Here is a 57,671-nt window from a genome sequence, read left to right as displayed (position 1 = left end):
AGTAGCTATAGCGGTGGTGACTATGGTGGCAGCAGTGGAGGGAGTGACTTTGGCGGAGGTAGTAGTGGTGGCGGTGGAGCTGGTGAGAGCTGGTAGTAGATCTCTTCTGGCTCACCTCATTCCTTAGATATAGCCATTATTTTTTACGCTATGAATTCTGACAGTGTTATACCTGAAGTGCTTGTCCCGATTGTTTTAGAAAAAGTGGGTCTAGCTCTATCTCCAACAAACGGGTCCCTCAGGGTATTCTTTAGAACATCTAATGGACGCAGGGACAGAGGCCCAATTCTTGCCAGAGCTGATTCAACGGAGGCATGACGAAAGCCTTAGGGCTATTGGTATGATGCGCGAAGAAACTGCCTCTGCTTTGACAGGGAAATATCTAGAAGCCACAAAAAGACTTATGTTTGGCTAGACACCGAGTGTCATATTCCTGTAGAGGCCTTGGGTACCCCCTCCACAACATCAATGAAAATTAGTCAGAAATATTACTTGATTGTCGATCTTGAAGCCACCTGTGCAGATGATAATTCCATTCCTCGCCGAAGGATGGAGATGATTGAGATTGGAGCTATGCTTCTCAACTCACAAACGCTTCAAATAGAGCGTGAATATCAGACCTTCGTGAAGCCCATTCTTCATCCTGTGCTGACTGAGTTCTGTAAATCTCTAACATCCATTGCTCAACAAGATATTGAAAAGGCCCCACTTTTTCCTATAGCACTCAAAGACTTCCAATCTTGGTTTTACCCCTTTGGCAGTTATCTGTTTTGCTCTTGGGGAGATTATGACAGACATCAATTCAGGCAGGATTGCCAGTTGCATGGTGTTGGCTATCCCTTTCCAGGAGGGCATCTCAATTTAAAGAAAGCCTTTTCTATCCAGATCAACTCTATAAAGAAGTTTGGTATGGCTGGAGCTTTAACTAGGCTAGGCCTGGAGCTTGAAGGTGTCCATCATCGGGGTATTGATGATGCTCGAAATATTGCCCGCATTGTTCAAACTGGTTTATCTTAGCGAGTCTTCTTATACGCAGCCTTCACAACAGATGGTTAACAATCAATACCCCAGCCCAAAACAATGTTGATCGAGCCATGAGTCTAAGAACATGCTGTTTACCATTATCGAAAGTTTTTCTCCCAGTGATGGCGATTCCTGGATCAGCTATTGCCAGTGGCGAGGTTTAGCCTTCACAGGATTTGATTCAATAGATGGCATTCTCAGGCCCAGTCTGTTGGGTGATCTAAAGGATGAAGACTGGAATCATATTGATCATGAAAATTGCAGAGTCCATTTAATAACGGATTACGACTATGCTGTCCACAAGCATATCGAGATTGGTCAAGGCGACTTAGTAGGTTTGAAATTTAGTGAGCATGACGAGAGCGATCCACGTTTTTTGGGATTTGATTTAATTGATGGATATTACGACGTATCCTTGCTGACTAATTGGGGAAATGATGTGGATAGTATCAACCGTTCCTTGTCTCCTAATGCGCTAGTACTGAGTTACCCGATAGTTGAGGCTATACAGCAAGAGCTGTTGCGAACGAGTAATACTGATTCGCACGTTGAAGGATGCCAGATCGTGTCAATATACCGACCGATTGAGACGTAACAAATCGACATGATTCCCCTTTCTGATTAGTTTGGGTTGCCTGCTCAAGCCGACACCGCCAGAAGATTGGTATTCCGCATAGCCATAATGCTCTCTTTCGATTTACCTCACTGATGGAAAGCCCTGCAACTGCAAACCCAGCATAAATATTGGGCATTCTACGAAGAGAGTGTTATGATACACTAACAGTACAAAAGTACTATATAGCTCGGTCAGTTCAGGTTTACCCCTTGCAACCCGAATGGTGCATCGCCATTCATGTGATTAGTCTAAACGCGCATCACTGGCTTGCTCTTTACTGTGCGGGGCTTCGCCCTACCATCGCTGTTACGGTTTAGTTTCCATGAAACTAACGAGCGATGGTAGGGCGGCCCCGCTCGAGTTGAGCAATCCAGTCCGAAGAGGTTTACGAAGAGGCGCTGAACTGACCGGGTTTATTCTTTTCAAAATAGACAGCTATTCATATCATCGAGTTCACCTTCCTGACTCCATGTCCAATCAACCTCGTACCCGCCAAGAACTCTACGATCGCATCCGCCAAAGCTCCCGTGATGAGGTCATCTTAGAAGAAATGGTGCGGTTAGGATTTTGGCCCGCCGAAGGCGAGATGCCCCAAGATCCGACGAATGAGATTCGGCGTAAAGGAGAAATACAGCGGGAACTAGCGGCGTTGCGAGCCGAGAACCGCAAACTACATAACGAAGCCGCCATTAAAAAGCAGCTCTACAAAGAGCGACTCGCTGCTTCTAAGAAGAAGCGCCAAGAAACCAAAGAGCGACGAGAGCAAGAACGACAGGCTCGGGCCACAGCATGGCGAGACCGAAAAGGCCGAGATATCGTCTATCTGGGAGCAGGGGTTTCTGGGGGACTCAATCAGACCGAGTGCGATCGGACCCGACTGCAGCAATATGAACTTCCTGCCTATGGAACGGCGGCGGAGATTGCCAAGGCTATGCAGATTAGCGTTGGACAGTTGCGCTTCTTAGCTTTCTCTCGGCGTACCGCCCAAATCTCCCACTATGTTCGCTTCAAAATTCCGAAGAAAACTGGGGGAGAACGGTTGATTTCAGCCCCCATGCCTCGTCTGAAGCAGGCCCAATATTGGATCGCAGAAAAACTGTTAGCATCCATCCCCCTCCATGAGGCTGCCCATGGATTTTGTCCGGGCCGCTCCATTGTCACCAACGCGACGCCCCATTTGGGGGCCGATGTGGTGATTAACCTCGATCTCCAAGATTTTTTCCCGTCTATTTCCTATCCTCGGATCAAAGGCTTATTTCGTTCCTTTGGCTATAGCGAAGCTGCCGCTACTATTTTCGCTCTGCTCTGTACGGAACCCGATGTGGTGGAGGTGGACTTGGATGGCCAGAATTATTATGTGGCCCAGTCTCAGCGCCACCTGCCCCAAGGGGCACCCACCAGTCCTATGCTGACCAATCTGCTCTGTCGCCGCCTGGATCGTCGATTGACTGCTATGGCGGCAGAGTTGGGATATCGGTATACGCGCTATGCAGATGATCTAACCTTCTCGACGACAGGTCAGCCTCAGCAGCAGGTGGGCAAACTGTTGCGGCGGACCCATGCCATTGTTACCCACGAAGGATTTACGATTCATCCCCAGAAAACGCGGGTTCTCCGCAGTGGTCGGCAGCAAGAGGTGACGGGGGTGGTTGTCAACGAAAAGCTGAACGTTGACCGTAAAACCCTGAAGCGATTTCGAGCGTTGCTTCACCAAATTGAGCAGTCAGGCTATGACGATCAGCATTGGGGGGGGCAGGCGGTATCCTTTGCTGTCATCCAAGGCTATGCCAATTTTGTCGATATGGTAAATCCTGAACGCGGAGCCCAGTTTCAGGCTCAAGTCAAGCGAATTAAGCGCAAATACCCACCCCGCGTTCCAGTCTTTAAACCAGCTTCTTGATTTCACCGTAGGCGCGGTAAAATCCGCCTCGGGCGGCTTCCCGTAGGTCTTCTACGACATACCGAGCCCCTGCTTCCCGCATTTCCTTGGGGAATTGGACATTCCAGTCCGTGTGATAGCCCGCAGACTCGACCCGGACCCGCAGTTTGCTGCTGTCTTTTATACAGACTAGAATCACACCTTGCCCCGCACTAGTAGTGGTTTCTAAGGTAGACGAAGCTGCGATCGCATCTAGTTTCGGCGCTTTCACATTCACCACATCCGGCACTGTACCGGCTTGGGCAGCTTGAATGGCGGCTTCGCTAGCGTCAATACAGGCCAACGATCCATCCGTCGTCACAATATACAGACGATCTTGAATAAACTGCATGGAGAAGGCAGAACCACAGCCCGTTCCCAACTTCCACAGGCGTTTGCCTTCTGCATCAAAACAATAAATAGAAGAGGAGCTGTCTCCGGCAAAGACATATTTGCCGTCCGCCGCCGCCGCACAGGAATAGACTTGGTGATCGCACTCGAGGACCTGTTCCAGCTGGCCTTGTTTGGTGAAACAGTAGACCTGGTCTTGGCTGGTGCCGGCATAGACCATTGACTCTTCCTGCCAACCAAACAGGACCGCCCCCTTCGTTCGCTGATTCCAAATCACCTGACCGTCTTCCCAGTCATACATAGTCACCCCACCGGCATGGCCATGGTAGACACCAATCTCATCGCACCGGACCATCCAGCCATGATCACCACTACTGCGTTGATTCCACTGAGATTCTTCTTCATGATTAATGGTGGTGACGACGCCCTGACGATCCGAGACCCCCAAAATACCGTCGTTGATATCTAGCCAAAAGATATCGACATCGTCGGCAATGGAATAGGCCACTCGGGGAATTTTACCGCTCAGGTCGTAGACCTTCCCGTCATCACAACCGGCATAGAGCCAATCATCATCGGCGACAATACATTTAACGCCATCGGGGAGCTTAAACTCTTGGGTGACTTGGCCCTCGGGAGTCAGGGTAAAGATTTGGCCCTTTTGATTCCCCACCCAGCACCGGGATTCGTCAATAAAGATGCCAAAGGCGGATGCACCGGAGGCAAACCTCCACAACACCGGAGCACGATTGGCGGAAGAGCGAGTACTGGTAATTTCCCGTCGGGTAATGGCCCGTTTCTTTCGTACGCCCTGGACGGCGGGTTCATAGCCTTTGCGCAGCTTTGCTTTAATTTTTTTATCGGCTTCGGCTTTTGCTTTTTCGGGGGTGGCCAAAGTCTTTTCCTGGGTTTGGCCCGCATTGCCAATCCGTCCATACCGAATTTTTAGCTCGGTGCCATCCACCACCACTTCATAAAACTTGTGGGCTATCCCTGCTTCTTCTGACAGCTCTAAATACGTTCTTTCTTCTGCCATGCTGATCCTCTCTAATCCTCTGTCTTATAGGATTCACCTATCAGATCCAGTTTGACGCAAGGAGGGATCAATTCTCTCAATTGAGCAGCTGCTTGTCATAGCTGAGGCCATCACCTTCACCGAAGCCTGCTCTAGATACCGATCAAATACGGCTTGCAATTCTTCGGTGCGAATGGGCTTACTGACATAGTCCTGCATCCCTACCGCTAGGCACCGTTCTCGATCCCCCTGCATGGCATTGGCGGTCAAGGCAATAATATGGGGGCGATCCTCGGGTTCCCATTCCTGTTGAATGGTGGCTGCTGCTGTCAGGCCATCCATTTCTGGCATATGGACATCCATCAACACAATGTCGTAGGTTTGGCGCTTTAGGGCCGCCAAGACTTCATGGCCATCACTGGCGACATCAGCGCTATACCCCAGTTGTTTCAGAATCAGTAAGGCGACTTTCTGGTTCACCGCCACATCTTCTGCGAGCAAAATGCTCAGGGAGTCTGGGCTCACCCGCTCCATCTCAGGCTGCTGTTCTTCTGGCTCGGTCGGTTCCCCAAAAATATTGGCCAGAACATCATGGAGCCGCGATTGCTGAATCGGTTTATTTAAGATGGCCGCAAAGTTGATATTCTTCTGCTGTTGAAGCAATTCATCTTTGCCCAAAGAACTCAACATCACCAAGGGAAAGTCCGCCAGCTGCTCCCGAATCTGCCCCGCCAAGGTTAACCCATCCATTTCTGGCATTTGCATATCCAGGACAGCCAGATCGAAGGAATGATCGGCTGTCAGCAGTTCTAAGGCGGCGGCACCTCCCTGGACGGCCTGGCTGGTCATGCCCCAGGCCTTTGCTTGCAGGGTCAAAATTTTACAGTTGGTAGGATTATCGTCCACGATCAACAGATGCTTGCCATCCAGGTGGGCAGGGGAAATCATGGGTCGCTGAGCCGGATCAGCCACGGGGACGGAAATCGTGAAGCAGAAGGAAGAGCCTTGGCCGACTTTGCTTGTGACCCACATGTGGCCTCCCATCAGCTCACACAGTCGATGACAAATGGCTAACCCTAAGCCCGTACCGCCATATTTGCGGGTGGTGGACGCATCTACTTGGCTAAAGGATTTAAACAATCGATCCATGCGATCGGTAGGAATGCCAATCCCCGTGTCTTTAACCACAATCTGGAGCATATGGTGTCCTGCTCGGACTGGGGTGGGACTATCGGCCGTAACGTCTTCGATATAGACCACCACTTCGCCAGTCTCCGTAAACTTGATGCCATTGGTGAGCAAGTTTACGATAATTTGCCGCAGCCGGGTCACATCTCCCACGATCCACTCAGGAGTCTCGGGTTCAAATAGGTACGCCAACTCTAAGGATTTATCCACAGCTCTCGGGGCGACAATGCGGAGAGCTTGTTCGATACAAATCCGTAGGTCAAAGGGCTGATTCTCAAATTCCAGCTTCCCAGCTTCTATTTTGGAGAAATCTAAAATATCGTTGATCAGGCTTAACAATGCATCCCCGCTGCTGCGGATGGTTTCCACAAAGTCTTCTTGCTGCACATCCAAATCTGTATTCAGCAGCAGACCGGTCATGCCAATCACGGCATTCATGGGAGTCCGCAGCTCATGGCTCATATTGGCTAAGAACTGGGATTTAGATTGATTGGCCGTATCGGCCTCTCGCTTGGCTTGTACCAGGGCCGTATTGTTGGTTTCTAATGCCTGGTGCTGCTGTTGCTCTTGCTCTAAGAGTTGGGCTTGGGCAATGGCAATTCCCACCTGACCCGCCACGGCTTCTAACAGTTCGATGTCTGCTGCAGACCAATTGCGGTTGCGATCGCACTGATGTAGCACAATTACCCCATTGGCTTGGCCCTGATAGGAGGTGCGAGTCGCCATCAAAGACTTGAGCTGGGCCTGTTCACAAAACTGGATTTCCCCCTCAGTCATCTTGTCCCGATCTAGTTCAGGAATAGCCCATACGCGATCATGACCAAAAATTTCTGACAGCAAAGGATGATTGCCCATCTCCAGTTCCAGGCAGGAGGCATAATCTATCTCTAAATACTCCGCCAGATCAGAGTCTGCAGAAGTCTGGATTGAATAGCTTTGAATAAAGCAGCGATTGGTTTCTAGGGTATAGCCCAACTGATCGACGGTGGTTTGGAAAATATGCTGGGTATCGAGGCTGCGACGAATGTCTTGGGTAATCTGCTCAACCAGTAGAACCCGTTGAATTTGCAGATTCAGATTCTGATTGGCGGCCTCTAAGGCGGCAGTCCGCTCTTGAATGACCTGTTCTTGTTCCGCTGTCTGTCGCTGCAGCTGTTGGTTCACCGACTGTAGTTCTTGGTTTTGATCGGCTAACTGCTGATCTGTCAGATAACTCTGGACCGCAGCGGAGATGGTTAACTTCAAATCGTCTGACTGCCAGGGTTTGGCAATGTAGCGATAGAGATCGGCATGGGTAACGGCATGTGCGATCGCATCCACGTCTGCTTGTCCCGTCAGCATCACCGTGATCGTCTCGGGGGATTTCTCATGAATGCGCTGGAGGACTTGATCCCCTTTCATGCCCGGCATGATGTAGTCAGAGATCACCACCGCCACTTCATATTCATCTTCTAGGAGTTCATCCACAATCTCTAGGGCTTCTTCACCCCCCTGAGCCGTTTCAATAGCGCAGTCCTGGCCGATGGATTTGCGCAATTCAATTTTGAGGGACTCTAGAACGGTAGATTCGTCATCCACACAAAGGATAAAAGGCTTACTCATAGCGCTTCCAGGTTTGACTTCAGCAGTTCAATTAATTCGCTTTTACGCCAAGGCTTATGGATAAACCGATGGAGGTCTGCCTCTTCTTTGGCCCGTTCAATCGCTGCCTGATCGGCTTGCCCAGAGAGCATAATCTTGATAATACTGGGATGATCTTGATGGAGTTTGACGAAAAACTCGTCGCCCTTCATCCCTGGCATCAGCCAATCACACAGCACCAACACTACATCTACGCCCTCTTCCTGCAGCTCTTCCACAATTTCTAAGGCTTCGTTGGCATCGATGGCCGCTTCAACATTGCAGAGGTCGCTCAGTTCTTTCTTAATCTGTATTTTGAGACTGTCTAAAATAACTTTCTCATCATCTACACATAGAACCACTGGCTTAACCATCACCTTTATCCATTACTAAACGGCTACTCTATCCCTTACCAGCACTAAGCCAGGGGGATCGACACTGTAAATTGGGTCTTCCCGGGTTCGGATTCCACTGAAATATCTCCCTCATGCTTCTTCACAATCTTTTGGACAATATCGAGTCCTAGACCGCTCCCTTCTCCAGGGGGGTTTGGTGGTAAAAAAGGGTTGGAATATCTTGGGCATTACTTCAGCCGGTATCCCCTGGCCGCTGTCGGCAACTTTGACTTGAATCTGATTTTCCTGTTGCTGGACATCCAGAGTTAAGGTGCCTTGATAGTCCATCGCCTGTAGAGCGTTATGAATCAGATTGGTCCACACCTGACTCAGTTCGTCGTGGTAGCAGGACACCGTTGGAATGGGCTCATAATTGCGAATGACCTCCACCCCATTCTTGAGCTGGCTTTGATAGAGAGTCAAAACCGTTTCAATATCGTAAATGAGATTTGTGGGTGCCTTGTTGCCCGTATGGTCAAAGTGGGAGTAGCTCTTCAGGGCAAAGACCACTTTGGCTGCCTTATCCGTGGCGGTTCTGATCGTCTTAGTGCTATTCAGCAGGGTTGAAAATTGATAGGCCATATCTAAGGTCTGGCGTCCTCCTACCGACTGCAGCCGGGGGACAAGAGCCTCGATCTCTTCCAGATAATTCAGCTCCGCTAAGGTATCCGCCACATCATCAGCCTGATCGATCCCTTCCGCTTCCAGAATGCGGATATTTCCCCGCTTCAGTTTGCGTTTTTCGCGACTACTGAGGATCACCAGATCCTGGTTGGCCGAGTCCAGCAACTCTGTAAATAATTGATGGCACTCCCCCGTTAAATCCTGGAAAAAGCTAGGGAGTGCCCCTAAATTGCGTTCTAAAAAGTCAGAGATATTTTCTACGGAGGATCGGATAGCGCCCAACGGTGTATTGATTTCGTGGGCAATTCCGGCAATTAACTGGCCTAAGGATGCCATCTTTTCCGATTGAATTAGCTGCTCCTGAGTAGTTTTTAATTGTTTGAGGGTTACCTGCAAGTTGTTATTTTTCTCCTGAACCACCTGCAAGGTCTGCTCTAATTCGGTTTGTTTAGCCGCTAACTCCTCTGCCATATGGGTGGTATCAGTCAGGGCCGTGGATCGAGCTTGTAGCAGATAGAGGAAATCTGATGTGGGTTCATGGGTGGCAAAGTCCTGCAGCTTTACCCCATAGTCTTTGAGGTCGGAGAAATCTGTGACCCAGAGGGAGCCGATAAAGAACATCACCTCTTCTGACTCAATGGGCATCAACTGGCCCTTTAACTGGAATCCCTGGTGAATCGATTCGATTAAAAAGAGTTTTTTCGACTTTTTCACCAGGGCATCAAAATCTAGCGCCACTTTTGGACGCTGGATCTGAAAAAAATCATCTACCTGCCCGCCAATCAACCCTTCAGGAGAAATGCGTTGTAGAACCTTGCCCGCTTGCAGAATCTCTAAGTTGCGATTGAAAACAAAATGGAAGGGAAAAACCTGAGCAAAACAGTCGGGGGGTAAACTGCGCTCGATCGGATTAATGGAAGGGGCACTTGACTTTGTATTTAACTGAGAACTGATCATGATCGGCGCCCTCCTCGCGGCTGTGGGTCTGGTTGATATCTACCTCTGTTTCAAAACGTTCTCCCAGCCCTTCTACCAATCCCATGACCATGGGGGCTAGTCCGTCTCGTTCCGAGTGATAATGCAAGGTTAATTCCTCCTCATCCGCTTCATCGCAGTCAAAGGATGGGGGCTGTAACTTGGGAAACATCACACCGACACGGGCATGCAGCTCATCCAGATTCTCCAGGAATTCGGGTAAATCTTCCCCATTCATTTCCATCAGTTCTCCATACCCTTCTTTGGCCGTGAACTGAACCCAATACTTACCGAAGGCATGCATAACTGCTGCGGGAGAGAGCTTTAATACTTCACTAGCAGCCCCCACCAACCGGTAGGTCAATTCATCGGGATAGCCTTCCATACTGATAAAAGCTTCTGTTTTGACCTCAGCTTTTTGTTTGATCGCGTCCCAGGTTGCATCACTAAAATGGCTGCGCACCATCTCTTCAATGGCTTTATTGACTAGGCCATACATGAGAGTCTCCCCAACGATCTAAATTTCAACAGCTCTAGGGTTCCCCATCTACCAAAACATGTTCCAAGGCGTGAAGTTTATTTTGACCATTTTTATCTTTATAAAGACTAATAATCCCGCTCTCTAGCTCGAAAAAAGATTGAAATTCAAGGAAATTTTTTTAGGAATATTTGCTGAAGAGAATAATTTCTAGATCAGCAGAGTGTCTCTATACGAGAATCTGTAATTACTTAAGGTGGAAAGAATATATGTTTAAGGCTGTGAGTATTCAAAATTCAGGAGTTGACCTTTCTTTATTAAGTATTAATAATTAATTAATAATGAGTTTTTTTAAGTTTATTTTTTCAATAATATTGAAATGAGTACTCGTTGAAATAATCAATTCCCAAACCTCAAGACATGCGTGTAACCACTCAAAAAAACCTTATCTATGGGTGTTTCCGTGCATTAAAGTTACGTGATTACACTGATGCGACTCCTAGGCAGACCTAATATTCTCGGATTTATCGTTGAAAATTAAATCAGTTTTTAATGATGAATTGACCCAATCGAAACAAGCTGAACATTTCTCCTTAAAGATATTTATGAGCTGATGCCTATATTTTTTCATCACAAGTAATCGGAGATAAATCCACATAGGTAGCATTGTCTATCTCTTGGATGAAAGGGTATCTAAAGGCACTGTTTCTACGGTAGTGAAAGCTATGTAGAGAATATTCTCTATGGCAAAAATACTAAAATATTTTTTGTGGAAAAATTCAGTTGAGTAGTCAACAACATTAGGCGGTGATTGGTTAATGACTAATCCTAGGCATGATCGAAAAAGTGGATATTTCCCCCTATCCATTCATTCCTTCTCATCTCTATCTGAAGTAACAGCAGATCATATATTTATGCCAGATTTTCGCTGAAGTGTTACCCAATCTTTCATTTGTGTTGTTCATCCATTTAGGACCCAGAAGAATACATGATTACTGCCAATAAACAAGTAACCCAATCCCTGTACAACGATACAGCGGCTCGATGGGTTCGAGGTGGCCCCAGTTCTCTCTCTGATTTCACAGCCCGTCCCGCTATTTTGGAGATGTGTACCCCTGTTTCAGGACAAAAGATTCTGGATCTCGGATGTGGCGAAGGGTACTGTAGTCGCCAACTCCGACAGCTGGGGGCAGCCTCCGTTTTAGGCGTCGATCTTTCCCAACGGATGATTGAAGCCGCCCAGGCTCAAGAACAACAAGAACCTCTGGGGATTACCTATCAGGCAGGATGTGCCACGGACGTCCGTCATTACACCCAGGACCGGTTTGACTTAGTAGTTGCTGTTTTCTTGTTTAACTACCTAACCGTTGCCCAAACCCAGGCTTGCATGGCAGAAATCTTTCAAGTGCTGGAACCCGGAGGGCGGTTTGTGTTTAGCATCCCTCACCCCTCCTTTCCTTATATGCGTCAAGCCGAGTTCCCCTTTTATTTCGAAGTGGATGGCAATAACTATTTCAGTGGACGTGACCAGCAATGTCCAGGGCGCATTTGGAAGCGTGATGGTTCCTGGTTAGAGGTCCAGCTGATTCATAAAACCCTGCAAGATTTCTTTGAAGCCTTGCAAATGGCTGGTTTTTCTAGCATGCCAACTGTACGTGAATTACGGGTTTTACCTGAGCACGTTGAACTTGACCCAGACTTTTTCGGACCGTTAGTTGATTACCCCTTACATATGGCGATTGAGGTGCACAAATGAGAACGATCACTGTTAACTCTATGGATTCTTTTCGCAGTCTTACCGAACGACATCCCCTCTGGAGACATCCTTTTCTTGAGCAATGTCGGGCTGGAGAGCTGACATTGGCAGAAGTGCGTGTTTTAGCGGTTCAGATGTACAAATTTTCCCAAGCCTTTAATCGCATCCTGGCCAGCATTATGTCTTGTTGCCCCGATGAGAGTGCCCAGTTGGTGATTATGGAAAATCTCTTGGATGAAATGGGGCAGGGAAAATTGGCTCATGCTCATCCAGAATTATTCCGGCGCTTTACCCGTTCTTTAGGGATTGATGATGGGACGTTAGAACTGACGCCTCCTGAGCCAGAAACCCAGGCCATGATTGATACCTATCTTTCCCTATCCCATAAATATGGTTATTTAGCAGCGTTGGGAGCTGTTTGCTTTGCATCAGAGGGAATTGTGAATTCCCTATATACCCAAATTCGTCAAGGCATTGTCGGGGCATCCCCTTTTTCCTCGGAAGCGTTGATCTTTTTCGAAGTACATATTGATCTAGATGATGACCATGCGGCTCATTTGGAAGCGCTGATTGAACCCCGATTAAGGACGGTGGAAGACTCCATCTGTTTGGATCGTGCGATCAGGAAGGCGATGGATTCTCGACTGAAATTCTTTAATGGTATTCAGCGAGCTTCCGAAGCTGTGTCTTATGCTTGGGCCGCCTAAGGGTGTTCTTGCTTTGAGCAAGGTGTTGTATTTTGAAGCGCCTCACCCTATGAGGCTTCAAGATGTCTGGCAAATGCCAGGTGTGCCGATGATCAGCGCTGCTATCTGCCCCAACTCTTTAACCGCCCCTCTACGTCTCAATCGAATCCGATTGCCATTGTCATGCCACTTCTCACTTCTACGGGTCATATCGAAGACTTATCTTCGGTGATGATCAAGGCTAAGTCACAGCCTAGCTGGACTAGCACAGGCCTAGAAACCAATCCTCACTGGAAAATTACGCTCCCAGAGTCCATATTGTCCTCGGTTTTAGTGTTGAATCACTGGTTGGAGGCGAGGGGATATACCTGGCAGTCTCCTGAAGCAAGGGGGATGAAAATCCAGAATCTTGACCTGCTGGCGAATGTGATGCGCTATCACCTCACCCAAACCACGGGCGTTGTCTTACTGTCTGGGTTTAATGTTGCTGAATATGGCGAATCCGCTAGCCGACTTCTTTTGCTGCAACTGGGCTATGCCTTAGGGTCTGTTTTAGATAAACGTGGCCTGTTGTATGACGTCTGCGATCGCGGCCAGGATCACCGTCAAGCCAATGTGCTTTTTTCTAGTACCTGTACGTCTCCTGGGTACCATACGGACAGCACGGATGCGGACCTAATGCCAGGGGTTGTGTCTTTGCTTTGCCTGAAGACAGCTCGGGAAGGAGGTGTCAATCGTTTAGCGAATACCTTCACGGCCTATCAGCGACTGCTCCAATCTCAACCGGAGGTATTACGACGGCTTTGCCAGAATTTTATTCGCGACAAAATCATTGTTGGTGAAGTTGGCACTCGCTCCCACCTAGATCGATTACGGAACTCATTTCCTGTGTTTGAATGGGGGCACTGGTATCCAGGGTTAACCTGTCGGTATATGCGCTATTGGATAGATGCAGGACATGACAAAGCGGGATTGCCTCTATCAGATGAAGATCGGTTCGTTTTAGATCAATTTGAAGCGACCCTCAACCAAGAAGACCTAATGTATGAGCTTCAGCTCCAACCGGGCGATATGATTTTCCTTAATAATCATCTGATCGCTCATGATCGGACGGAGTATCTAGACTGGGAAGAGCCCGAAAAGAAACGGCATCTCGTTCGCATGTGGGTGGGGAACGATGCCCTTCAGAGTGATGCTCCCAAACCGGATGATATGCACTTGAGCCATATCTAAAGCTACTGTCTTGAGTTGGAGCAGGATGAATATCACGGAAAGTGGGAGTTCAGTACGATTCAATTCGTCTTTTTGCAGGGCGACTCATGGCGCCCTAAAATCTGTAGCTCAATCTAACTCTTTAAAGAAATCGGGGAAGTCGCGGCGACCACTCAAAACTCTAAGAACTTCGATACCATCATCCAAAAGCCTGTAAAAGATGATGTAATTCTCCAGAGAGAGTCCTCGAAGGTCTGGATGAATGGGGGCATAGCTTTTGCCACTATTCGGGAATGAGACAAGCTGTTGGCACTTACGATTAAAGGCAAGAAAGAATTTCTCACCCGCTTCAAGGTTATGTTCAGCAAAGTAGTCAGCAATTTCATTAAGGTCTTGGCTAGCAAGAATATTGATGACGTAGCGGCTCATGCCGAATTAGCCTGCTGAAATCGCTCTACAATCTCATTCACAAAAGTTTCGCCATCCACTGGAGGAGTATGCTGGGACGCTTCGATTGCTGCATCTATTTTCTGACGGACGTCTTCAACCCAGTCGTCATCAGATTGCTCATATTCATCTAGCAGCCGCAAAGCAAGTTCCAAAATTTCTTCGGCAGAGCGATATTTCCCAATTTGGAGCTTCGCTTGGATAAAACGCTCTTGATCTGGGGTAAGACTGATGTTCATAGGAAACCTCTATTCAGGTTCGTCAACGGTTAGCTGCTCCTTAAAGTACGCTTCTTAAATTGTAGACCGTGAAGATAATGAACATCTCTTCATTGGACCATAGGAACTGTAATAAGATTTGGGTTAAGGCGACACAAGTCCCCTCCTATCGTTCATTGCAGAGTCCTACAGGTTATGTTTCCCACCCATCGCCCGCGCCGTCTTCGCAACCATCCCCAATTGCGCCGCATGGTGCAAGAAACCGTTGTTACCACGAACGATCTGATTTATCCCCTGTTTGCCGTACCAGGTGAAGGTGTAGCCCAAGAAGTCTCATCCATGCCAGGGGTCTACCAACTGTCCATAGACAAGGTCGTAGAAGAAGCTAAACAAGTTTATGACCTGGGGATTCCCGCTGTGATTCTGTTTGGGATTCCGACCGAGAAAGATACTGACGCCACTGGAGCTTGGCACGATCACGGTATTGTCCAAAAGGCCTCAACCGCCGTCAAAGAAGCCGTGCCCGATCTGATGGTGATTGTGGACACCTGCCTGTGCGAATACACTCAGCATGGGCATTGTGGTTATTTAGAAACGGGGGATTTAACGGGCCGAGTTCTCAATGATCCGACCTTAGAATTGCTGAAGAAAACAGCCGTATCCCAAGCAAAAGCAGGGGCCGATATTATTGCCCCTTCCGGCATGATGGATGGATTTGTGCAAGCGATACGGGCTGGGCTAGACAAAGGCGGTTTTGAAGATATTCCGATTATGTCCTACGCCGCTAAGTATTCCTCCGCCTACTATGGGCCGTTTCGAGATGCGGCAGAATCCGCGCCTCAATTTGGCGATCGCAGAACGTATCAAATGGACCCCGCCAATTCCCGCGAAGCGATCAAGGAGATTGAACTAGATATCGCTGAAGGGGCAGATATGCTGATGGTGAAGCCTGCCCTGGCCTATATGGATATTATCTGGCAGGTGAAGCAAGCCTCCAACCTACCCGTGGCGGCCTACAACGTCTCCGGTGAATATTCGATGGTCAAAGCCGCTGCTTTAAACGGTTGGGTCGATGAAGAGAAACTTGTGATGGAAACCCTAATGAGCTTTAAGCGCTCGGGTGCCGATATGATTCTCACCTATCACGCCAAGGACGCGGCTCGCTGGTTAGCCTAGAACCTGATTTCAGATGATTTGGAGAAATGGCCTTTCCAGCAAAGGTCATTTTTTTGTCCAGGCGTGACTGAATTCGTGACTAAACTTACCAAACCATCAAAAACTGACGTTGCTGCCAAAGCATCAACACACCGCTCACCGCAATAAAGATAAAGGTGACTTGCTTAAACAAGTCATTACTCATGCGGCTAAGCACCCACTGCCCTAACCAATTGGCAGGAATTGCAGCAGCCCCAATCACCACCCCATAAATAACGTACTCTTTGCTCAAGGTTCCCAAGGAGGCATAGGCGCACAACTTGATTACGTGGGCCAGAATAATGTTGGCAGCTTTGGTCGCAACCATTGCTTCTTTCAATAGCCCGTAATTAATATAGGCCGGGTTCATGATCGGTCCGGTACTGCCAATTAAACCTGAAGCAAAGGAATTGCCAAATCCCAGGGGTAAAAATTGCCAGGTCTTGAGATTAAAGGTATTTTCCTGATTGCCAAACCAATAGTTTGCCACCATCAGCAGCAAAGCGATGCCGATAACGATCTGTAGCCCTTCTAAATTGATGTAGTTAAGGGTAAAAGCACCCAAGATAGAGCCAATAATTACTCCCGGTAACTGCCAAAGAGTCACTTCCCAATCAATATCTTGCCAAAAGTAAAACAGTCGCTGGATATTTCCTAACAACATCCCTGTCGTAATGACGGGAGCCACCGCCTGAGCGCCATACATAAAACTGACGAGGGGAATCAGTACTAAGGGGCTACCGCCGCCAGCCACCATGCTGACGAACCAAGATAGAAAGCTCACCATTCCCAAAACGATAAAGGGCATGGGGTTGAAGCCTTAAACGAACCGCAACCCGATTTTAACCCTTTATTAACTCTTGTTGCTGAAATATAGAAGCGTCACTGCTTAGCCAGCTAGGAAGACTGCTGCTCTATAAATTTAGCGACGGTTTGCACATCTTTATCTCCCCGACCAGAACAAGAAATGACAATTCGGGGACTGCCTTCTAACTGAGGACAGAGGGTTTCCAGATATGCGATCGCATGACTCGTTTCCAAAGCGGGAATAATCCCTTCCAACTCCGTTAGTCGCTGAAAAGCCGCGACGGCCTCCATATCCGTAACGCTGTAATATTCGCAGCGGCCACTATCTTTCAGGAAACTGTGCTCTGGTCCAACACCGGGATAGTCGAGTCCAGCACTAATGGAATGGGCTTCTAAAACCTGACCATCTTCATCTTGCAAGAGATAGCTCATGGCCCCATGCAGCACCCCAGCTTCTCCTTGGGTGAGCGTCGCCGCATGTTTGTCGGTATTGACACCAGCGCCAGCGGCCTCCACCCCAATCATGCGGATTTGAGTGTCGGGCACAAACTCATGGAATAGGCCCATGGCGTTAGACCCACCCCCCACGCAGGCCAGCAAAATATCGGGAGTGCCATTCCACTTTTCCTGACATTGCTGACGAGTCTCTTCGCCAATCACCGCGTGAAAGTCTCGCACCATCATTGGGTAGGGGTGAGGGCCAGCGACAGAACCCAAAATATAGTAGGTCGTTTCTACATTAGTGACCCAATCGCGAATCGCTTCAGAGGTGGCATCTTTCAGGGTACCTGTTCCCGCTTCTACGGGATGAACTTCTGCACCCAACAGCCGCATCCGAAACACGTTGAGGGCCTGACGCTCCATATCCTGGACCCCCATATAAATCACGCAGTCAAAGCCAAAGCGGGCACAGACGGTCGCTGTTGCCACCCCATGCTGTCCGGCTCCGGTTTCGGCAATGATCCGCTGTTTGCCCATGCGCTTGGCGAGCAAGGCTTGAGCTAGGGCATTGTTGATTTTATGGGCTCCTGTATGGTTGAGGTCTTCCCGCTTTAAATAGATCTGGGGACCACTGCCATCAGGACGGGCATAGTGGGCGGTAATTCGCTCTGCAAAATAAAGGGGGCTAGGCCGACCGACATAGTCTTTGAGCAATTGGCTCAATTCAGACTGAAAATCTGGATCGTTTCGGTATTGGGCTAGGGCTGACTCTAGTTCTGCTAGGACGGGCATCAGGGTCTCTGGGACGTACTTACCGCCGTAGGGACCAAAGCGACCTAGGGCATCTGGATATTGTTGTGCGCCAGAAGATTGGTCAGCGGAGGATAAGGGAGTAACAGCCACAATAAATACCCAAACAGATGGTCAGACACTCATTATAGAAAAAGATGGTGTGTTGCTGGATGATTTTTAGTTTGTATATCGACCCTCAGTACAGGACAAAAAACCTGTTGAAAACGGCGTTGTTGCATAAGTCGGATTCCCTGATGTGTAATGAGAGGGTCTCCAAAACTCGTTAAGTTCAGGGCCAGAAGTATGAAGCAGCAATACCGTGTCCGCAACTGGAGTGAGTACAACCTGGCCTTGAGACAAAGGGGTAGCCTGACCTTTTGGGTGAGCGAAGCATCCACAGAGCACTGGCTTAACACTAAACCTTCAGAGCAATTAGGGGCACCCAGAACCTACTCAGACGTTGCCATTATGAGCGTGGTCACGATAAAAAATCTGTTTCAGCTAGCGGGTCGTCAAGCGACTGGATTGCTCGCATCATTGTTTGAGTTGATGCGGTTGGAACTGCCCGTGCCAGACCACAGCACGGTTTTTCGGCGCATGGGGAAACTCGAGGTCACATTGCCGATTCTGAACAGGGAGCAAGCCCGTCATGTTGTGATTGATTCAACCGGGGTCAAAGTTTATGGAGAGGGCGAGTGGAAAGTCCGTCAACACGGGATTAGCAAACGTCGTACTTGGCGAAAACTCCATTTGGCTGTGGATGAAACCACTGGAGAAATCTTGGCCGCAGTTGTGAGCACCAATGACTGGGGGGATTCAGAGATCCTGCCGGACTTACTCGAGCAGATTGGCGGAGAGATTGAACAGGTTTCATCTGATGGGGCGTATGACACAAGCGGATGCTATGACACCATCACAGGGCGAGGAGCCCAGCCTGTAATCCCCCCGCGAAAAAATGCGGTGATTTGGCAGCATGGCAACTGTAAAGCACCACCACACCCGAGGGATGAAGCCTTACGCGCTATCCATAAACAGGGGCGCAAAAAGTGGAAACAGGAGTCTCATTATCACCGTCGGTCGTTATCCGAAACGACGATGTTTCGACATAAAACCGCTTTTGGAGGTAAAGTGCAGTCCCGTAAATTTGAAAATCAAGCGACAGAATTATTGTGTCAATGCGCGATGCTGAACCGAATGATTCAACTCGGTAAGCCTGTCAGTGTTCCAGTCGCTGCTTAATTCAACCTCAACAAGGGGGGATTGATGTCCACACTTCCACTTATGCAACAACGCCGTTGAAAACCATAGGATTAGCTTGTAGCCCTTGCACAGAAGGCGTTTCAATAACTTAAACTAAAATCCTTATGGCGTAAGGACTTCAAGGGTTTTGTCCTGTACTGAGATATCGACCTATCAATTCAGAGCCTCAGCAGGGTTTCAAATTCTAATCCCGGCTGTACAGCGAATTGCATAGATAGCTGCTTGGCCAAAATAGTCTTTGATCGTGGCCTATCTAGTTAAACCAGATTTAGACAGAGGGTTGACCAGTTTCAGTTATGTTGTTAACAAAGCTCATGAAATTCATGAAGATGCTTGACCAAAATTTTTCACACAGTTTTACTAGGCCCACCTACCATTTTTCCCCTGTAAGCTTTGCAGGGATTCCAGCAAAGTAGCATTCTGTATTTTGATAAAGCTTTGGTTTTTCTGACATTTATCGGTCCATGTCAGCAGAAGTTAGAACCTTACGAATAATCTGAGAAGACAGACGAACTCCTTCGACTGATGGGTGTGAGAATGAATCTCTATAAAGAATCTGACCATTTTTAGCACTGTAGGTGCATTGCTCTTCAGGGCAGAAAATATCAAAGATGTCTACTATACGTAGTTTTCCTTCTACCTCCAGTGAGACGAGAACTTTATTTAGTTTGTCACGGCGCAGAAGTGACTCATTTCTATTAGGCATTTTGCAAGAATTGTCAAACGGAGAGAACCACTGCTTTGCTGAGGTTACAGGGTTACATTTTGCTTCACGTGCGAAAGGATTTCCGTGTAGAATTGCCAATCGGATGTCTTTGGCCGAGAGTTTCTTAGAAAGTACTTCAAGTCCACTCTCTAACCGGTTCAAATGACCCTTGGTTTCCGATGTTCGATCCTTGGGTGAAAAACTAGACATATCATTGATAAGAAATACCCAGTCACCAGGTTTCAGGCGATTGATAAGTGAAGGCACAACGCTGTCCCAGTAGTAATCGTTTGTTTTATTGAAACGGCCTTGGTTAGGTATTTCTTTTACAGGAGATGCTCCAAGCGCAGATGCAATTGTGACTGAATATCTGTCTAACACCACCATGTCATCAAATGCTTGAGTAAATGCTGCCGAAAAGGAGTTTCCAAGAACTAGAATTCTTCTCTTGGCGCTAGAGAAGTTGCCCAGTGTGCAGTTCTCAACAGCAATTTTCTTGCCGACTTGCGAATTATTGGAGAGGACACATTCGTCACCTCTCCAAATTGAATTAGTCTCTTTTAGAGAGTATGGATCTGTCAGAGAAGAAACTCCTACTGCCACCAGGGATGGGATATGCCCTGTATATAAGGACAAGTTGGGTGTCTTATCAAGAGCAAAGATCAAACCCGCAGTAGTGGCAGAGGTACTTATTCCATAGCCAATGGACTTCCAATGCATAGTAGACCAACTTAAGTGGCGAAAGGGGGTTTCGACATACCGATAGGAGGCGATAGATAGTATCAGAATGAAGGCAATTTGGAATGGTACTAACCACCAGTGAATGCCAATTGTCCAACGGCTTAAGGACAAAACACCCCAGTGCCAAAGATATAGAGAGTATGAAATTCGGCCAAGATAAACCACTTTTTGGTGAGTAAATAGTTTGCATGCAGCAGTTCCTGAGCGAAGACAATTAATTAAGATCACTGTAAGTACTACAACGGCAACAGTAGCTTCCACAGCAAAATAGAGGGGGGCAAACAAAACTGCACAAACTGCACCAGTAGCTATCAAAGGTGGCAGGTTTTCAAGAGCACGAAAATGCTTCAAGTTCAAAAACAACAGGCAACCAGCACCCAATTCCCATAGACGGGTAGGCATTAAAAAGTAGGCAGCGGGCTGATTGACTTGATAGATATAGACAAAAGCAATCAAGGAAGCAACCGATAGAGCCCCTATCACCCAGTGCAAATTTCTTGCTCCCTTTGCAGCTAGACGACCAAACCCAGTGAACCAAGCTAGAAATGGGTATAGGAAGTAGAACTGTCCTTCCACACCTAGGGACCAAGTGTGGGTAAAAACATTTAGCTCTGTGGAATCGGAAAAGTAATCTGTGGACTGCTTTTGCAGGAAAATATTAGAAAAACCAAGTAGAGAGGTGATGCCAGTCTGAAGCGAAAAACTTGGGTTGGGATTAAAGAGACATATGAGAATGCTAGTTATGAAGACAAACATCACCAGCACAGGAATTAAGCGTTTGATTCGCCTGGAATAGAACCCCACCAAAAAGTCGTAGAAGTTCTTGCTGGGACGACATGCTAGCGAAGAAGTGATAACAAATCCAGAAATAACGAAAAAAATGTCAACGCCTAAATACCCACTTGGCAGAAGATCTTTATTGAAGTGGTTGATGATGACTGCGATTACCGCAAATGCTCTTACACCATCGAGTTCTGGTCTATAGGAAGACTGTTGTACTGGAGATGTAGAACTCATTGTTTATGGTGCTTTTCTTAGTTTTAGTTTTAGCATTCATTGGGTTACCATAATGTACCCAGATGCAGCATGTGATTGTTTGCAAGAGATAATCTTGGGCAATAATTTGTCTATATCTAAATCTTGATATTTAAAAAATTTTTTGAGTAGAGGAGGTCATAATAACGAAAATGTGGAATTGATACCTTGAAAGATTTCACACGACTCAAAGCCCATTAGTTAAAACTGGTGTTTTCTATCTAACTCTACTAATCCTGATTGATTCAGTTCCAGAGCATGGAAGAAGTTGAGGACAACATCACAGTAAAACTAGGGTCATCACTATTTCTTCCAGACTGTTGACGAGACAGGCTGCGATTGTTAGCCGTAGAATCGGACCACACGTTGGGGTGAGCCAGCCCTTTCTTCTAGGAAGAATGCTAGCATTGTCATACAACCTTATGACATCTATGCCATGCGCATTAACGCCCGACTTGATGATGAATATGCCTTAAAACTGAATTACCTTCAGCGGCAGACCGAAAAAAGTGTCACAGAGATTATCAAATTGGCACTAGATGCGTATTACCAAGAATATGCCCAGCAACATCCCATCGATCTATTAACTGAAAGTGGATTTATTGGGTGTGGAGAGGCCGAAAGCAACCTATCGACCCATTACAAATTGGACTATGCCGATAGCCTAGAAGAAAAATATGGCTTAACGCAGTGATTATTGTCGATACAGGATTTTGGCTAGCTTTAGCCAACCGACAAGACAGTTATCACTCCCCAGCGATTCAAGCGTTAACCCAAGTTCAAGAACCCCTGATTACCACCTGGCCAGTCGTCACAGAAACCTGCCATTTTCTGCTGAAGCGTTTAGGGGCCTCGGCTCAAGAACGGTTGATTCTCAACTTGTCTCAAGAAGCATTCATTGTCTTTGAGCTGACCCTTGCCCATAGCGCACGAATACACGAACTCACTTGCCAATATCGAAATTTGCCCATGGACCTAGCTGATGCCTCTCTCGTGGTTTTGGCAGAGCATCTTGGACATGGCCGAATTTTGTCCGTTGATGAGCGTGACTTCAACACCTATCGCTGGAAAAATACGCATCCTTTTGAGAATCTACTGCTTAGAACGATCTGAAATGTAGGTCTTACAAAGCTTTGAGAAGATTCCCGCTTGACTGCAACGCCTCAGAACGCTGTTTGCTTTTACGCTATCTGCCATTGTGCAACAAACTTGAACTGCTCCAATGTGGGACAAAAAAATTGCATTAAATCCTGTACTTCGATTTCAATCAGGTTTCATATTCGTCGCAATGTTCCTCTAGCTCTTACCGAGGGGAATACTAAGGGACTAAGAGATTACATGCCAGCAATGTGGTTGTTGAAAGCTGACTATAAATGAGCGCCGGCCCAACAATAAACCTGTCCATAAGAGATTTGTAAGTATCGAGATATTGAAAGATGGAACTCTCTAACCCTGTAGCTTCAAAGCTTAAAGTAGATAAGCCTGTACAGACTTCTAACCCCAAGCCTGACGAGATGCAGGATGCAGTACAGACTATTCCCCCGATTGAAGATGCAGTGAGTCTTCTGGAAAGTACTCATGAATTAGAACCAACTCATGAGTTAGAATCCACTGATGATTTGGATGCGAGACTGGCAGAGGGTCGCCGTAGCAGGGCCAAGACGTTTAGCAAAGTCACCAACTTATTCAATAAGATATTCGCTGAATAATATTGGGGGTATTTGACGCCGATTTACCCAAATGCTCCTTCTTCAGCAATTCCAGGGGGATGCCCAGTAGCGTTTGGATGATTATCCTTCAGTTTCAGCTTCTACCTCTCGCATAGACGAAGTAATGATTGGATGAGGGGTCGATAGACGCCATCTTTGGGCTACCGCTGAGGGTGAAAACCTATGCTCAGTGGGCATCATAAGTAAAAGTACTGAAGTTACAAAAGCCTTACTTCCCCTGCAAAAAAATTGTAGGGGATTTCTTTATTCCAATTCCCCATGTTTAGGGCTCCACCACCGTCCTTTACTTTGAAAATAGACAGCATCCTTATGCTTCTTGTTAGCTCTGGCTTTGGGATCTGAGCACCGAAGCATTTGCTTGGCCTGCCCTTCCTTTTGGTATTGGTAAATCTCCATTTTCTGGTTACAGGCCGGACAAGGATAATCAGTGAGTTCTGCAGGCTGATCAGACTTTGCCTGGGGAACTTGCCAATTCTTATCCCTATCGGACCAGAACATTACCAGACCTCGACCATCGTCCGCTGTGCAGCCGTTTTCACATTTGAGGAAATACTTCTTCTTTACCTTTTGGCTGGGCACTTTGGACATGGGTTGACTGCAACCCAGACATTTGGTTCTAGACTTTTGCAAGTCTTTACCCCCATAGCTGCTAGTAGGTGCAGGTAAATCTTTCAATGCCTTAGCTAAGGCCGGAGCAAAATAACTGCGGTTCCAGTCGATCAGATAGTTTTGCCATTCCTGATTCCCTTGTGCGATCGCATCCAAGGAACTCTCCATCTGGGCCGTAAACTTAGCCTCCAATAGCTCCGGTAACGCACCCTCCATAAACTGATCCACCTCCATGCCAATCTGGGTGGGCTGGAGTTTGCCCTTGACGAGATCAACATAACCTCGGGCCTTAATGGTCTTGATGGTGGGGGCATAGGTGGACGGTCTACCAATCCCCTTTTTCTCCATTAGCTGGACGAGCTTGGGTTCACTGTAGCGAGCGGGGGGCTGGGTTTGCTTCTGCTGAGAAGCGGCTTGGGCTAGGGTAAGGGACTGTTGGGGCTGTAGAGTGGGCAGTTCCGTATCGGCTTTAATGTCCTTCCAGTATTTCGAGTAGCCCTTGAACTCAACAAGATTACCCTTGGCCTTCCATTGAACCTCGCCAGACTGGCTGATGACGATGGTTTTACGGATCTGAGCAGGTTTGCATTGGGAGGCTAAAGCTCGGGTCCAAATCAACACGTATAGTTTGAACTGATCATCCGGGAGGGATTGCTTCAGTTCAGCGGAGGGTTTAAAAATATCCGTCGGGCGAATCGCTTCATGGCCCTCCTGAGTTTGCTTGCCCCCTTTTTGCTTAGCGACTGTTTTAGGGACATTGTCTACGTCATTTTGCTCTAGCCATTTTTTGGCCGCACCGCAGTAGTCCGAGGATAAAATGACTGAATCTGTGCGCATATAGGTGATCAGACCTGCTTCATAGAGCTTTTGGGCCACCTGCATGGTTTGCTCGGGGCTGAACTTGAGGCGTGATCCGGCGGCTTGTTGGAGAGCAGAGGTGGTAAAGGGGGCAGGGGGCTTTTTTGGGGTGATTTTCCCCTCGATGGAAAGGATTTGGTGGGGATTGCTTTGGGCAATTTCCACCAAGGAATCAGCTGCTGCCTGGGAGGTGACTCGGGTCGATTCTTCAGTTTTGGCTTCTGCACCAGAATCTTCAATAGTCGTATCGTCCGCATCGTTTGTTGAAGTGCTGCCGTGGTAAAACCCTTTGAATCCTTCGGCATACTCCACAAACACCGACCAATAGTCTTGAGGCACAAAGACTTGAATCTCGCGTTCACGCTGACAAATCAGGTGCAGGGTCGCGGACTGGACTCGGCCAACGGATTTCGCGCCGTTGTTCAAGCGCCAGACCAGGGGAGACCCCCGATAGCCCACGAGCTTATCCAGGCAATCTCGACAGCGACCGGCCTCCACCAAATCCATATCCAAGGACTTGGGATGGGCAATGGCCTGCTGCACGGCTCGTTCCGTAATTTCTTGATAGACCACGCGCTTCGGTTTCTTAATCCCCAGCACCTGGGCAATATGCCACCCGATTACCTCCCCCTCTCGGTCCGGGTCGCTGGCAATAAAAATCTCGTCGGCCTGTTTGGCAGCGATTTTGAGATCGGCGATGGTCTTTTTGGCCCGGTCGTCTCGCGGTTCATAACTACAGGTGATGTGGCCATTCTGCACCTCAAACCCTAGGTTACCCGTGCCCGTATTGGCGAGCTGTCTGATATGGCCTACGGAGGCCCGGACATTCCAGCCTGCACCTAGAATCGATCTCAGCTTCTTGATTTTTCCGGGGGATTCGACGATCAGTAGGCGAGGCATGTTCAGTTCTCTAGTGATGCGTGAATAACTGACGCAGTCTTAATGGGGATTTATTTAGGGGGACTGGATTGGAAGATTATAGTACATTTGTTTTTGTTTTCGCGAGGGGTATGGAGGGTGCGATCGCAAATCTAATGCCTCTTGGCAACAAAGATGACGAGACAATAATCACCCTAGATTATTCGCTGGCTCTAAAGTTGATTTGATTAGCCCCATGAGGTAGCCGGAGTCTATATCGGTTAGGCGTTATCAGCAAATTCCCGACAAGCATAGGTAGAGAAATATCCCATCTTTCGGATCAATGACATAGATGATTTGGATCTTGCCTAAAGCCAAAAGCTGATCCCACCCATGAAAAAACGGATGGCATCCAAAAGATAAGCCACCCGTTGATTTGTAGGTATTGAATGTAATTGAAATTTAATAGAAAGTCGATGAGCCGTTGGTCTCCTCATCGTACCTGAGACTATAAGGACATTTTGGATGCTAGCTCCATGAACTAAGCCACCTTGTTCAAATGAATATGCTTGCGACCAACCGTGATTTCAAATTCATCTCCAGGCTCTAATTCCAAAGCTTTGGTATAAGTACGTCCCACTAAAATATTACCGTTGGACTGCACACTAACCTTATAACTGGCTTTGCGCCCACCTCGACCATCTCCATCAGAGGAATGCCGATCTAAATTCACTCCTTCTGCATCCAACAGAGCATTGAGGAAGGCCATCACTTTAATTCGTTCTGAGCCGTCTGACTCATTAGACGTATATCCACAGGCTTTGGCTTTCTCTTCACGGGTCAAGTCACTCAGTTGTTTGACCTTCGTAATTAACGCCTCACCTGTTATGGGCTTAGTTTGCTTACTTTTCCTAGCCATAAATCAATGAATCTCTCTATAAATATCACCTGAATGTATTAATACTGCCATATTTTTTTTGAGTTATGATCAATAAAGAATTAAGAAAATCAGCACAGATTGAAGTTGTTTACTATGTATTTCTGGAAAACAATCAGAATCAAACAACGCCTGAGATTATTAATAATTAGTTCCCAGATTTACGCATTTCCTTTTTCTTGCTCTCGATCCCTAGGTCTTTGAGTTCTACTAGCCCTATATAAACTCAAATTTGTGAAAATCATGGGAATAGTTTAGAAGCCGTTATTTTCTCCCATGTCACAAGTTGTAACCTGCAAGACATAAACGCATCATAGGTAAAAACACATGCCTTCCTCAGCCAATAATATTCCTGTGATCCGATCTTGAGAACTAGCCCTGCTCTCCATCATTACCAATATTTAGATTGAGTATGGAGTGATAAAAATGGTAGGAAATAGGATCCTCAATTTCCTGCTTGTAAGGGATTGGAATGTTAGCTTTTTGAGTTAAAAATATGGTCCTCACAAATCCAGTGGGAGTGCCAGGATATCCCCCCTTGATTTATAGCGATCATAGATTTTTGATATCAATAGCCCATGTCAGGAGGCAATTGAGAGGGCTATTTTGAGATAAAACTTGAATGCTTCCAATCATCAACACTTCTGAATGTAACCTACCAGAATATGCATCGAGCAATCTGCTATTTCAAACCTGATTTTCTGAATATTCCCAATTCAAATGATGTGGACTCACATCAGATACGTTCGATAGGTACGTTCTGATCAACCCACCTTGTCTAAACTGACTTGCCATCTTTAGCAACAATCTGTTGTCCTTATTGGCGAAGAAGCACGATATACTCCGTGGGTGTTGACTCCCTAGGACAAGGACATGATCGCGGTAGCAATTTTGGCAGCGGGTAAAGGCACACGCATGAGGTCGAACCTGCCCAAGGTACTACATCAGTTAGGGGGTAAGAGTCTAGTTGAGCGGGTATTAAGCAGCACCCAAAACCTCTCTCCATCTCGCCAGATCGTGATTGTGGGCTATGCTGCTGATCAAGTGCGGACGGAGATGCAAGCCTGGCCCAACTTAGAATTTGTGGAACAAACGGAGCAATTAGGAACCGGCCATGCCGTCCAGCAAGTGCTGCCTGTGATGCAAGGCTTTGAAGGAGACTTGCTTGTTCTCAATGGCGATGTCCCCTTGCTCCGACCCGGGACCCTGCAAAAAATGCTGGCAACCCATCAAGAACATCAGAATGCGGCGACCATTTTGACAGCTCAACTTCCCAATCCCAAGGGGTACGGTCGGGTCTTTTGTGATGCTCAAATGCATTTGCAGGAAATTATTGAAGATCGAGACTGTACGCCTGCTCAGCGTCAAAATCAACGGATCAATGCGGGGGTCTATTGTTTTCGTTGGTCGGCTTTAGCCGAAGTGTTGCCCAATCTCAAAGCCGAAAATGACCAGAAAGAATATTACCTAACCGATGCTGTTAACTACCTAGACCCAGTAATGGTTCTGGATGTCGATGATTATCAAGAAATTCTGGGCATTAACGATCGCAAACAATTAACGACCGCCTACACAATTTTGCAAGATCGGATTAAGGATGATTGGCTAGCCGCAGGGGTAACCATCGTAGACCCAGATAGCATTACCATCGATGAAGCAGTCGAATTGGGGACCGACGTGATTATCGAACCCCAAACCCACCTACGGGGCAATACCAAAATTGATACCGGTAGCCGTATCGGTCCTGGAAGTTTGATCGAGAATAGCCAGATTGGTGCAAATGTTCAGATCCTTTATTCCGTTATCTCAGATAGCCGAGTGGGCAGTAACTCACGGATAGGGCCATACACACATCTACGCGGTAATGTGCAGATTGGCGAAAAATGCCGGGTCGGTAATTTTGTCGAAATGAAAAAAACGACGATTGGCGATCGCACCAACGTTGCCCACCTGTCTTATCTAGGGGATGCAACGTTGGGAACCCAGGTCAATATTGGCGCAGGTACGATTACTGCCAACTATGACGGAGTGAACAAACACCTGACTCAGATTGGCGATCGCACTAAAACTGGTGCAAACAGCGTCCTAGTGGCTCCAATTACGCTAGGGAAGGATGTTACCGTTGCAGCAGGCTCCACTATTACTAAGAATGTCGGCGATGATGCCCTGGTCGTAGCTCGTCAACGGCAAAGTGTTTTCCCAGGATGGCGACCTATTTCCTCTAGACAGACGTAAAAATCATGCGTTAGTCCACAATTTACAGGGCACTCTAAACTGGGGCAGATTGATTTTCTCAAAAAATGTCGTTTTTTGACTGAATTTCCCCCATGCTCTGTTCTGTGGTGGATCATCTCTCATGCTCTCCGTGTTGGCAACGCTATGTTTAGGCTGTCAAACTGACCTCAATACTCCAGAGGTTCAGGAGTTATCGATCACTGACCCTCCTGTGATTCAGCAGCCGTTATTGTTTGCAGGCCCCTATGGGTTGAATCCCAGTTTGCATCAGCCTATTGTTCAATCTGGTCGTTCTCAGCAAAAGCCAACGAGTCCCCAGCATTCTACCCAGCCTTTTCCGCCATTACCGGCCATTACTCCTACCAGCCAGTCTCAAGCAGGCCCCAAAGGCGGAGCTACGTTTCCTACTGATGTGAATATCCCCACAGGGACGGGGGGAGTTCCACCCTTTGAAGATTCTCAGCCATATTCTCCAGCTCCAGTCCCTCCCAACTCCCCTCTACTCATCATCAGTCCGGCTGCCCGGCCCTCAGGCCCTGGTCCTCGGCAAACAGAAGTCCCTAATCTCCCTTCATCACCAGATGATTTTCAGGGAGGGGCTGTGACGCCTACTGACAAACCTCCTACCTATAGTCCAGCTGCTCGCCCTTCAGGTCCAGCGCCTCGGCCAAAAGATATTCCTCCTCGCTCCTCACCAGATGATTTTCAGGGAGGGGCTGCAACACCTACAGATAGACTTCCCGTCTATAGTCCAGCGACTCGCCCTTCAGGTCCAACGAATATCCCAGTACTCCCCTCTTCCTCTTCCCCCCAAGATTCTGTCGAGGGAGGTGCTGCAACGCCTGTTGATAGAGTTCCTACATCTAGTCCAACGGCCCGTCCTTCCGGTCCCGTTCCTCGGAATCTACCTTCCTCTACTCCACTCAATAATTCTGTTGAAGGAGGCGCTGCAACGCCCGCTGAGCAGACGCCTAATTCTAGCCCTGCTGTCCGTCCATCAGGGCCGCCACCGCTAGCGCCACTAAGGTCCCAACCTACTGTGCCAGAAGCCTCTAGGAACAACCTGTCCCCTACCTCTATCCCCCGTTTCCGATCGGTTCCCTCACCCCCCCCACAGCAAAAATATTTCACCTACCTCTCAGCCTGTTCTTGTGCAAGATACACCTAAAGTTCCTGCACAAACGACCGCTCAATCTCCTACGGTGCCTGCAGATATACCGATTCAACAGCCTAAAATTACGCCTCAAAATCGGTTACCAGCTGACTTAACCCCGATTGGAGCCGCTGATGATCCACAGGTATCTTTTATTGTCTTAGAGAATTCAACGACTGACTTCAAGCTTGATTTCGATGAATTTGGCAAAGAAAACTTAAAAATTGAAGAAGTGGTTACGTTCCGAGTTCGGAATGGAGATGTTGTCACGTTTACAACAGGGATGAATACCTATAGCCAGGATGGTCAGGAACCCGTCAAAAATATTCCACTAATTTTAGGGTGGGAGACTGAGGTCGGAGAGGTTTCCATCAATGTGGCAGCGGGTGCCGAAGTATTTAACCGTTTAGCTCCTCAACCTACGTTTAAGGTGGGAGCGAAGACGTCCCTGTTTGGCCAAGTCCTAGTCTCTGGAGAGGTCGAGCATGGCCCCTATAAATTCAACACCACGACTTTAGAAAATGACATTAGCTATTGGCGGATTCGTCCGAGTGTCTTTTGGCAAATTGATAGTAAAACCACATTCTTTGGGCTGTTACAAGCTGGATTCTTCAGTGATGGTAACCAAGAAATCCAGTCTTTCAGCCGCTTAGAGCGAAAAATAGGGCCATTTTCTGTCGCAGCTAACGTATTTACCTGGAATTTTGCGGAAGACTTAGAAGCCGAGAGTGGTTATTTTTCCCCCCTAGGCTTTTTACTCTATAACGCTGAAGTGGGTTGGAAAGGGAAAATTTTTGATCCTTTAACCTGCCAATTTGCTGCCTCCATTGGTAACCAAGTCGTTAATGGGGGTAAGAGTACCGGTCGAGGGCTACAAGCAAAATGTACAGCGTCTTTGGCTGAGAATGTAGAGCTTGATTTTGGTTATGTTCTCACCAACATTATTTCGAGTGGGTCTGGGGCCAGTAATAGCCATATCTTTTCTGGACAATTGAGAATAGATTTTTAGTTTTTTTAAGAGTGTTAAACCGATTGTTAAGTTGGGAATTCTAGAGCAGGCAAGTCTCTTTTAACGAAAGAAAGTTCATCTTAATTGATTGTTATTGATATTTTTTTTCTAGTTTTCAAGAATCAGGAATACTTTCTCTAGGCGATTGTCCTAGCTATCAATCAATATTGTCTAATTACTGACTATTGCAGTCATTATTCCAAGTGGGAGCAGTCATGAATTCTAATTTCGAAATGCCACCTAAAAAACTTGCTTTTCTCACCTATTTAGGTGGTGTAGTGACAGCTGTCGCTGCGATCGCAGGTTTAGAAATGCTATCGGGTAATCTTTCCCAAAAAAAAATCAACTAAAGATTCTGCCCCTACCACCACGGCTACCGCCCCCCAGCTCAACTACATCTGCCCCAGACAAAGCGAAACCTAAAGCTAAGCATGAAAAGCCTGATTCCCGCTCTATTAAATTTCCAGGCGACCGGGTGAGTCAATCAGAAATTGCAAAGACGACAACGCCCTATGTCCCAGCTCATGTCGGTAAACTCTCCCCTGCTGAGCTAAAGGTCGCCAAGCAAGCCTGGAGCTATTTTGAGACCAATATTAATCCAGAAACAGGCTTGGCTAATTCGGTTGATCAATTTCAATCGGTGACCCTTTGGGATCAAAGTGCGGCAATGGCGGCTCTGGTCAGTGCTAGAGAATTGGACTTGGTTTCGGAAAAAGAATTCAAAGCGACCATGAGCAAGATGCTGACCACCCTTGCCAAGCTGGAATTGTATAAAGGGGAGCTGCCAAATAAGGTCTACAATTCCCAGAACCTAATGCCGGTGAATTATGGTTCCCTAGATAAGCGGGAAGAGATTGGCTGGTCAGCGATTGACCTGGGTCGAATTGCCCTATGGCTAAAAATTATTGCCGCCAAATATCCCGAGTTTGAACCCCAAACCACAGCAGTGTGGAAAGCCTGGGATGTCAAACGGTTGACAAAAGGTGGCCAAATGTATGGCACCAGTATCAAAGATGGTCAAGAGCAATATAACCAAGAAGGACGCTTAGGGTACGAAGATTATGCGGCCTATGGCTTGAAACTCTGGGGGCTTAATGTTGATAAAGCGTTAGATTACAACAACAAATCGGCCTTCGTTGAACTCTATGGCCACAGCATTCCTTTTGATGTGCGCGATCGCGAAAATTCGGAAGCGAATAACTATGTTTTAAGTGAGCCTTTTTTCCTCGATGGCATCGAAACAGGATTCAAAGCGCTCCCTAAAGCTTATGCAGACCGGATGCTCGCCGCCCAAGAAGCCCGCTACAAAGCCACTAAGCAATTAACGGCTATCACTGAAGATAATTTGGATCGAGAACCCTATTTTGTTTACAACACCTTATATGTGAATGGTAAACCCTGGGCAACGATTAGTGATACCGGAGAAAATTATAATCATCTCCGCTTTGTGAGTACCAAAGCTGCGATCGGTTGGCATGTTCTTTACAACACGGATTACACCAAAAAGTTATTTGCTTTTGTGCAAGAAAAAGTTGGTTCGAAAAAAGGTTGGTACAGTGGTTTTTATGAAACCTTAGATGAGCCTAATGCCGTATTGACAGCTAATAACAATGGCATTATCTTAGAGTGCTTATTATTCAAGAAGGTTGGCAAACCTCTAGCTGTTTGGGCTGGTGTTTCTGAGCTAGGTACCTAATAGGATTTAGCCCTATTCACCTGCTCACCGACAACAAGGTTTGTGTTTCTTTTGCATTGTTTGACTGGGGCCATCCTACCTGATGAATCGACGTCGTTCTCTACCGATAGTTAGACTGGTTGCCTGTCTGGCAATTGGCATCTTTTCTCCTCCTTTGTGGCTACCGTTTACCACAGAGAAGGTTGCCCATGCCCAAGAAGCCAATGAGTGTGGGGCGATCACGAATCCTTTAACACCAGAGGAGGAAACTTACGCCCGCACCGCTTGGCAATATTTTGTCAACAACTATCAAGAATCAACGGGATTTACGAATTCATCAGGGGGATATCCCTCCGGTACCTTGTGGGACATGGGCAACTACCTCATGGCCCTCAACGCCGCTCGATGGATGAACATCATCCCCCAAGAAGAATTCGATCAGAAACTCAATAAATTCCTATCTTCACTAGCAGGGTTAACGCTGTTTGAGGATAGCTTGCCGAATAAGGTGTATAACGCCGCCGATGGAGCCATGGTGGATTATGGCAACAACCCCATCGAACGAGGGATTGGCTGGTCAGCACTAGATATTGGGCGTGTTTTGGCTGCGTTTCATGTCCTGCGGACCTGTCACCCTCAGTATGCAGATTGGTTGAAAACCATTATTGATCGTTGGGCGGTGGATCGTTCCGTTCAAGATGGCTATATGTATGGGGCTACAGTCCTTGAAGATGGCCAAACCTTGCCGGTGCAGGAAGGCCGCCTCGGGTATGAGGAATATGCATCAAGGGGATACCAACTTTGGAATTTTCAGGTTCCCAAGGCATTGTCCTTTGAACCCTACAAGATGGTTGAAATCTATGGGGTACAAATTCCTGTAGATACTCGTAATTATCAAGACACCAATGCTAATAACTATGTTGTTAGTGAGTCCTATATCTTAGACGGCATTGAATTTGGTTTCTTGGGCGACCAAATGCGGGACTATGCAGCTCGGGTCTTTGAAGTTCAGAAGCGGCGTTATCAGGCCACAGGTCAATTGACAGCCGTGACTGAAGATAACATTGATGGTCCGCCCTACTTCCTATACAACACAGTCTTTTCTAATGGAGTGGCCTGGGCCACGATCACGGAAAAAAATGAACTCCATCCCGATAAACGCAGTATTAGTACGAAAGCCGCCTTTGGTTGGCGCTATATTTTTCCAGATGATCCCTATGCTCAACAACTCTTTGAAGTAGCCAAGGGCTTAATGAGCCCGGATGGAGGGGGATTTTTCGCGGGCCAATATGAGGAGACTCAACAACCCAATCAGTCTCTGACCGGAAATACCAACGGGTTGATTATGGAAATCCTCTATTACAAGGCGAGAGGGAATCGCCCCCTAATTGGAGGGGATGGCGTTAGTGCTTCAACTGGAGCCCCTGAATCAACCGTTGTTATGGAAGGTTTTCCTGCGCCTGAAACGGCTCAAGTCCCCGCCGCCCCAGCACCCGCCCCAGCGCCAACGCCCGCTCCAGCACCTGCCCCCCGCCCCATCTCCTACACCTGCGGCGGCCCCCTGCCCCTGCCCCTGCTCCAATTTCTGCACCACCCCCCACCCCCCCCACCGATAATTCCTGCGGCGGTATTACCAACCCTTTAACACCAGAAGAAGAAACCTACGCCCGCACTGCTTGGCAATATTTTGTCAATAACTATCAAGAAGCCACTGGGTTTACCAATTCATCGGGAGGATATCCTTCTGGTACCTTGTGGGACATGGGCAACTACCTGATGGCCCTTAATGCGGCCCGGTGGATGAACCTAATCCCGCAAGATGAATTGGATCAAAAACTGAATAAGTTTTTATCCAGCCTTGCAGAACTCACCCTATTTGAAGATAGCCTGCCGAATAAGGTCTATAACGCTGCCAATGGCGACATGGTGGACTATGGTAACAACCCTATTGAACGGGGAATTGGTTGGTCGGCTCTCGATATTGGTCGAGTGCTGGCTGCTTTCCATGTCCTCCGAACCTGCCACCCCCAATATGCTGAATGGTTGCAGGCTATTGTTGATCGCTGGGCGATTGAACGTTCCATTGAAGATGGCAATATGTATGGGGCTACAGTCCTTGAAGATGGCCAAACTCTACCCGTACAAGAAGGCCGCCTAGGCTATGAAGAATATGCAGCCCGAGGATATGAGTTATGGGGGTTCTCCGTTCCGAAAGCCCTATCCTTTGAACCCTTTCAAATGGTTGAAATCTATGGGGTGCAGATCCCGGTAGATACTCGGGCATACCAGGAAACCAATGCCAATAACTATGTGGTCAGTGAATCTTATATTCTGGATGGCATTGAATTTGGTTTTCTCGGTGACCAGATGCGAGACTATGCAGCTCGGGTCCTAGAAGTTCAAAAACGTCGCTATCAGGCAACGGGGCAGTTAACGGCTGTGACTGAGGACAATATTGACGGCCCACCCTATTTTCTCTACAACACGGTTTTTTCTAATGGCGAGGCTTGGGCCACCATTACAGAAAAAAATGAACTTCATCCTGACAAGCGCAGTATTAGTACCAAGGCTGCCTTTGGTTGGCGGTATATCTTTCCCGACGAACCTTATGCGGATCAATTATTTGAAGTGGCGAAGGGCTTGATGAGTCCGGATGGGGGTGGATTTTTTGCCGGATTGTATGAGGAAACTAATGAGCCCAATCGAGCCCTGACGGGTAACACGAATGGGCTGATCATGGAGATCCTCTATTACAAAGCCAGAGGATATCGACCGCTGATTGGGGGAAATGGTGTTAATGCCTCTACTGGAAATCCCCAAAACACGATAGTTGCGGAAGGTTACCCCGCTCCAGATAATGTAGCCGCTGCTCCAGCACCCGCACCCGCTCCAGCTCCCGCTCCGGCACCCGCTCCAACTCCAGCCCCGGCACCTGCTCCAGCTCCAGCCCCGGCACCTGCTCCAGCTCCAGCCCCGGCACCCGCTCCAGCTCCAGCCCCGGCACCCGCTCCAGCCCCCAGCTCCAGCACCCGCTCCGGCTCCAACGCCTGGCCCAAGTGCAGCGCCGCCTCCTAGCCCTGTTGTTGCTCAATCTCCCACTCAGCAAACGGTATCTCAACCTAGCGCTGTTGATCCGAACCTAGTTGTTTGCTGCCAATTTATTGAAGGGGATGGCGCAAGTCCTAAATTTCCACCGGGTCAAGCTACGACATCTTTGCCTACCTCTGCGCCTGCAACAGCTCCAGCTCCTGTGGTTGCATCAGCACCGGCTCCACCCGAATCAATTGGCAAGATAGAACAGCCTGAACAGCTGAAGCAGCCTGTTCAGTTGGCTGTGGCTCCAATTCTGTCAGGTGGTAAACCCAAAAATTCTTCTGTCTGCGAAGATTTAACTCGCCGACCTCACTTGGCTGAGAAACGATATGCCAAAGCAGCCTGGAAATATTTTGAGGCCAATTATGATTCCAGTACGGGATTAGTTAGCGATCGCAGTGACATGAAAGTTGCAACCCTTTGGGGAATGGGGGATTATATCGCCGCACTCCAGGCCGCTGAATCGCTGGATGTGATTACCATCGAGGAATTTGATCAGCGGGTTCGGTTATTTTTAGGTGCAATAAAACGGCTGCCGTTACATGGTGGCGAATTGCCCCATCGTAACTATGATATCCGTACCCTAGAATCGGTTGATTATGGGATGAATCCGTCCCCAGAAGGAATTGGCTGGTCAGGTTTAGACGTGGGTCGTTTCTTGTTAGCGCTGCACAACCTCAAGGGGTGTCATAAGGGATATACCGAAATTATTGATGAGATTGTGTTGGACTGGTCGTTCCTGCGGGTCGTTCGAGATGGCCGCATTCATAGTGCTTTTGTAGAAGCAGACAGCAATGGCCGTCGCTTAATCCGAGTGAAACCAGATTCACGGTTGGGCTACGAAGAATATGCAGCCCGAGGATTTCAGCTTTGGGGCTTTGATGTGACGGAAGCGGCTGTAGGCGGGGATTATAAAACCGCAGAGTTAGAAGGGTTCCAAATTCCGATTGAGCGAGATCGTCCTCGGAAGAAACCCGATACCGATCAACAGATCGTTAGCAATCCATTTATGGTTTATGGCTTAGAGCTAGGTCTAGATCCACAAATGCGGCGATTAGTTCTACCGATGTTGCAAGCTCAACAAGAACGGTATAACCGGGAAGGGGTACTGACTGCAGCTGGAACAACCCTATCGACTAAGGCCCCTTACGTCATTCATAGCAGTCTGATGGATAAAGATAAAAAAGCTTGGGCAGCTTCAAGTGCGAACAAAGCACTCGAGTCTGAGCAACGGGTCATCAGCAGTGCTGCAGCCTTTGCCTATCACGCAATTTTTCCCGACAATGACTACGCTCAAGAGCTGTATCAGTCAGCATTAGACCTGTATAACCCCGTACTGGGTTTTTACGAAGGGGTAAACGAGCAATCGGGCCAGTCTAATCCTGGTTTTAGTGGCTCCACCAATAGTATTGTCCTGCAGTCAATCTTGTATCGTTTGCGCGATCGCCAACCGTTACTCGTCGCCGATATCTCCCGTAGCTCCCCCTGGTGGAAAGCCGTTGCCAACGAAGAAATTGGTACGGGCTTACCCCCCTACCCCCCAAACCTAAATTGCAGCTTATTACTGATTCGACCGGGACCTATTGGGGAGCCCCAAACAGCGCTCTGTCCAAAAACAATAACAAATAACTTTTCTGATAAATGGAAACTCTCCCTATAGCAATAGATGGCCTCAAGCCGACTTCACAGCGATCTCAAAATGAATGTTTTGCGAGATGTTGTGAGAATGAGCAGCTAGGTGTCAATACTCAACTTAACCGCAACGCTACTGTGGTGATTCTCAAAAATATTGTTCATAGAACCCAACATCATCACTCTTTAGTCAAGCAGTAAGGATACACAGTCTCATGACTAATGCCGTCCCCATTATTGAAAATACCCCTGCCTTTTCTGGCAATATTCGCATCAGACTCAAGGATAGAACCCTACTCTTTCGGTTTCTGGTGATCATAAACCTCATTTTTGGGGGCTGGTATTTACAGTGGCGAATCCTGAATTCGGTCAACTTCAATGCCCTATGGATAGCCATTCCGCTATTACTCGCTGAAATATATAGCTATATTGGCGGCGTCATGTTTTTTATTGGTCTGTGGCGACCCATTATCCGAGATGCCAAACCCCTCAGACAAATGCGCCCCGCTTTGCCAGAGGCTAAATGGCCGAGAGTAGATGTATTTATTACCTGCTATAACGAACCGGTTGAGATGGTTCGGGAAACGGCTAAAGCGGCCTTGAGCATGGACTATCCTGCAACAAAGCTGAAGGTCTATGTACTGGATGACGGCAACTCCCCTCAAATGCGGCAAATGTCGGAGCAATTATGTATTGGGGATTTGCAAACACCACAACTTCGTGCGGCAGCGGATGAGATCAACTCGCAACGTCTACACCTCAAAGCGCAGCTGCAGCATCTCCAGAGTCTCGTCTCAGAAATTGCTGCCGGAGAGGAGCAATTAAAGTCTCATACCTTAACCCTAGAAACCAAACGGGAAAACGCCCAGGCGGCCCTGGACTGGTTTGGGCAGCTTCAGCAGCCTCACATTCCCATGAAACCTTGGTTAGAGCTGCAAACGGTATTGGGTGAGGGTGTGGATAATGTCTTGAAATATGCCCATAAGGATCTGCCCCACACCACGCCGATTGACTTGGAGCTCAACATTTCCAGTAATGTTTTAGTACTGCAAATTTGGGACCGAGGTCCAGGTCTAGACAACCCTGACAAAATTTTCAAATCTCTGGAAGATGTGGATCTGATGGATGAAGGGGGGAGAGGCTTTGGCATCATGAGCCAATTCACTGACTTTGTCAGCTATAACCCCACTCCCGATAAACGTCAGTGTTTAATTGCCATCAAGTTCTTTGCGCCAGAAGCAACTGGCGTTCAAGATCAAAATCAGCAGTTAGTGGGTTATCTCCATAGCCTCCAACAGAGTACCCGTCTGCTCAATCATCAATATGGCTCAGTGGCTGACTATCTAAAAGCAGAAGTCAAGGTCTTACAGCGCACCATTGAGCAAAAAGAACAGGAATTAGTTGACCTAGCGCGCAGCCGATATATTGCCCGTCCTAAGCCTAAAGGGAAACCCCATCATGCTAAAGCAGGCAATATTAACTATGCCTTGTTTTCTGGAGAAACAACCGGCGATCTGATCTTGACCCTAGATGCCGACCATATTCCTAAACCTCATTTTCTTCAGCGAGCACTGCCCTATTTCTTTGATTACAGTATGCAAGAGGGGGCATACAAAGACAGCGATATTGCCTTTGTCCAAACCCCACAAGACTTCTATAATCTTCCTCCCGGTGACCCTTTCGGTCATCAAGCTCGATTGTTCTATGGTCCAATTCAACAGGGCAAGGATGGCATGAGTTCAGCCTTTTACACGGGCACAAATGCTGTTTTACGTCGCGAAGCATTGGTTACCACCGGGCTACAAAATTTCGCGGATGAATATATCGCCGATCAAAAACGCCTAGAGGAGTTTGAGTTGGTGGGGGGTGTCTCCAGTGCCAGTATTACGGAAGACATGAATACAGCCATGCGACTCCATGCTGCAGGATGGAAGTCAGTGTATCACCATGAAGTATTAGCGGTTGGCTTAGCACCAGATGACCTGAGCTCTACCCTAAAACAGCGACTTCGATGGGCACAGGGCACTGTTCAGGTCCTGTTGCAAGAAAATCCCCTTGCCAAAAAAGGTCTTACCGTTTGGCAGCAGCTGCAATATTTCCAGACCATGTATAGTTACTTCTCTGGATTTTTTACCCTGATCTTCATTGCTTGTCCGCTGATTTACTTTTTTACTGAAGCAATACCCGTACAGACCTATGGCTTGGCGTTTGCCATCCATTTTGTACCTGCCTTCATTCTCAACCGGATTACCTTTATGGCCGCCGCTTGGGGCATTAAGAAGAATGAGTTATGGCGAGCAGAACAATTTGCCATCGCCCTCTTCCCACTCTTTATTAAGGCAGTTTGGAGTGTATTCACAGGTAGGCCAGTTAAGTTTCAAGTCACTCCTAAACAACGTCAATCTGGCATGTATGTTGGCCTGGTGATACCTCAGATCACGGTTGTTGTTCTGACTGTATTAGGACTTTCCGTGAGTCTAATTCGATATGCAATGGGTGATTTAGATAACCCTGGCCTTCATCTTCTTAACTCTGCTTGGGCCATTTATAATGTTTCTCTGATTTGGGCTTTGATCAAAGCTGCTATCTGGCAACCCCCCACAGCAAAATCAGCATCTGCTGAGCTAGTTAATACCTGAAGGTAAATCAAGTATATGTTGCTGCTCGATCGCCTTTTTCTTAGGACTTCATGCTAGCTTGGCGAATGCTGTGAGCTGATGAATTGTTTTATGATCAATGGCAAGTGTCTTGCTGCAGAATTACTAACCCTTGTCCATATTGAGACCCATAGTTTTCAGGGGGGCTACTTAAGTACCTAAACCATACCTCCTAAAGGCTTATAGGCATCTCATAAAACTCTTGCTTTCAAGCTGGACGAGGTTTATGTCCTGCTTGCCCACTTTATAGCAATAATACTCTCAAGACTTTATCTGTCCTATTTTGGTTGATGAATATAGGTGAATTAAACCTATATTCCAGAGCCATATTTACATTCTTATATATAGTTTTAATTGCTGTTTACAGTAGTTGGAATAGCACAAGAAAAGTTTTTCAGATAGATTTCAATAGTAAGATACCAGGAAATCTTTGATGATTTTTTGAGGTTTTTGTGCGTATTTAAACTTTAATTGATCAAAAAATATAAATTTCAGGCATTTATCTATATAGGAATATATTGAAATTATATTTACAAAGACAAGGCACCTGAAATTTATATACATACACCGACAATCCCGAACAAATAAAGTCACATATGTATCAAAGGATAAATTTATTAAATTTAAGTGTTAGAGGGTACTACAAAACAAAAACGTTTTTTATTTATCAGAATATTTATTTATTGAATACGAAAAATAATTGTGTTTCTTCTTTTTAGAGGCAGAAAAAAGTATAGCAATTCAAACGAAACTTACATTTGATTCATACTAAATCAGACTTTATCTTACCGTCCTGCTAAGGCTAAGGGCCTACAATAGGATTACATTCATAATTATTACTTTTGTATCAATTAATACTACTGAGATAGCTATGAGTTTGTTACTCCTAAGAAAATGCGACAAAAAGTAGTCGAATTTTAGGCTATGGATTTAGGATTAGCTCCCATTCTGAAAACAAGGAAGATATTATTAGTATATAAAGCATTTTTACGCTTAATCCAGAGCTAGAAACGTTATAGAGTCTCGTGTAGCTTCTAACACTAAATTTTATCAAAATCATAAGAAAACCAAATTAATGGTCATCCAGTTGATTCAAGTCACATTCAGTCTTCCCCTTACCTCATATGCTTCTTAAAGGCTTGTTCTTGAGCGCCTATTGCTATCAAACAATGTGATCACATTTTTCTTAGAACGGCCTAGCCGCCTTGTGTATTCAAGTTCATGTGATCTGAGTCAATTGCAACCCCCCACAAACAGGTTATTCTAAAGATATATGAAATTTTACTAAGCCCTCATTCCTTGGTATCTGCAGTCTGACTTGAAACTCAGGCGATGTAAAAAGTTTGGCATTAGTTTAAGTTCTTTACTTACCCCCCTAAAAGGCGATGAAACCTAGCCCTAACTCAAAAATGACGAGACTACAGCGACTGGAGACCGTTAAGGAAACTCCTACTCCAGCGCTAACTCTCCTTCCTCAATCTTTTCAAGCAGGTGTAGAAGAAGAAGGAGGTCTGAATCTTGGCCAGCTTTTTGGGGCTATTCGTCGGCGCTTCCCCGTGGTCGTTTTAGTGACCGCTGCTGTTGCCGTTTCAACTTTATATTGGAGCCGGACGCGACCATCTTCTTACCAAGGTCAATTTCGCATCCTGATTGAGCCTGTCACGGCTGAAAGTGAGGTTGTGTCTTCACTTAGCGGCAACAATACCTCAGTTCAGGATCAAGGCTTAGGAAACTCTCAGGCTTCCCAAACGGTTCTGGATTATCCTACACAGATCCAAATCCTTCTGAGTCCTCAAATTCTCCAGCCCATTGCGGACAAATTGAGCCCTCAGTATCCCAACTTGTCTTACAAAAAGTTGGCAAAAAATTTAACCATTGAGCGAGTTGCTGAGAACAAAGCTCCAACCAAAATCTTGTCAGTTAGCCTTGATGCTGCCGATCCTGAGTCTGCGAAAGTTATTGCCGCTGAAGTGGCTCAGCAATACACAGACTACAGTGTCAGTGAACGACAAACAAATTTGGGCAGAGCGATTCAGTTTGTTGATCGAGAACTCCCTAAAGCTGAGGGCCAAGTCCGTCAATTTGAGCAACTTTTGCAGCGGTTCCGTGAACAATATCAGCTCCTCGACCCTGCGACCTTCGGTGGGCAGGTTTCCTCTCAAGCTGGTGCCATTCAAGGCCAATTAGCTGAAAACCAAATTCAGCTCATGGAGACTCGGCAGCTGTATACAACATTGCAACAGCAACTGAAACTGACTCCATCAGGTGCTGAAGCTGCAACTGTTCTGACCGAATCGCCCAGCTATCAGAAATTGCGGACGCAATTGCAAGAAATTGAGTCTCAACTCGCCATTCGGTCGGCGGAACTCACCAGTAATCACCCTGAAGTCGTAGATTTACGAGAACAGCGTAATAAGCTGTTGCCTTTAATCAACCAAGCGGCCCGCAATAGCCTAGGCCGAAATTTGTCCAGTACGATTCCTGATACTGCAGCACTCCCTTATCAAAACTCCCTCCGGAAGGGGATGAGTCAGCAATTTGTTGATGCTTCGGTACAGCTGCAAGTTTTAGAAGCAAAACGACAGGGGATTCTGAGAGCCCAAACGTCTCTACAACAGAAAATGGGGCAACTGCCTGCCATTACCCGCCAATACGAAAACCTGCAGCGGAAACTTCAGATTGCCAATGATACGTATCGCAAATTTCTGGAGAAGCGAGAAGAACTCTTAATTAATGCTGCGAGAAATGAGGTGCCCTGGGAGTTGTTAGGGGAGCCTAATGTAGCAACTATTACCGATGCTAATCTACCGCGTGACTTGGCTTTAGGCACTATGCTGGGGCTCTTACTCGGTGTTGGCATTGCAATTCTTCTTGACAGAACCAATGATGCCATACACTCCTTGCAGGATCTTCGAGCTGAATTAAAGCGTCCTATCCTAGGTATCATCCCTCAGCAAAAGCAGCTAGAAGAAACTCCCTTTCTGTCTTCGGAAGGTGACTTCCTTAAGAGTGAAATGGGACTCGCTCTGCTTGAGCAAAAGGAACAGCCTTCATTGCTGAATAACGAGCAATTCTCTTTGGCTAGTTTGAGTAACTTTGCCAATAACAAGAAAGCCTCAGAGTACTCCTATTCACCATTCTTGGAGGCCTTCCGCTCCCTTTACTCTCAATTGCACCTCCTTAATCCTGACTTACCGATTTCTTCTCTGGTTATTTCATCCTGCTCACCCCAGGAAGGGAAATCGACTACCTCGATGCACCTTGCTCAGGCGGCAGCAGCCATGGGAAGAAGAGTCTTGTTGGTCGATGCTGATTTGCGGGCTCCCAGTCTTAGCCGCGTTCTCAATTTACCCAACAGCCCTGGATTGAGTGATCTGATGGCAACGGAAGGCAATCTTCAGTCCACGATTCATCCACTACCGGGTACAGAGAACCTCTTTGTCCTGACGGCAGGGATGTTGCCGTCCGATCCGACTCGCATCTTGGCATCTCAAAAGATGCAGAAGCTGATGGGCGTGTTTGCTGAACAGTTTGATTTAATCATTTACGACTGCCCACCCTTAAACCTCGCGGATCCAACGATTATTGCGCCTCAAACAGATGGCTTAATGGTGGTTGCACATCTAGGGAGTGTTCCCAGAAGCCTCCTGAAGGAAAGTCTCCGCATGCTAGAAATTGCTCAAATTCCTATCTTGGGCGTTGTTGCCAACGGGATTAAGAACTAAGGGTTACCTAGCTTTCAATTCTGTTTGAGCATTGAGGCTGAGGGAAGCGATTTAGATGAATTGAACGATAGCGCCTTGTCTATCTAGACTTAGAACCTGAGTTTTTACTGAAAGGTTGGCTGTTTGCCACTGGTTGCGGATGGCAGATGCGATCGCATCTGCCGTTTCGCTATCACCCAGTGCCAAAAGGGTCGGACCAGCCCCACTGATGACCAGGCCGTAGGCCCCAGCATCTAGGGCAGCCTTATAAGCCTCTGCAAATCCAGGAATTAGCTTCAGCCGATAGGGTTGGTGCAATTTATCATCAAGGGCCGTTTTGAGGAGGGTTGGATCGGCTTGCTCTAACCCTTTCATCAAAAAGCCGAGATGAGCCATATTAAAAATCGCATCACCATACCCACAGGTCTCGGGTAGAGCATTGCGAGCCAGATCGGTCTTTAGTTCAAAGTCCGGTATGGCGACAATGGGAACCACCTCGGGGGACCAATCTATCGGGCAGACTTGCCATTTGTCATCCAAGTCTTTGGCGGCGAGACAGCAACCTCCCACCAGGGCAGGTACGACATTATCTGGGTGGCCTTCTAGGTCAATGGCTAGCTGCAGTAATTCTGATTGGCCTAAAGGTTGGTGGGCCAGTTCATTGGCTCCTATCAGACCCGCAATAATGGCTGTGGCGGAGCTGCCTAATCCTCTCGCTTGGGGAATATCTAAATGGATATCAATTTCGATGGCGGGTGGTGTTTGACCTAGATGCTGATACGTGGCCGCAAATGCTCGATAGACCAGGTTTTGGGCATCTGTCGGGAGTTGATCAGCACCAGTTCCTGTAGCCCGGATGATGGGCGATTCAGAATGATCTGGAAGACGGGTAAATTGAAAACGATTGTAGAGAGAGAGGGCTGCCCCTAAACAGTCGAAGCCTGGACCAATATTGGCTGTAGTCGCAGGGACCTGGAGGGTTAGTGTTTGTATATTCGACATGGGGAGGGAGCGCCGAGAAGGTGAAAGATAGAGAGGGGCTGGAGAACGGGACTTCCTGCCGTCTTGTAGACTGATATATAGTAACTTCTCACAGAATCGTTCTAGATCAGAGAAATAGAGTTTAGTTTTTTCTTCCAGTTCGGTCTCCCTTTTATAGTCTTGTTAATCAATGCAAAACTTTAGAAGATCCATTCCCTTGTCCCTCATGTCTTAACCATCGTTGATGTGGTTTAATCACGATCCTGCTAAGCGTTGGCAGCCTGTCCAGACCAGAGGGGCAGCCCATCCCGTCAATCAAACTTGTTTAGAGAATGGATTAACGGTTCTGCATCAATACCTACCGTTCACGCCAGTCGTGACCGTTGATATTTGGGTCAATGCAGGGGTCACCAGGGAGCCTGAGGCAGTACCTGGATTGGCTCATGTTTTAGAGCATATGATTTTCAAGGGTACTGAAACCGTCTCACCCCAAGAATTTGATCGGCTGCTGGAGTGCCAGGGTGGAATAGTCAATGCGGCCACGGGCTATGATTATGCTCATTTCTACATGGTGACCTTAGCAGATCAGCTTGAACCTTGCTTTGCACAGCTGGCTGAACTTTTAATCCATGCAGCGGTTCCTGAAGCTGAATTTAAGCAGGAACAAGAAATCATCCGTACAGAAATTGATCAAGCCTATGACAATCCCGACTGGGTAGTCTATCAATCGGTGCGTCAACTCGTCTTTCCCAACCATCCCTATGGGCGTCCAGTGCTGGGTTTGGCAGAATTGCCCCCGTTTCTCTCTGCGGCCCATGTACGGGACTTTCACCATCAGCTTTATCAGCCCGAGAATATGACGATCGTCTTGGTGGGCGATCTGACCCATGAACAAGCCATAGACCTGGTACATCGGCATTGTGATTGGCCCCATACCCCTGCTTCTAGAGACCTGCTGTCATCCCCCAGCCCTCTGAACCCTGTGGACCAACGCCGTTACCATGCCATGGAAACCCCAGGGATCGACCAAGCCCGGTTGACCATAGCCTGGTTAGGACCGGGTGTAACCGAGAAAGAACAGGGGTATGGATTTGACCTGTTGTCGGTGATATTAACTGGAGGACGCACATCTCGGTTGGTCTCAGATTTATTAGAACAACGAGGCTGGATTTATGATGTCCACAGTGAATTTTTTCTGCAGCGAGAAGGGGGATGTTTCACAATCTCTGTTTGGCTAGATCCGAAGTATCTAGAGGTGGTAGAAACGGTCATTCGTGAGCATATGTATCAGTTGGGGGAAATCCCCATTCCAGAGGTCGAGCTGCATCGATGTCAGCAATTGGTGGTCAACGACTTTATCTTTGGGACAGAAATGGTCAATCAGTTGGCCGGATTATATGGGTATTACAGTATATTGGGCGAATTGGAACAAGCCTTTACCTATCCACGGCTGATTCAGGCCATTGACCCCAAAACCTTGCAAACGCTTGCCCAAAAATACCTTTCCCCTAGCCACTACGCGATTACTACGTTGCAACCCTGCTCTTATTGAATGCTGCCTCTTCCCTCTCCCATTACTTCAGTTCCCGTCACTTCAGGGTTACTCTGCCAGAAGTTTGCGTTAGCCAATGGGCTGGTGGTGCTGATCACAGAGAACCCCATTGCTGATATTGTTTCGGCTCGCATTTTTGTCGGGGCAGGCAATACTCGTGAACCCTTGGGGCAGGCTGGAGTAGCCTATTTGATGGCGGCCACCCTCACCAAAGGGACGCACCGATTGTCCTCGGCTGAAATTGCCGAACAGGTGGAATCGGTCGGGGCCAGTCTAGGGGTAGAACGAGCGCCTGACTATTTCTTACTCAGCCTAAAAACCGTTTCTGAAGATTTCTTAGATATTCTGTCCCTGGCGGCTGAGTTACTCCAGCATCCCTCTTTCCCCACCTCTGAAGTGGAGTTAGAAAAGAAGTTGGCTCTGCAATCGATTCGCTCTCAGCAAGAGCAGCCCTTTACCTTGGCTCTGAAGGGGCTCAGACAGTCCCTTTTTCCCCCAGGCCATCCCTACACTCAAATCGGACCAGGAGACCCTGACCAGATTGCTCAGCTTCAACCTGCTGATCTGCATCAGTATCATCAGACCTATTTTCGGCCTGACAATATGGTGATTAGTCTTTCAGGTAATTTGAAGGCTTTGGAGGCAGTGCAATATTGTCAACAGGTGTTGGGAGATTGGCCAGTCCCTAAGCAGCCATTGCTTCCACCTGTTGGGTTACAGCCAGTGGCGAAGACGCCTGCCTCGACGGGGCCTAGCTCAAATATTTCCATAACGACACAACCGAGCCAGCAGAGTATTGTGATGTTGGGGCATCTCGCCCCTTCTGTGCAGGAGCCGGACTATGCTGCACTGAAATTGCTGTATACCTACCTCTGTAGCGGCCTGTCTAGTCGGTTGTTTGTGGAACTGCGAGAAAAGCAGGGATTGGCCTATGAGGTGTCGGGTTTCTATCCCACTCGCTTAGGGCCATCGCATTTTGTCGTGTATTTGGGGACGGCTGCGGACAATACTGAGATCGCACTGGCGAAACTCCAAGCTGAAATTGATCGCCTCAGCCAACAGCCCCTGGCAACCGAAGAGCTAGAAACAGCCAAGAGTAAGCTCCTAGGACAATATGTCTTGGGCAAACAAAGTAATGCTCAATTGGCTCATCTGATGGGCTGGTACGAAGCCTTGGGATTAGGTATTCACTATGATCAGAATTTCCCCAAACAGATTGCCAGTTTAGATGTTGAAGCCGTCTATCAGGCTGCTTGTCAGCACCTACAGCAATCCCATATTTCCTTGGTTGGGTCGGACACTGCTGTGCAACCGTGGCTAGCTCCCTCCTAATCGGCGGAGTCTACTTTTTCTAAATATTGACTGCTGAGTAAATAAGCCCCATTCTCCATGCGCACACTCCAGTAATCACCTGGTTCTCGACTGAGAACTGTGCCTTCTTCACCCACATGGATTACATCTGGAGGCCGTAACATCGGCATCGGCTCAGCGGTTTTGACATAGGGTGGGAGGGAAACAATGCGAATGCGATCGCCAATATCAATAGATTCAGACATAGTTAAGGACAATTTCTTGAGTATGAATGGTCAACCGAGATAGAAAATTGACCCTTAGGTTAAGACTATCTCGAAATTTAAGGTAAGCCTCTCAGTACAGGACAAAAACTTGAAAGCGTAGACAGAGATAGGGTTCCATGGAGATAACTACCCCTCACAATGAAACCCTATGAATCAGGTTACTCTTCTTCGTCAAACCTTGCAGCCCCACTTGCGATGGCATGGTGCTCGATTGAGCTTTGTCGCCTTATTTTTGATAGCCCTGTTTCGGGTAAAGACCGTCAACCTTTCAGAATTGGCGACAGGATTTAGAGGTAAAGCGACTCAAGACGCTCACTACAAACGCTTACAACGATTCTTCCGTAATTTTGAGCTAGATTACTACGACGGGCGCTTTCGGCAGTCGTGGGAGACCTGAATTTACCTCGTTGGGACATGGGGGAATAAGGTATCAAAGCGTTGATTCACCCAATCCAATCTCAGGTGAAGGAGATGATTGAATCCATCCTCACTCCATCGCATCCCCACTCCCTTAAAGCGCTTTTGAATCAGCCACTTGCAAGCACTCTCAATCATGCCACTGCCAAGTGGACATTGGTCCTTCTCAAAATCCTGATAGCGGATATGTCGATGATGGGTTTGGAAATAAGTGTGCACCTGGATAAGTGTCTCTAAATCTTTGCCCTGCGGAATATCTGTAGTGACCAGGGCAGTCAAGGATTTAAGTACAGCGTGATGTTGCCCATGTCTGAGTAGAGACCGCCAGTTCTTGAACCAATTTTTAGCCTCAGGGGACCGACAATCGAATAAGGCTGCAGTCGCTCGCCACAGATGTCCAGCGGCATGATAGAAATCGAGAATACCCATCGCACAATGGGCAAAGCACTGACGGTAGACCCGCCAGAATCCCCGTCCGCCATCACTCAACCAAATGACTTGGGGAGCAGTGTCAATGGATTGTCGTTGAGCCTCCATCTGCATGAGAGGAATAAAGGTATCAATATCCCCCAAAACAGCTACTAATCGACGATGACATAATCGAGTCACTTGTTTTCCAGACCGGGTTAGATGCTGTCCTAAGCGAGCAAATAGACCGACCTTCACTTCCCGCCATCGAGTTTTACCTTTAGCGGTTTTAGGCTTCGGTCGAAAAGGCACCATCACCCCATCAGCAGCAATAGCAAGACGGAGCATGGCGGTCATCTCCTCCAAGGTGTCTGGTGACAGACATACTCCTCGGAGGAACTGCTCTAGTTGTTGTTTTAATCGGGATTGAGACTGTTGTCCATAATGCGCAACCCAAGACCACAAGGTACTCGCACTCACCGCTATTCCGGTACATTGATGCAGCATCCAACTCGATAGTTCATAGGGCATGACAATACTCATCAAGCATCCCAAACGTATCAGTTCTTCACTACTCGATTGATAAGGAGCAATACCCAACGCTTGATCTAAGGGCACACTGAGACTCACCTTACAGGTTTGATTGGGGCAACGCCCGACTCTTCGCTTTCAGGCGATCTGACCCACCAGCGTCTTCATCTGGCGAGACCGAAATCCTTTGGAGCGAATATGTCGTCCACAGACTGAACAATCTGGCCAAATCGTGGGAAATTGCGCACGAGTATTGAGTGCTTTCTCTAAGGTCAGGCGGGCAAACAGGAGTCCTAATTGCAGAGCAATGAGAACCATCGCAGACAGATTACTGGCTTGGTGCAATTGCTGGCAGTAGGATGACCAGTCTGCATGTTCTGGATATAGAGCCTCTAATTGGGGTAAAGTCATGGTGCTTTTTTGAATGGGGTCGGGATCATTATCTCGTCCCTTTTTCTTGAAGAGTACCCCTCCTACATCCTTCAAAAGCGCCCTACTACGACTTTGCCCATACCGTCGTGTCCTTGATGGACATCCCTGAACCTTGGGTCCTCAGTATTGACCGCACCCAATGGCAATTTGGTTCAGTCGTGTTCAATATCCTGACACTAGGAATTGTTCATGAGGGTGTAGCTTTTCCAGTGCTGTGGTGGATGCTAGATAAGAAGGGCAATTCCAACACTCAAGAACGCATAGAGCTCTTGGATGAATGGCAACAGTTGTTTCCCCAGAGACAGGTCCAGTGCTTGACGGCAGACCGAGAGTTTATGGGAGAACAGTGGTTTGAATATCTGCTCAAGCAAACTCGCATGCCTTTCCGAATTCGCATTCGTGAAAGTGACAAACTCTCCAAGGGGCGAACAGGTCTCAAAGGTAAGGTTGTTTTTGCCCATTTGAAACCCAACCAGACTCAGGTACTCAAGAATCGTCGATGCTTATGGGGCCATTGGGTTTATGTTGCTGCACTCAAGCTTGAGGATGGGAAGCTACTAATTGTTGCGACGGCTCATGCACCTAAAACTGCGATCTCTGATTATGCACATCGGTGGGGGATTGAAACCCTCTTTGGCATTTTCAAAACCCGTGGATTTTGTCTCGAATCTACCCATCTACAAGATGTAGAGCGGCTCAGTAAGTTATTCGCATTGCTGACTTTGGCCCTGTGCTGGGCATTTCGCACTGGACAATGGTTGCATCAACTCAAGCCTCTTAAGCTCAAGAAACATGGCAGGAGAACCAAAAGCATCTTTCGTTATGGCTTTGACCATCTACGAGGCATTGTTCTCAATCTTGACCAGAGAGCAGATGAGTTCCGGGAGGTGTTACCGTTTTTGTCCTGTACTTAGGGTAAGCCTATACAATCGAGAAGCACTTTTAACCGCATCAGAAGGACATGACCGATGCCTGTTGAGTCTTCCAAGCTGCTGGATGGCAAGGGACTAGCCCAAAAAATTCAAGGGGAGCTGACCGCCCAAATCCAAATTTTGCAAGCCGAAATAGGTCGTCCGCCCGGATTAGCTGTTCTGATGGTGGGAGATAACCCGGCGAGTGCAGCCTATGTTCGCAATAAAGAGCGGGCCTGCGAACGGCTAGGGATTGCTTCTTTTGGTCATCATTTCCCTACAGAGGTGGCCTTTGATGAAGTGAAGCAAACGATTCATGACTTAAATGCTAATCCTCAAGTCGATGGCATTCTGGTGCAGTTGCCCTTGCCCCCCCATTTAGATTCCACGGCCCTACTCTACGAGATCGATCCGGATAAAGATGTAGATGGTTTACATCCCTTAAGTTTAGGACGACTGGTGCGTGGTGAGTCTGGGTTGCGCAGCTGTACCCCCGCAGGGGTGATGCGATTGTTAGCTGCCTATGATGTTGAGTTGTCAGGTAAGCATGCGGTGGTCATTGGCCGCAGTATTTTGGTGGGCAAACCTGTATCTCTGATGCTGTTGGCAGCCAATGCCACAGTGACGATGGCCCATTCTCGCACCCCTGATTTAGCCGCTGTTACCCGCACTGCTGACGTGTTGGTGGCGGCTGTCGGCAAGCCAGGACTGATTACGGCAGATATGGTCAAACCTGGGGCTGTCGTGATTGATGTGGGGATTAGCCGACAAGAGGTTGAGGGGAAAGCCCGATTAGTGGGGGATGTAGAGTTTGCCTCAGTTCAGCCTCAAAGTTCATTGATTACTCCTGTACCGGGGGGCGTGGGTCCGATGACTGTATCCATGCTTTTGGAGAATACGGTGTGGAGTTATAGGCAACGGCACAAAGGATCATACAATAGTTGAACTAGCCTCATGGTTGAGATCGCACTGAATCACTGCTGTCAACAACTAGAGGGCTTTTTTTGCCCGACTTAGAGTGACCATTTCATCGTCAAAGATCACGAAGGATCACCAGGATGATATCCGCTGAAAACCCTCAGAAAACCTCATCTACCCAAGATTTGTCTGGTTCAACCCCCTCCAATTTTAACCTTGTAGACTATCTCTCTCAGCGGCGAGAACTGGTGGAGGCCGCGTTAGATGCCTCTATTCCCGTGGTCTACCCCGAAAAAATTTATGAGGCGATGCGGTACTCCTTAATGGCGGGAGGGAAGCGTCTCCGGCCTATTTTATGCTTGGCGGCTTGTGAACTGGCTGGTGGCACCATTGAGATGGCAATGCCCACAGCTTGTGCCCTAGAAATGATCCATACGATGTCACTGATTCATGACGATCTACCCGCCATGGATAACGATGACTTTCGTCGGGGCAAGCCCACCAACCACAAGAAATATGGCGAAGATATCGCCATTCTGGCAGGCGATGGGTTGTTGGCCTATGCCTATGAGCATGTAGCGATTCAGACCCAGCAGGTTCCGCCAGAACAGGTTTTGAAGGTCGTTGCCCGTCTGGGACATGCGGTGGCTGCTACGGGTTTAGTGGGAGGCCAAGTCGTTGATTTAGAGTCCGAGGGAGCGGAAGATGTCACCCTCTCGACTTTGAACTTTATCCATGCCCATAAAACCGGGGCATTGCTAGAAGCGTCGGTTTTATCGGGAGCAGAACTGGCAGGTGCAGATCAAGAACTCTTGGATCGATGCTCCAAATATGCCCGCAATATCGGTCTTGCATTCCAAATTATTGACGATGTATTGGATGTGACGGCAACCAGTGAAAAGCTAGGAAAAACGGCAGGCAAAGATGTAGAAGCCCAGAAAGCGACTTACCCCAGTCTCTGGGGCATTCCAGAGTCAAAGCGACAAGCCCAACATCTGATTGAAGAAGCGAAAGCAGAGCTAGCCGTTTATGGTGATCAATCAGCTCCATTACAGGCTCTGGCTGATTTTATTACTTCTCGTCAATCCTAGATTCTGTAAAATGCTCTCCTTGTCTAAGTCTCGACGATAAATATGCAGGATTTTGGCAATATTATCAACAACCAGGTTTTGCTGGTTTCCTTGGCAGCAAGTTTGCTGGCCCAAAGCCTCAAGATCATTATTGATCTCGCTCAAAACGGCAAAATCAATTTTCGAGTACTGGTAGAAACAGGAGGCATGCCCAGTTCCCATTCAGCGTCGGTGACGACCTTGGCCACCTGTGTGGGGCAAGTCCATGGATGGGATAGTACGGAATTTGCGATCGCAACGGTCTTTGCCATCATCGTCATGTATGATGCAGCCGGCGTGCGCCAGGCAGCAGGCAAGCAGGCCAAGGTCCTCAATCAGATTGTGGATGAAATGTTTCAAGAGCATCCCGAATTTAATGAAGACCGTCTCAAGGAACTTCTGGGCCATACGCCTGTACAAGTGATTGTAGGCTCGATCTTAGGCGTGGGTATTGCTATCCTGCTCGGTCCAGCGGGGTTGCTATTCTAAGGCTCGGTTTGATGCCTTAATCCATCACGAAATAAATTATTTTGCCAACGCCCTGCGATGGGGCAAGGTTGTCGTTCAGGGAAACTGTCCGAAACTCTTCTGCTAAAACCCCTGAAAGATCATTAAGATTTAGGAAGAGACGTCAACCGATTTTAGGCTGCACAGATGGCACGGATAGTTCTGATTGCGGGATTTGAGTCCTTTAATATCGATTTGTATATCAGAGCTGCCGAGCTGGCACAAGCCCGCTGTCCGGGTTTGGAAGTGCAGATCTTTAGCGATCGCGATATTAACGCTGACCCAGATGCCGTCACCGCTGCCTTACAAGGGGCGGATGTCTTCTTTAGCAGCTTAGTTTTCGATTACGACCAAGTCCTGTGGCTGCAGGAGCGGGTGCAGGATATTCCCATTCGCTTGGTATTTGAATCGGCATTGGAACTGATGAGCCTGACCCAGTTAGGCAAGTTTGTGATTGGCGAGAAACCCAAGGGCATGCCCAAGCCCGTCAAATTTATTCTGGATAAGTTTGGCAGTGGCAAAGAAGAAGACAAGCTGGCCGGGTATATCAGCTTTCTCAAAGTTGGACCTAAGCTGCTCAAGTATGTCCCTGGCAAAAAGGTTCAGGATCTCCGTAACTGGCTGATTATCTACGGCTATTGGAATGCCGGGGGGCCTGAGAATGTAGCCGCCATGTGTTGGACCTTGGCCGAAAAAATATCTGAACTTACCCCTCAACGCTGAAATTCCCCCTCCCATCGAAACCCCCCAATATTGGCCTGCTCCATCCAGACTATGAAGGCTTTTTTTGATTCCCCTCAGGATTATCTAGACTGGTATCGCATCGATCGATTGCCCTTCCTCTGGAAGGCCGGGGCGACGTCAGCAACCCGCCACATCCATTTTGACCAACCCCCAGTGGTGGGAATTCTGCTGTATCGCAAGCATGTGATTACCAAGCAACCCTATATCCCTCAAATGATTCGCAAGTTTGAGGAAGCGGGACTGATTCCCTTGCCAATTTTCATTAACGGGGTGGAAGGTCATGTGGCCGTGCGAGATCTGATGACCACCCGCCATGAACAGGCGCAACGCCAGCAGGGCACTAAGGAGATCTTATCCTTATCTGAGAAGGCGGCTGAAGTAGATGCCATTGTCTCGACGATTGGCTTCCCTCTTGTGGGCGGCCCTGCAGGCTCCATGGAAGCGGGACGGCAAGTAGCGGTAGCCAAGCAGATTCTCAGCGCAAAGAACGTGCCTTACCTCGTAGCCGCTCCTCTGCTGATTCAGGATATTTATTCTTGGACACGTCAGGGGATTGGTGGTCTGCAAAGTGTGGTGCTTTATGCCCTGCCCGAACTGGATGGGGCCATTGATACGATTCCCCTCGGCGGGCTAGTCGGCAATGACATTTACATCGTGCCAGAACGGGTGGATCGATTGACCGGACGGCTAAAGCAGTGGATTTCCCTGCGCCAGAAGCCTATGGCCGAGCGAAAGCTGGCTGTTCTGCTCTATGGATTTCCACCGGGGTATGGGGCAACGGGAACCGCAGCCCTTTTAAATGTTCCTAAATCTTTGCTGAGTCTCCTTAGGTCCCTCAAAGCCCAGGGCTACAACGTGGGGGATCTGCCAGAGGATGGTGAAGAAATTATCAACTGGGTGCGAGAAGCAGATAATGGCTTAGGCGATCCGGCCCAGATGAATGGCCATGATGGATCGACCTCTGTCAATGTCCGTCAGCTCGAACGGTGGCTGGGGTATTTGCTCACCCACCGCATTGAAAAGCAATGGAACTCTCTGACGGGCACCGGGATTAAAACCAATGGTGAAGAATTCAGCGTCGGCGGCATCCAAATGGGAAATGTCTGGATTGGTGTCCAGCCCCCATTAGGTTTGTCGGGTGATCCCATGCGTCTGATGTTTGAGCGGGATCTGACCCCTCATCCTCAATATGCGGCCTTTTATAAATGGTTGCAAAATGGCTTCCAGGCTGATGGGGTGATCCACTTTGGGATGCATGGCACCGTGGAATGGTTACCGGGAAGTCCCCTGGGGAATACAGGCTATTCCTGGCCGGATGTGCTGCTAGGAAATATCCCTAACCTCTATATTTACGCTGCCAACAACCCCTCAGAGTCGATTTTGGCCAAGCGTCGAGGATATGGGGTTTTGATCTCCCATAACGTCCCGCCTTATGGTCGAGCGGAACTGTATAAAGAGCTTGCTGCCTTACGAGATCTGATTCAGGAATATCGCGAAGATCCTGAAAAAAATGCGGTGCTGCGGGAAGCTATTTGTAAAAAAATTATTGATGCGGGCATTGACGCAGACTGTCCGTTCCAGGAAGCCAAACGGGGAGGCATTGAATTCACCCCTGAAAATGCCCGCATGTTTAGTGCTGACGCCTTTAACCACTATTTGGTGGAGCTATACGAATATCTGCAAGTTCTAGAAACGCGGTTATTCTCTTCGGGGCTGCATGTATTGGGCGAATCTCCCGATGCTGAAAAACTGGAGAGTTACCTTGAGGCTTACTTTGGAGAGGAATTGCCAGAAGATGCGATCGCAGCCGTTGCTACGGGCGAAGCATCCGATCAGATCCGCCAACGGTTTGAACTCAATGGCAGCACTCCCAAGCTAGAAGAAGCGCTACAAATCCGTAGCCTACTGGCTCAAACTAGCGATGAACTCACCAATCTTCTGCGGGGGTTAAACGGAGAATATGTGCCCCCGGCCCCAGGTGGTGATCTACTCCGGGATGGCCCTGGTGTTTTACCTACAGGCCGGAATATCCATGCCCTCGATCCCTACCGGATGCCTTCTCCAGCTGCCTATGAGCGAGGTCGGGAGATTGCCCGCAAGATATTGGAGCAAAACCTGGAAGACAAAGGCACCTACCCAGAAACCGTAGCGGTGATGCTGTGGGGATTAGATGCCATTAAGACCCGAGGGGAATCCTTGGGCATTCTTTTGGAACTCGTCGGGGCAGAACCCATCAAAGAAGGGACAGGGCGGATTGTTCGCTATGGTCTCACTCCCTTAGATCAGTTAGACCATCCCCGCGTGGATGTCTTAGCAAATCTATCCGGTATCTTCCGCGATAGCTTTGTCAATATCATTGAGCTGTTGGATGACCTGTTCTTACGTGCGGCTGAAGCAGACGAACCCCCAGAGCAAAACTTTATTCGCAAACATGCCCTAGCCCTGAAAGAGCAGGGGGTCGAGAATGTCTCTGCTCGCCTCTTCTCCAACCCTGCCGGAGATTTTGGTTCCTTGGTCAATGACCGAGTCACAGATTCTAACTGGGAATCTTCAGATGAGCTGGGGCAAACTTGGAGCGATCGCAATGCTTTTAGCTATGGCCGAAATGATAAAGGTCAAGCTCGCCCGGAAGTGCTGCAAACGTTACTTAAGAGTACTGAGCAAATTGTCCAAGAAATTGACTCGGTGGAATATGGTCTGACGGATATTCAAGAATATTATGCTAATACAGGTGGCCTGAAGTTAGCTGCTGAGAAACAACGGGGCAGTAAGGTCAAAGCCAATTTCGTTGAAAGTTTCTCTAAAGACACGACTCCCCGCGATTTAGACTCTCTGTTGCGGATGGAGTACCGAACTAAGTTGCTCAATCCCAAATGGGCAGATGCCATGGCGGATCAAGGATCTGGCGGAGCCTATGAAATTTCCCAGCGAATGACGGCCTTGATTGGTTGGGGCGGTACGGCTGATTTCCAAGAAGGTTGGGTTTATGACCAGGCTGCAGAGACCTATGCCCTGGATCCAGAAATGGCTGAGAAGTTACGCCAAGCTAATCCTGAAGCGTTTCGTAATATTGTGGGCAGAATGCTAGAAGCCCACGGTCGCGGCTTTTGGAGTCCCGATCAGGATACTCTAGATCAACTCCGTGCGTTGTATGAGCTAACGGACGAAGAGCTAGAAGGGGTTAAAGTTTAAAGGCTTGAATATCCTTTATGACCTGCTGTTTTAGCAATTCGATCACATCTGGTGACAACGATAGGCTGCCTATCTTCAAGATCTATCAAACCGAGATAACTGATGGAGACAGTGCCTGCAAATGACAACTACAGTGTGGTTCCAGTAGCTAACGAGGCAGATATGTTTACCACTGTTATGGGTCATGTACTGGCCGTTGGTATTGGTCTCAGTTTGGGCTTGATGGGTGGAGGCGGTTCCATCTTGGCGGTTCCTATTTTGGTTTATGTGATGGGAGTGGGGGCGAAGGTTGCGATCGCAATGAGTCTCGTCATTGTAGGAACAGTGAGCCTAGTGGGTGCGATTCCCCATTGGTTTCAGGGGAATGTCAATCTCAAAATGGCTCTTGTCTTTACGCCAGCAGCAATGGTGGGGGCCTATCTGGGTGCACGCCTAACAGCACTGCCGTCGATCACAGAGACCATCCAGCTAATCTGTTTTGGCGTGGTCATGGTGATTGCCAGTGTTTTAATGATTCAAAAAAGCAAGACAGAAATTGTCGATGCTGCCCTCATAATCGAGGAGCAGGGTGCATCATCTATCCAGCATTATGGGTGGATTATTCCATTAGAGGGCCTAGGGGTTGGCATCCTGACCGGATTTGTCGGAGTGGGGGGAGGATTCTTAATCATCCCGGCTCTGGTGCTGGTCGGCGGGATTCCAATGAAAGAGGCGATTGGCACCTCTCTAGTCATTATCGCGGCC

44 protein-coding genes and 4 pseudogenes (2 of these 48 cut by a window edge) are annotated in these 57,671 nt (G+C 47.8%); 32 read left to right on the top strand and 16 right to left on the bottom strand.

Annotated features, from left to right (window positions below):
* The 5 genes from HRE53_RS20650 to HRE53_RS20630 all read left to right on the top strand — a co-directional run.
* A protein-coding gene (locus HRE53_RS20650) for a YgcG family protein (protein ID WP_235107764.1) crosses the window boundary here: on the top strand, nt 1-96 show its final stretch. The gene continues 1,641 nt to the left of window position 1, outside the view; the window shows 96 of its 1,737 coding nt (coding positions 1,642-1,737); its start codon lies beyond the left edge, outside the window; the stop codon is at nt 94-96.
* Between the two features lie 166 nt (nt 97-262).
* Nucleotides 263-415, top strand: coding sequence for a hypothetical protein (locus HRE53_RS20645; protein WP_212665100.1), 153 nt, complete (start codon nt 263-265; stop codon nt 413-415).
* A gap of 53 nt (nt 416-468) precedes the next feature.
* Nucleotides 469-1,017 (top strand): 3'-5' exonuclease, encoded by a 549-nt coding sequence (locus HRE53_RS20640; RefSeq protein WP_235107763.1) that lies wholly within the window; start codon nt 469-471, stop codon nt 1,015-1,017.
* A 91-nt stretch (nt 1,018-1,108) separates the two neighbouring features.
* The gene (locus HRE53_RS20635) at nt 1,109-1,618 is read left to right on the top strand and encodes a hypothetical protein (RefSeq protein ID WP_235107762.1); all 510 of its coding nucleotides are present in this window, start codon (nt 1,109-1,111) and stop codon (nt 1,616-1,618) included.
* Nucleotides 1,619-2,108: 490 nt separating this feature from the next.
* Nucleotides 2,109-3,539 carry a reverse transcriptase family protein gene (locus HRE53_RS20630; protein ID WP_235107761.1) on the top strand — a complete coding sequence of 477 codons (1,431 nt, stop codon included), beginning with the start codon at nt 2,109-2,111 and terminating at the stop codon, nt 3,537-3,539.
* On the opposite strand, the gene HRE53_RS20625 is transcribed toward HRE53_RS20630, so the two are convergent.
* The 6 genes from HRE53_RS20625 to HRE53_RS20605 are packed head-to-tail and all read right to left on the bottom strand — an operon-like array spanning nt 3,523 to nt 10,224.
* Entirely contained in the window at nt 3,523-4,944 is a 1,422-nt protein-coding gene (locus HRE53_RS20625) for a PQQ-binding-like beta-propeller repeat protein (RefSeq protein ID WP_235107760.1), read from the bottom strand. The two genes, HRE53_RS20630 and HRE53_RS20625, sit on opposite strands and share 17 nt — an antisense overlap.
* 33 nt (nt 4,945-4,977) lie before the next feature.
* Nucleotides 4,978-7,713, bottom strand: a complete 2,736-nt coding sequence (locus tag HRE53_RS20620) for a response regulator (RefSeq protein ID WP_235107759.1) — start codon at nt 7,711-7,713, stop codon at nt 4,978-4,980.
* A complete protein-coding gene (locus HRE53_RS20615) occupies nt 7,710-8,105 on the bottom strand; it encodes a response regulator (RefSeq protein WP_212665095.1) in 396 nt (131 codons plus the stop codon). Before HRE53_RS20615 ends, HRE53_RS20620 begins: the two co-directional genes overlap by 4 nt.
* Before the next feature lie 44 nt (nt 8,106-8,149).
* Nucleotides 8,150-8,230 carry a hypothetical protein gene (locus tag HRE53_RS34515; protein WP_255801491.1) on the bottom strand — a complete coding sequence of 27 codons (81 nt, stop codon included), beginning with the start codon at nt 8,228-8,230 and terminating at the stop codon, nt 8,150-8,152.
* On the bottom strand, nt 8,217-9,707 hold the full coding sequence (locus HRE53_RS20610) for an ATP-binding protein (protein WP_255800808.1): 1,491 nt from the start codon (nt 9,705-9,707) through the stop codon (nt 8,217-8,219). The genes HRE53_RS34515 and HRE53_RS20610 overlap by 14 nt, the downstream gene beginning before the upstream one ends.
* Nucleotides 9,661-10,224 carry a heme NO-binding domain-containing protein gene (locus HRE53_RS20605; protein WP_212665093.1) on the bottom strand — a complete coding sequence of 188 codons (564 nt, stop codon included), beginning with the start codon at nt 10,222-10,224 and terminating at the stop codon, nt 9,661-9,663. The genes HRE53_RS20610 and HRE53_RS20605 overlap by 47 nt, the downstream gene beginning before the upstream one ends.
* 967 nt (nt 10,225-11,191) lie before the next feature.
* Between HRE53_RS20605 and HRE53_RS20600 the strand changes: the two genes are divergently transcribed.
* The 3 genes from HRE53_RS20600 to HRE53_RS20590 all read left to right on the top strand — a co-directional run bounded on the left by HRE53_RS20600 (nt 11,192) and on the right by HRE53_RS20590 (nt 13,878).
* Nucleotides 11,192-11,959, top strand: coding sequence for a class I SAM-dependent methyltransferase (locus tag HRE53_RS20600; RefSeq protein WP_235107758.1), 768 nt, complete (start codon nt 11,192-11,194; stop codon nt 11,957-11,959).
* Between the two features lie 20 nt (nt 11,960-11,979).
* Nucleotides 11,980-12,666 carry a TenA family transcriptional regulator gene (locus HRE53_RS20595; RefSeq protein WP_235107757.1) on the top strand — a complete coding sequence of 229 codons (687 nt, stop codon included), beginning with the start codon at nt 11,980-11,982 and terminating at the stop codon, nt 12,664-12,666.
* A 162-nt stretch (nt 12,667-12,828) separates the two neighbouring features.
* Entirely contained in the window at nt 12,829-13,878 is a 1,050-nt protein-coding gene (locus tag HRE53_RS20590; protein ID WP_235107756.1) for a TauD/TfdA family dioxygenase, read from the top strand.
* 108 nt (nt 13,879-13,986) lie between these two features.
* Here the strand turns inward: HRE53_RS20590 and HRE53_RS20585 are convergent, their stop codons facing one another.
* Both HRE53_RS20585 and HRE53_RS20580 read right to left on the bottom strand, forming a co-directional pair.
* Nucleotides 13,987-14,286 carry a type II toxin-antitoxin system RelE/ParE family toxin gene (locus tag HRE53_RS20585; protein WP_235107755.1) on the bottom strand — a complete coding sequence of 100 codons (300 nt, stop codon included), beginning with the start codon at nt 14,284-14,286 and terminating at the stop codon, nt 13,987-13,989.
* Nucleotides 14,283-14,543, bottom strand: a complete 261-nt coding sequence (locus HRE53_RS20580) for a type II toxin-antitoxin system ParD family antitoxin (RefSeq protein ID WP_212665089.1) — start codon at nt 14,541-14,543, stop codon at nt 14,283-14,285. Before HRE53_RS20580 ends, HRE53_RS20585 begins: the two co-directional genes overlap by 4 nt.
* Nucleotides 14,544-14,717: 174 nt before the next feature.
* Between HRE53_RS20580 and hemB the strand changes: the two genes are divergently transcribed.
* Nucleotides 14,718-15,698, top strand: a complete 981-nt coding sequence (gene hemB / locus HRE53_RS20575; protein ID WP_235107754.1) for a porphobilinogen synthase — start codon at nt 14,718-14,720, stop codon at nt 15,696-15,698.
* 85 nt (nt 15,699-15,783) lie between these two features.
* Here the strand turns inward: hemB and HRE53_RS20570 are convergent, their stop codons facing one another.
* Together HRE53_RS20570 and trpB are read right to left on the bottom strand one after the other, a co-directional pair.
* The gene (locus tag HRE53_RS20570) at nt 15,784-16,524 is read right to left on the bottom strand and encodes a sulfite exporter TauE/SafE family protein (protein WP_235107753.1); all 741 of its coding nucleotides are present in this window, start codon (nt 16,522-16,524) and stop codon (nt 15,784-15,786) included.
* A gap of 89 nt (nt 16,525-16,613) precedes the next feature.
* Complete coding sequence (trpB, locus tag HRE53_RS20565; protein WP_235107752.1) at nt 16,614-17,867, bottom strand: tryptophan synthase subunit beta; 1,254 nt, start codon at nt 17,865-17,867, stop codon at nt 16,614-16,616.
* 192 nt (nt 17,868-18,059) lie between these two features.
* On the opposite strand from trpB, the gene HRE53_RS20560 reads away from it, so the two are divergent.
* Complete coding sequence (locus HRE53_RS20560; RefSeq protein ID WP_235107751.1) at nt 18,060-18,995, top strand: IS5 family transposase; 936 nt, start codon at nt 18,060-18,062, stop codon at nt 18,993-18,995.
* A gap of 475 nt (nt 18,996-19,470) precedes the next feature.
* Here HRE53_RS20560 and HRE53_RS20555 read toward each other — a convergent pair whose 3' ends face one another.
* Nucleotides 19,471-21,480 (bottom strand): acyltransferase family protein, encoded by a 2,010-nt coding sequence (locus HRE53_RS20555; RefSeq protein WP_235107750.1) that lies wholly within the window; start codon nt 21,478-21,480, stop codon nt 19,471-19,473.
* Between the two features lie 454 nt (nt 21,481-21,934).
* Between HRE53_RS20555 and HRE53_RS20550 the strand changes: the two genes are divergently transcribed.
* The 3 genes from HRE53_RS20550 (at nt 21,935) to HRE53_RS20540 (ending at nt 23,207) form a co-directional block, all read left to right on the top strand.
* Nucleotides 21,935-22,192 (top strand): ribbon-helix-helix domain-containing protein, encoded by a 258-nt coding sequence (locus tag HRE53_RS20550; protein ID WP_235107749.1) that lies wholly within the window; start codon nt 21,935-21,937, stop codon nt 22,190-22,192.
* Nucleotides 22,189-22,611 carry a type II toxin-antitoxin system VapC family toxin gene (locus tag HRE53_RS20545; protein WP_235107748.1) on the top strand — a complete coding sequence of 141 codons (423 nt, stop codon included), beginning with the start codon at nt 22,189-22,191 and terminating at the stop codon, nt 22,609-22,611. The genes HRE53_RS20550 and HRE53_RS20545 overlap by 4 nt, the downstream gene beginning before the upstream one ends.
* 323 nt (nt 22,612-22,934) lie before the next feature.
* Complete coding sequence (locus HRE53_RS20540) at nt 22,935-23,207, top strand: hypothetical protein (RefSeq protein ID WP_235107747.1); 273 nt, start codon at nt 22,935-22,937, stop codon at nt 23,205-23,207.
* A 264-nt stretch (nt 23,208-23,471) separates the two neighbouring features.
* Here HRE53_RS20540 and topA read toward each other — a convergent pair whose 3' ends face one another.
* Together topA and HRE53_RS20530 are read right to left on the bottom strand one after the other, a co-directional pair.
* Nucleotides 23,472-25,595, bottom strand: coding sequence for a type I DNA topoisomerase (gene topA, locus HRE53_RS20535; protein WP_235107746.1), 2,124 nt, complete (start codon nt 25,593-25,595; stop codon nt 23,472-23,474).
* A 499-nt stretch (nt 25,596-26,094) separates the two neighbouring features.
* Nucleotides 26,095-26,472 (bottom strand): AbrB family transcriptional regulator, encoded by a 378-nt coding sequence (locus tag HRE53_RS20530; protein WP_212665080.1) that lies wholly within the window; start codon nt 26,470-26,472, stop codon nt 26,095-26,097.
* A gap of 891 nt (nt 26,473-27,363) precedes the next feature.
* On the opposite strand from HRE53_RS20530, the gene glmU reads away from it, so the two are divergent.
* The 9 genes and pseudogenes from glmU (at nt 27,364) to HRE53_RS20485 (ending at nt 43,669) form a co-directional block, all read left to right on the top strand.
* Complete coding sequence (gene glmU, locus HRE53_RS20525) at nt 27,364-28,725, top strand: bifunctional UDP-N-acetylglucosamine diphosphorylase/glucosamine-1-phosphate N-acetyltransferase GlmU (RefSeq protein WP_212665079.1); 1,362 nt, start codon at nt 27,364-27,366, stop codon at nt 28,723-28,725.
* 121 nt (nt 28,726-28,846) lie between these two features.
* Nucleotides 28,847-29,893, top strand: coding sequence for a hypothetical protein (locus HRE53_RS20520; protein ID WP_235107745.1), 1,047 nt, complete (start codon nt 28,847-28,849; stop codon nt 29,891-29,893).
* A complete protein-coding gene (locus tag HRE53_RS20515) occupies nt 29,877-30,887 on the top strand; it encodes a hypothetical protein (protein ID WP_235107744.1) in 1,011 nt (336 codons plus the stop codon). The genes HRE53_RS20520 and HRE53_RS20515 overlap by 17 nt, the downstream gene beginning before the upstream one ends.
* A 215-nt stretch (nt 30,888-31,102) precedes the next feature.
* Nucleotides 31,103-31,237, top strand: coding sequence for a hypothetical protein (locus HRE53_RS34510; RefSeq protein WP_255800804.1), 135 nt, complete (start codon nt 31,103-31,105; stop codon nt 31,235-31,237).
* Nucleotides 31,238-31,362: 125 nt separating this feature from the next.
* Nucleotides 31,363-32,583, top strand: a complete 1,221-nt coding sequence (locus HRE53_RS20510; RefSeq protein ID WP_235107743.1) for a DUF3131 domain-containing protein — start codon at nt 31,363-31,365, stop codon at nt 32,581-32,583.
* Between the two features lie 82 nt (nt 32,584-32,665).
* Nucleotides 32,666-35,637, top strand: a pseudogene (locus HRE53_RS35240) (DUF3131 domain-containing protein).
* Nucleotides 35,638-35,776: 139 nt separating this feature from the next.
* A complete protein-coding gene (locus HRE53_RS20495) occupies nt 35,777-37,315 on the top strand; it encodes a DUF3131 domain-containing protein (RefSeq protein WP_235107742.1) in 1,539 nt (512 codons plus the stop codon).
* A 187-nt stretch (nt 37,316-37,502) separates the two neighbouring features.
* Nucleotides 37,503-39,926, top strand: coding sequence for a glycosyltransferase family 2 protein (locus tag HRE53_RS20490; RefSeq protein WP_212665075.1), 2,424 nt, complete (start codon nt 37,503-37,505; stop codon nt 39,924-39,926).
* A 1,403-nt stretch (nt 39,927-41,329) separates the two neighbouring features.
* Entirely contained in the window at nt 41,330-43,669 is a 2,340-nt protein-coding gene (locus tag HRE53_RS20485; protein ID WP_212665073.1) for a tyrosine-protein kinase domain-containing protein, read from the top strand.
* Nucleotides 43,670-43,720: 51 nt separating this feature from the next.
* Here HRE53_RS20485 and thrB read toward each other — a convergent pair whose 3' ends face one another.
* Nucleotides 43,721-44,650, bottom strand: a complete 930-nt coding sequence (gene thrB / locus HRE53_RS20480; protein ID WP_235107741.1) for a homoserine kinase — start codon at nt 44,648-44,650, stop codon at nt 43,721-43,723.
* Nucleotides 44,651-44,873: 223 nt separating this feature from the next.
* Here thrB and HRE53_RS20475 point away from each other — a divergent pair, with 223 nt between their 5' ends.
* Both HRE53_RS20475 and HRE53_RS20470 read left to right on the top strand, forming a co-directional pair.
* The gene (locus HRE53_RS20475; protein WP_235111185.1) at nt 44,874-46,181 is read left to right on the top strand and encodes a pitrilysin family protein; all 1,308 of its coding nucleotides are present in this window, start codon (nt 44,874-44,876) and stop codon (nt 46,179-46,181) included.
* Nucleotides 46,182-47,513, top strand: coding sequence for a pitrilysin family protein (locus HRE53_RS20470; RefSeq protein ID WP_235107740.1), 1,332 nt, complete (start codon nt 46,182-46,184; stop codon nt 47,511-47,513).
* Here the strand turns inward: HRE53_RS20470 and sipA are convergent.
* The gene (sipA, locus tag HRE53_RS20465) at nt 47,510-47,737 is read right to left on the bottom strand and encodes a regulatory protein SipA (protein WP_212665069.1); all 228 of its coding nucleotides are present in this window, start codon (nt 47,735-47,737) and stop codon (nt 47,510-47,512) included. The genes HRE53_RS20470 and sipA overlap by 4 nt on opposite strands.
* A 169-nt stretch (nt 47,738-47,906) precedes the next feature.
* On the opposite strand from sipA, the pseudogene HRE53_RS20460 reads away from it, so the two are divergent.
* Nucleotides 47,907-48,119 (top strand): annotated as a pseudogene (locus HRE53_RS20460) (IS4 family transposase); the annotation flags it as partial.
* Nucleotides 48,120-48,157: 38 nt separating this feature from the next.
* Here the strand turns inward: HRE53_RS20460 and HRE53_RS20455 are convergent.
* Nucleotides 48,158-49,525, bottom strand: a pseudogene (locus tag HRE53_RS20455) (ISKra4 family transposase).
* Nucleotides 49,526-49,641: 116 nt separating this feature from the next.
* Here HRE53_RS20455 and HRE53_RS20450 point away from each other — a divergent pair.
* The 7 genes and pseudogenes from HRE53_RS20450 to HRE53_RS20420 all read left to right on the top strand — a co-directional run.
* Nucleotides 49,642-50,460, top strand: coding sequence for an IS4 family transposase (locus HRE53_RS20450; protein ID WP_255801490.1), 819 nt, complete (start codon nt 49,642-49,644; stop codon nt 50,458-50,460).
* Nucleotides 50,461-50,514: 54 nt separating this feature from the next.
* Nucleotides 50,515-51,402, top strand: a complete 888-nt coding sequence (gene folD / locus HRE53_RS20445; RefSeq protein WP_212665068.1) for a bifunctional methylenetetrahydrofolate dehydrogenase/methenyltetrahydrofolate cyclohydrolase FolD — start codon at nt 50,515-50,517, stop codon at nt 51,400-51,402.
* A 113-nt stretch (nt 51,403-51,515) separates the two neighbouring features.
* Complete coding sequence (gene crtE, locus HRE53_RS20440; RefSeq protein WP_212665067.1) at nt 51,516-52,466, top strand: geranylgeranyl diphosphate synthase CrtE; 951 nt, start codon at nt 51,516-51,518, stop codon at nt 52,464-52,466.
* Between the two features lie 42 nt (nt 52,467-52,508).
* Nucleotides 52,509-52,973, top strand: a complete 465-nt coding sequence (locus HRE53_RS20435) for a divergent PAP2 family protein (protein ID WP_212665066.1) — start codon at nt 52,509-52,511, stop codon at nt 52,971-52,973.
* Between the two features lie 165 nt (nt 52,974-53,138).
* A pseudogene (locus HRE53_RS35235) lies at nt 53,139-53,811 on the top strand (DUF3479 domain-containing protein); the annotation flags it as partial.
* 11 nt (nt 53,812-53,822) lie between these two features.
* Nucleotides 53,823-56,927: a cobaltochelatase subunit CobN gene (locus HRE53_RS20425; protein WP_396133460.1), complete on the top strand. Its 3,105-nt coding sequence runs from the start codon at nt 53,823-53,825 to the stop codon at nt 56,925-56,927.
* Nucleotides 56,928-57,089: 162 nt separating this feature from the next.
* A protein-coding gene (locus tag HRE53_RS20420; RefSeq protein ID WP_315876630.1) for a sulfite exporter TauE/SafE family protein crosses the window boundary here: on the top strand, nt 57,090-57,671 show its 5' portion. It continues 198 nt past the right edge of the window; 582 of the gene's 780 nt are visible here — the first part of the coding sequence; it begins with the start codon at nt 57,090-57,092; its stop codon lies beyond the right edge, outside the window.

The organism is Acaryochloris sp. 'Moss Beach', from assembly GCF_021497025.1.
In the GTDB taxonomy this organism is placed as follows: domain Bacteria; phylum Cyanobacteriota; class Cyanobacteriia; order Thermosynechococcales; family Thermosynechococcaceae; genus Acaryochloris; species Acaryochloris marina_A.
The sequence above is the reverse complement of the archived record's forward strand: the minus strand, read 5'-3'. Positions and strand labels throughout refer to the sequence as shown.

Bases quoted from the DNA above. Each gene is read 5' to 3' on its own strand.
- HRE53_RS20620 (WP_235107759.1), bottom strand. From the start codon at position 7,713: ATGAGTAAGCCTTTTATCCTTTGTGTGGATGACGAATCTACCGTTCTA.
- HRE53_RS20540 (WP_235107747.1), top strand. From the start codon at position 22,935: ATGGAACTCTCTAACCCTGTAGCTTCAAAGCTTAAAGTAGATAAGCCT.
- HRE53_RS20605 (WP_212665093.1), bottom strand. From the start codon at position 10,224: ATGTATGGCCTAGTCAATAAAGCCATTGAAGAGATGGTGCGCAGCCAT.
- HRE53_RS20530 (WP_212665080.1), bottom strand. From the start codon at position 26,472: ATGGCTAGGAAAAGTAAGCAAACTAAGCCCATAACAGGTGAGGCGTTA.
- HRE53_RS20610 (WP_255800808.1), bottom strand. From the start codon at position 9,707: ATGATCAGTTCTCAGTTAAATACAAAGTCAAGTGCCCCTTCCATTAAT.
- HRE53_RS20585 (WP_235107755.1), bottom strand. From the start codon at position 14,286: ATGAGCCGCTACGTCATCAATATTCTTGCTAGCCAAGACCTTAATGAA.
- hemB (WP_235107754.1), top strand. From the start codon at position 14,718: ATGTTTCCCACCCATCGCCCGCGCCGTCTTCGCAACCATCCCCAATTG.
- HRE53_RS20615 (WP_212665095.1), bottom strand. From the start codon at position 8,105: ATGGTTAAGCCAGTGGTTCTATGTGTAGATGATGAGAAAGTTATTTTA.
- HRE53_RS20490 (WP_212665075.1), top strand. From the start codon at position 37,503: ATGACTAATGCCGTCCCCATTATTGAAAATACCCCTGCCTTTTCTGGC.
- HRE53_RS20570 (WP_235107753.1), bottom strand. From the start codon at position 16,524: ATGCCCTTTATCGTTTTGGGAATGGTGAGCTTTCTATCTTGGTTCGTC.
- HRE53_RS20630 (WP_235107761.1), top strand. From the start codon at position 2,109: ATGTCCAATCAACCTCGTACCCGCCAAGAACTCTACGATCGCATCCGC.
- HRE53_RS20485 (WP_212665073.1), top strand. From the start codon at position 41,330: ATGAAACCTAGCCCTAACTCAAAAATGACGAGACTACAGCGACTGGAG.
- glmU (WP_212665079.1), top strand. From the start codon at position 27,364: ATGATCGCGGTAGCAATTTTGGCAGCGGGTAAAGGCACACGCATGAGG.
- HRE53_RS20520 (WP_235107745.1), top strand. From the start codon at position 28,847: ATGCTCTCCGTGTTGGCAACGCTATGTTTAGGCTGTCAAACTGACCTC.
- HRE53_RS20475 (WP_235111185.1), top strand. From the start codon at position 44,874: ATGTGGTTTAATCACGATCCTGCTAAGCGTTGGCAGCCTGTCCAGACC.
- HRE53_RS20450 (WP_255801490.1), top strand. From the start codon at position 49,642: ATGGACATCCCTGAACCTTGGGTCCTCAGTATTGACCGCACCCAATGG.
- HRE53_RS20435 (WP_212665066.1), top strand. From the start codon at position 52,509: ATGCAGGATTTTGGCAATATTATCAACAACCAGGTTTTGCTGGTTTCC.
- crtE (WP_212665067.1), top strand. From the start codon at position 51,516: ATGATATCCGCTGAAAACCCTCAGAAAACCTCATCTACCCAAGATTTG.
- HRE53_RS20590 (WP_235107756.1), top strand. From the start codon at position 12,829: ATGCCACTTCTCACTTCTACGGGTCATATCGAAGACTTATCTTCGGTG.
- HRE53_RS20625 (WP_235107760.1), bottom strand. From the start codon at position 4,944: ATGGCAGAAGAAAGAACGTATTTAGAGCTGTCAGAAGAAGCAGGGATA.
- topA (WP_235107746.1), bottom strand. From the start codon at position 25,595: ATGCCTCGCCTACTGATCGTCGAATCCCCCGGAAAAATCAAGAAGCTG.
- HRE53_RS20470 (WP_235107740.1), top strand. From the start codon at position 46,182: ATGCTGCCTCTTCCCTCTCCCATTACTTCAGTTCCCGTCACTTCAGGG.
- sipA (WP_212665069.1), bottom strand. From the start codon at position 47,737: ATGTCTGAATCTATTGATATTGGCGATCGCATTCGCATTGTTTCCCTC.
- HRE53_RS20595 (WP_235107757.1), top strand. From the start codon at position 11,980: ATGGATTCTTTTCGCAGTCTTACCGAACGACATCCCCTCTGGAGACAT.
- HRE53_RS20550 (WP_235107749.1), top strand. From the start codon at position 21,935: ATGCGCATTAACGCCCGACTTGATGATGAATATGCCTTAAAACTGAAT.
- folD (WP_212665068.1), top strand. From the start codon at position 50,515: ATGCCTGTTGAGTCTTCCAAGCTGCTGGATGGCAAGGGACTAGCCCAA.
- HRE53_RS20555 (WP_235107750.1), bottom strand. From the start codon at position 21,480: ATGAGTTCTACATCTCCAGTACAACAGTCTTCCTATAGACCAGAACTC.
- HRE53_RS20635 (WP_235107762.1), top strand. From the start codon at position 1,109: ATGCTGTTTACCATTATCGAAAGTTTTTCTCCCAGTGATGGCGATTCC.
- thrB (WP_235107741.1), bottom strand. From the start codon at position 44,650: ATGTCGAATATACAAACACTAACCCTCCAGGTCCCTGCGACTACAGCC.
- HRE53_RS20645 (WP_212665100.1), top strand. From the start codon at position 263: ATGGACGCAGGGACAGAGGCCCAATTCTTGCCAGAGCTGATTCAACGG.
- HRE53_RS20600 (WP_235107758.1), top strand. From the start codon at position 11,192: ATGATTACTGCCAATAAACAAGTAACCCAATCCCTGTACAACGATACA.
- HRE53_RS20640 (WP_235107763.1), top strand. From the start codon at position 469: ATGAAAATTAGTCAGAAATATTACTTGATTGTCGATCTTGAAGCCACC.
- HRE53_RS20560 (WP_235107751.1), top strand. From the start codon at position 18,060: ATGAAGCAGCAATACCGTGTCCGCAACTGGAGTGAGTACAACCTGGCC.
- HRE53_RS34510 (WP_255800804.1), top strand. From the start codon at position 31,103: ATGAATTCTAATTTCGAAATGCCACCTAAAAAACTTGCTTTTCTCACC.
- HRE53_RS20580 (WP_212665089.1), bottom strand. From the start codon at position 14,543: ATGAACATCAGTCTTACCCCAGATCAAGAGCGTTTTATCCAAGCGAAG.